We start from the raw sequence: 57671 nt of genomic DNA, 5'->3' as shown, positions 1-57671 counted from the left end.
ATTCAGCTCCACTGCGCGGGCAGCCGCATGGGATCGGTCCTCAAGCTGGAGTTTATTGAGAATACGCTCCACATGAGTCTTGACGGTTCCCGGAGCAATGCCCAGTGTTGTGGCGATGCGTGAGTTGCTCATGCCGCGCGGCAGTAGGCTCATTACCTCTTTCTCCCGGGGTGATAGCAAACCCAGATCATGACTTTGGGCGCGGGCTGACGTTGCGGGTTGGGGTTTTTCGTGGCCAATCCGGCCAGCAAGAAGTGCTGACAGAATCGTCATTAGCTGATGATCACGTTCTCCAGGTGCAGGCTGATCTGCATATCCCGCCATTGCCAAGACTCCCACGACTCGCCCCCGAAGAATGATTGGAATCAGCCATTCGAATCCGGGATCCAGAGAATAGAAAAGCCATGCTTTTTCCGGTGTGTGTCGAACAAAAGGTTTACACGGCCATTTCAGAAACGGGGCCAGAGCCGCTCTGACAGGTTGTCGTGATGCGGTAATGGCGGCGCCGCCAAGTGACTCGAGCGCTCGCAGGCGCCCAGATTGATAGCCTAAAAGCACGGCATGAGGCGCGCCAAAATGGTCGGCAATGGTTGCTAACAGTTTTTGTTGGTCGTCATCCCTCGGCGATTGCATCAGCTGAATACAGCTTTGCAGGCACTGCAGGTGCCGTTCAGAGAGTCCTGCTGCGCGGTAGGCGGCCCGCAGCGCGGTCGCCGTCGAATCGAGTTCAGGCATGGTTCGCAAAATGTGGCTGGAGACTGAACATTATACGCCGCTTCGTGAGCAAGAGCCCATGTTCATGGGTGGGGTTGAGGCCACATAGCTCAGTCGGATCGCCTGACAGCACACGGGCGGCTGGGTAGCTGTGCCGACGTGAAAAGGCTTTTTTTATTATAATAGGTTATTAAAAACATCCGATTTTTCAGCGATCTTGGTTACATCGCTTTGTAGCTTTGTATCCAACAACCGCACGATTCCTGTCCGTTACGTAAAACCCCTTTTTCATTCAAGGCCTTGATGCCTTTCATTACTTATTAGTGTCGAAAAATTGACCATTTTGTAATTAGGAAGATGAGGCCGGTCACGCCGATACTTGCCCACGTTTTATACAATTTCACAAATACGACGAAATAATGGTGGGTATATATCATGAAGCGCGTCAACGAAATGTCAAAGGCATGGATCGCCGCGTTGTTTACCGGAATCATTCTCACAGGCTGTGGGGGTGGTTCTTCAGGTGGGAGCGCCAGTTCTGGTGATTCCGTCAAGACCGAGTCGCCGGCATCTGACGGTACTGTCGTATCTTCGGTTGTGGGTGCACCGGGTGACCGCACCGCGGCGTTGAACTGGAATGCGCCGATGTCACGGGTCAATAACGAATCTTTGAAGATGGGTGAGCTGGCAGGTTATGTCATCAGCTACGGAAAGGACCCTGCCGAGATGACAGAATCGATCCGTATCGATAGCGCCGCCACTATGGAGTACACCGTCAGCAACCTGGACAGCGGTACCTGGTATTTCACCATTCAGGCAGAAGACGTGGATGGTTTGATCAGTGAGCCTGCCGGGATCGTGAGTAAGCAGATCCGGGGCTGATCCCGGATCGTCAGGAGTTCGGTAAGGGGTCGGCTACGGGCAGTTTGAGGGTAAACGCCGAGCCTTCCCCGAGCTCAGAGCTCACGGCAATTTCCCCCCGGTGCTTTTCCACCACAACATTCACAAACGACAGCCCCAGACCGGTGCCGTGGTTGCCTGACAATTCACTGCTTTTCTGCCGCCGGTATCGGTCGAACAGGTGCGGAAGCTCCTCGGGGGCAATGCCACTGCCTTCGTCGCTGACGGTCAGGCAGGCCTGGTGTCCGGCCCGGAACACCTGAATACTTACCGTTGAGCCGCCGGGGCTGTATTGCACCGCATTCGTCAGCAGATTGATCACCGCCCGTTCCAGCAATTCCGCATTGCCTTTCAGCCACAGATCCTCGTTGCCCTGCAGCGCCAGATGGATGCCTTTCTCGGCGGCCTGTTCACTGACGCTGTCTCGGGCATTCTCGACAATGGCGAGGAATTCGCAATCGTAGAACCGTGTTTCTGTCAGTTGCTCGGCCCGCGCGAGTTGCACGAACTCCTCCGCCAGGTGGTAGCTGCGGCGCGCCAGGCGGCCGAGCTGCTCCAGCTGGCCCGGTTCAATGTGACCCGGGTTGCGTTTGAGTTGTTCGATGAGCGCAAGCTGGGACACCAGCGGCGAACGCACGTCGTGGGAGATGAAGTCGATGGCTTCCCGGTGCTGGCGTTGTTGTGCCCGCAACTCGGAGATGTCGGAAATGTTGGCGATAATGCCGCTCTGTTCGCTGTCGGGCAGCGCGAATGGCGCGAAGTGGATCAGGAAGTCCTTGTCGCCGATGTTCAGGTCCACAGTGCGACTCTGGTTCAGAGTCAGTGTCTCGGACACGGTTTCGTGCCAGGGCGGCGTCTCCCTCGGGTCATGGCCTTCCAGCAGGCGCACCAGGGGCAGGCCAGCGAGGCTGGGCATGGGCTCGTGGAACCATTCTTCAATGTGGCCGTTGGCAAAGCGGATCACCCCTAGCTCGTCGGTGACGATAATGCCATCGGGCATGCGCTCGAAGCTGCGGCGAATGAACTGCTGCAGGTTGTTCAGGCGGTCAGTGGCGAGTTTTACCCGCTCAATCCGCGCGGAGATATTCTCGCTGGGCTTCGTCGGCTTCTGTTCCTGCTCCGCAGCGCCCAGAGGCAGCCTGCGCAGGTATCGCTGGATCGCTTCACGGCTCAGGTCGTTGGGCAGTAGCAGGCCCAGGGTGTAGCGCTTCCGGCCTCGCTGCAGTTGGATCCAGCTCTGGTTGTTGGTATGCAGCCACTGGTCCGGCTGCAGGGGCGGGATCTCCTCAGCGTACAGCTGATGGCTGCTGAGGAGATCGTCGTCTTCGGACAGCCACCAGCCCCGGGGCTGCAACAGGGCCTGAAAATGCTCCAGCAATTGTGCCGGGTTGCGCCGGGAGGGCTCGGGCAGTGCCATGTGTGGCCCCCGGGCCAGATCATCCAGCTGCCGGTTGAGAAACCGGTTGGTCATTGCCAGACGCAGGCCACTGGCCACGGGAAATGCGAAGAACGGCATCAGCAGCGCGTTGGCAATGGGCAGCCACAGGCGCGCGCCGAGCAGCAGCAGGCTGTGCACCACCACCAGGGCCACCGTTACCGTGAGACACAGCATCAGCGTGCGCGTCGGGCGCATACGGGGCAGTGCCAGCGCAAGAAAGACGATGGTGAGCACCGCCGTGGCGATCGACAGTGCCCGCGGCAGTGGGGTGATCAACTCGTTGCCGGTGAGCGCCGAAAAGCTGTTGGCGTGGAATTCCACACCGGACATGGGCCGGTTCAGCCCGGAGAAGGGGGTGGGCAGTATGTCACCGAAGCCCGGCGCGGTGGCCCCGATGAATACGGTTTTGCCGCGGAACCGATCCGGCGCGGGCTGCTCGGACAGCACCTCGAAATACGAATAACTGGGCAGGGTGCCGGCTTCGCCGGCCAGAGGCACGGCACGGTAATGTTTGCGGATATTCATGAACGCGGCGGCGCTGCCGCTTTCTCCGCCCACGTAGGCCGTTTCCGGATCGTTGTATGCGGCCATGGCGAGGCTTGGCCAGAGCCTGTCACCGAGGCCGTTCCGCAGATACAGGCCCCGTGCGATGCCGTCTGCGTCCAGCTCGACGTGGGCGTGCCCCATGGCGTAGGCGGCAGACGCCAGAGTGTTTGTCGGTAGCTGTTCGCTGATCAGGTAGTTCCGCGTTGCGGGCGACAGGTACAGGGGCAAGACGACTTTGCCGTGTGACCGCATGGCCGCGGCCAACTCGGCATCGTACGGCGACGGTTCCGGAAACAGGATGTCAAAAACCAGAGTGTCAGCGCCCGCGGCGTGGAGTTTTTCAATTAACCGGGCGTGAATGTCGCGGGGCCATGGCCAACGGCCAAGGCGGTCAAGGCTCAATTCGTCAATTTCGACCAGCACTACGTCTTCAGAGAGGGGCGCCGGGCTGGTGGTGACTTCCGCATCGAACAGCCAGTAATCAAACCGTTGAGGCAGGGCGGTCATCTGCAGTAACAGCAGAATGCCTAGTAGCGGTATGCCCAGGGTCAGGGGAGTCGTTTTTATGGCCAGCCAATCCCGAGTCATGAGCCCTGCTGTCAGATGTTCAGGTGCGATGGATTATTCCAGGTACAGTTCCCTCCCAGGTCCCCAGCGGCTTGCCAGCGGACCATCAGAAAGAGCCTTCAGGCGCACAAAATAACGCCTTCCGGGAATCAGGCGCAAGGCCGCGGTTGTATCCGACAGCGTTGCCTCCTTGATAATGTTGTTGAATCCGGGCTCTTCGGCGAGCTGCAGCCGGTAGTCCGAGGCGGTATCAACGCTTTCCCAGAACACCCGAACCTGGTTGTCCACGTAATTTACACTGATGATACGAACCGGCGGCAGTGTTCCGTTCACGGTGAAGGATTGCGGCTTGCTGGTGGCCACCGAGTTGCCGCCGGCCTCACTGACCACGCGCCAGTAATAAGTGCCGGGTGACAACGCCCGTGACGGCAGAGCTTCGGTATCCGGCGCCCACTCGCTGGTGGCGATCAGCCGGCGGAATGAGTCGTCCTCGGCAATTTCGATCCGGGCCACTTCGTTGCTGCCGGTGAGCTCCCAGCTGAATTCCGGCATGTCATCATCCACGGTCGCCCCGGCCTGTGGGGCCAGCAGTTTGGCAGCCTGTGCCCGCAGATCCACTTCCACCTCCAGGATACTGGGCATGCCGGGCATCCCGCGGTCGTCCAGGGCGGCCAGATGAATCTTGTAAGTGCCGTTATCGAGCAGGTTGAGCTTGTATTGGCTGCCATTAACACGGCGGCTGTCGACCCAACGCCCGGATTCGGCGTCGAATATGTCGAGGCGGTGTGCCGGTGCGGCGCTCGCCTGCCAGCTCAGTTTGGTCGGTAAACGGTTCAGTTGCGGTGCCAGCGGATTCACTGCCGGCGCCGGCGGTAAACGGCGAATGCTCAGGTTGCCGCTGGCGGCGGTTGACACGCTGGCACTGTAACCGGCCGGGATGTTGCGGGTGCGACCTGGAGCGCCAAAGTTGACCTCACCCTCGGTGACCTGAAGGCTGGTGATGCCCGGGCCGGACCGCATGGAGAACGCGGTGCCGCGAACCGCGGCCACGGCGGACGGGGTTTCTATCTCGAAGCGTGAGCCGCCTTCGATCACCGGCTTGACCTGGGTGTGCACTTCGCCATGATCCAGCCGCAGACGGGTATCGACCATGCCGGATTTACCATACTGGGTCAGCCGGTTGAAGATCAGCCGGGAATCGGGGGATATGCGCACCAGGGAGCCGTCTGCCAGTTCCACGGTAGCGGTTCCCGATCCGGACAGAATCTCGTCTCCTACGCGCACAAGGGCGTCATTGCCCAGTGGTTGTTTGCGCCCGTTGTTTCCGGAGATGTGGTGTACCTGGCCAGACACTGCAACGACCCGCGCCGGGTCCGGTTGCCGCTTCAGCCAGGTCAGGGGAATACGCAGTGCGTCGCCTTCGCCAATGGAGGCACTGTTACCGATGCTGTTGTAGCGCAAGACCTGTTCCGGGCGCACATTGCGGTTCAGCAATACGTCGGCGACTTCACTGAAGCTTTCACCCGGGCGCAGTGTGTACAGCCACTCCGGTACTGAACTGCTTTGCTGGGAGGCGTTTTTAGAGGCGGTGGAGCCCCGGGTGACAGACAGTTCCGCATGCACGGGTACGGCAAAGACCAGCGTCAGTAACGCTGGGATCACGGCACGGATGAGCCGGTTGCCGTAGGAACCTGATTTCATGTCAGGCGTGGTCCGCGGTCGCGACCGGATCGGCCGATTCGTTGGCTTTCATGGCTTCGAGACGGTAACCGCGCTGGTAGATAGTCTTGATCCGGAAGCCGTTTTCCGGGTTCAGTCCCAGGCGTCGGCGCAGGCGGCTCATGTGGGTGTCCACGGTGCGGGTGTTGATGTCGCGGGCCAGGCCCCACACGCGCTCCAGCAGCATTTCGCGGGTCAGCAGCCGGCCCTGGTTTTGAAACAGGAACAGGGTCAGGTCGAAATCCTTGTCGGTCAGCGTCAACGCCTGTCCGTGGAGCAGAATACTGCGCTGCTGGGTATTAATCTCGAAAGGCCCGTAGGTGAGCAGCTCTTTTTCGTTGTCCGGGTTGGTGCGGCGGGCCAGCGCGTTGATGCGCGCAACCAGTTCGGCCTCGCGGGCCGGCTTGGCCAGGTAATCATCGGCGCCGGCGTCGAGGGCACGAACGATGTCAGATTCGCTGTCGCGCTGGGTCAGGAACACCACCGGAATCGGCCAGTTGAGCTGAGCCCGCACGTTTTCCAGCACATCGATACCGGTCATGTCCGGTATCTGCCAGTCAAGAATCAGCAGGTCGTAACTTCGGTGCAGCACGGCGCTCAGAAACGACTGCCCCGTGGGGAAGCTGTCACAGTGGTGTCCGCGCTCTGAAAGAATGGACTGAACGTGCTGCGCCTGTTCATGTTCATCTTCAAGCAAAGCTATGCGCATCAAGCATCTCCCGGGGGTGACGTTCCACCGATTAAAGTTTTGGTGACGTTGAGCATTATCACAGATCACGGATTTACCTTCAGTGTCGTTATGTAGAATTGCGTAAACGAACGGCAGGTGTTCCGTCATTGTCATCAACTGTTTGTCGGCAGGTGGGGAAATTACTGCAGCCCCAGAACCAGCCTTTTTTACCCTTGCGCCGCACCAGCGGGGAGAAACAATGGGGGCAGGGCACCGGCTTCTGGCTGGTGCCGTCGGCGGGCGCGCTGTCTTCCAGCGGCCGGGTGCCGTTACAGTCGGGAAAGCGGGTGCAGGCCCAGAAGCGGCCGAATTTACCCTCCCGCTCCCGCATCGCGGTCCGGCATTTGGGGCAGTGGGGCGCCGCCGGTTGATCGGCGCCCGGCGCGCTGCCGATGCCCGGGCGGGTGCGGATGAAACCGCTGATCTGCTGTTTCAGGTCCGCCAGGAACTGCCTGGGGTCCCCCTCGCCACGCTTTATGGTTTCCAGCGTGGCTTCCCAGAGGGCGGTCATGTCGGGTTTGCTGACGGTGTCCGGCAATGCGCCGATCAACGCCTTGCCCTTATCGGTTGCCTTGATATGGCGGCTGTCGCGGTACAGGTAATCGCGCTTGAACAGGGTGTCGATGATCGCCGCGCGGGTGGCTTCGGTACCCAGCCCATCGGTTTCCCGCAACGTTTTGCGCAGTTCCGGATCGCTCACGAAGCGTGCAATGTTGGTCATCGCTGACAACAGGGTGGCGTCAGTGAAGTGCTGCGGCGGCTGGGTCTTGCGCTCGCGGATGGCGGTCTGGTCGCATAGGGCCGGCTCGCCTTTTCCGAGCCGTGGCAGCGGTGCCTTGCGGGCCTCCTGGGCGGCTTCCCGCAGTTTGATTTCAAGGGTTTTCCAGCCCGGAGTCAGTATCGCCGTTTCTGTCGCACGGAAGCGGTGCTCGCCGATGGTGACGGTCAGCCGGCCCTCGCGATGCACGGCATCGGCGCTGAACTGCATCAGGTAGAAACGGGCGATCAGGTTGTAGATCTTCGTTTCCGCTGCGGTCAGTTTGCCGTTGGCTGCTGGCCGGCTGGTGGGGATGATGGCGTGGTGGGCATCCACCTGTTTGTCATTCCACGCCGCAGTGCGTCGGGTCAGATCGGCCTGCTCACAGGCCCGGGTCAATTCGCTATCCACCTGGCCGATGGCCCGAATTACCCCCTGGCGCTGATCGTAGTGGCCCTCCGGCAGGTGGCGGCAGTCGGAGCGGGGATAGGTGATCAGCTGGTGCCGCTCGTAGAGATTCTGCGCGGTATCCAGAACGTCCTTTGCGCCCATGCGGAACAGCCGCCCAGCTTCGATCTGCAACGCCGACAGCGACAGCGGCAGCGGCGGCGACTCGTTGCGGTCGCGGAACCGGGATTCGGTGATGGTGCCTGGCCGGCCTCCCACTGCGCCGGCGATCTGCTCGGCGGAGGCTTTGTCGAGCAGGCGGTCCTCTTCGTCGAGGTGCTCGCGGAAGGTCTCGTCAGGCAGCCAGCGCGCGGTAAACGGTGACGGATCGCTGTCCGGTTCAATGCCGTGGCAGGTGGCTTCGATGCGATAAAACGGTTTGGGCTCGAAGTGTTCAATGGTGTGGTCGCGTTCGACCACCAGGCCCAGCACCGGCGTTTGTACGCGGCCGACCGAGTAAACCCCCTGCTGTCCCTGCTGCTGATAGCTGAGCGTGTAGAAGCGGGTCAGGTTGATGCCATACAGCCAGTCCGCGCGCTGGCGAGCCAGCGCGGAGTGCGACAGCCGCCGGTACTCGCGGTTGTCTTTCGGGCTCTGGATAGCGCGGGCCACGGCCGCCGGGGTCAGGTCGTTGATCAGGATCCGCTGAACCGGACAGGTGGCCCCGAAATAGCGGATCACTTCATCCACCAGCAGCTGGCCTTCGCGGTCCGGATCGCCGGCGTGCACGATGGTATCGGCCTGGCGGATCAGGGACTCCAGCACGTTGAGCTGCTGGCGCACGCTGTCTTTGGGGGCGACTTCCCAACGCTCGGGAAACAGTGGCAGATCTTCCTGGCGCCATTTCTGCCATCGGGGGTCGTAGCTGCCCGGTTCCGCCGGCTCCAGCAGATGCCCGATGCACCAGCTGACGGTGACGGCCTCATTCCCTTGGCCACAGCGAATCCACCCCGGCCCTTTCTGGTGGGGCGCAGGCAGCGCCGCGGCGATGGCGCGGCCCAGGCTAGGCTTTTCGGCAATATACAGTTGCATGGCATCGAGCGTGTTCGGATCGGGAAAGGAAGATGGCCTTTTGGCCTTGTTGTGTCAAGGCTGGCGGGCTCTGTAGTAGACTGGCGTCAGGTACTGATATGAAGTTCGCGCGAGGAAGCGCGAAAAGGAGCAGAATGACCCATGAAAATTCAGAATTCGATCGAGCAGAAACTGTCCTCGGCGTTTGCCGTCGATCATCTGCAGGTGGCCAATGAAAGCCACAAGCACAGCGTGCCGCCCAATTCCGAAACCCACTTCAAGGTGACGCTGGTATCGCCGGATTTCGACGGGCAAATGAAAGTGAAGCGCCATCAGGCCATCTACACCGTGCTGGCGGACGAGCTGGCGGGCGAGGTTCACGCCCTGGCGTTGCATCTCTACTCACCAAAGGAGTGGGTGGCCTCCGGGCAGGCCGCGCCGGAGTCTCCCAACTGTATGGGCGGATCGAAAAAAGATCCGGCGATGGCCTCGGGAGAGCCTCAATGAGCCAGTTTTTCCAGATACACCCGGAAACGCCGCAAAAACGGCTGATCAATCAGGCGGTGGATATCCTTCGCAACGGCGGGGTGATTGTGTATCCGACCGATTCGGCTTACGCCATTGGCTGCCACCTCGGGGACAAGCAGGCGGCGGACCGCATCAAGCGAGTGCGCAAGCTGGATGACAAACACAACTTCACCCTGATGTGCCGTGACCTGTCTGACATCGGGGTTTATGCAAAAGTGGACAACACCCAGTACCGGTTGCTGAAAACGTTCACCCCCGGGCCCTATACCTTCATTCTGGATTCCACCAGCGAGGTGCCACGCCGGTTGCTGCATCCCAAGCGCCGGACCATTGGCTTGCGGGTGCCGGACAACCCCATCGTGCAAGCGTTACTGGGTGAGCTGGGCGAGCCGATCATGAGCAGTACGCTGATTCTGCCCGGTGAGTCCGATCCGATGACAGACCCCTACGAGATCCGCGACACTCTGGAACACGAGCTCGACCTGATCATCGATGGTGGTTTCTGCGGGTTTGAAGCCACTACTGTTGTCAACATGACCGGTGATGTGCCAGAGGTGACGCGGGTCGGCAAGGGCGATCCGGAACCCTTTCAGTAAGTCCGGCGCGACAGATTGTGCCTGACGCGACTGCGGCAACCTAGGCGCGGGTGTTGAAGTTGAATGCGTAATTCTTGCGGACGCCCGCCGCCTCCAGCTGCTCGGAGCTGACGGTCTTGCGCATGGTGTCGTAGCGGTGCACCAGATCCTGCAGGCCATTGAACTGCTGGTTGTCGCTGACCAGAGTGTCCAGTAACGAATTATTGACGCCATAGGCACGGTTCAGCTTCAGTGCGTTGTCCACGAAGTGCAGGGTGGGCTCGTTGACGCTCAGGCGGCTGAACGCATCCTGAAATCCCTTGTTATTATTCAGATCCTGTTCAATCTGGCCGCGCTTGGCTTCCGGCACCTTGCCTTCCACCTGCACATTGCCGTTATCACCTTTGGTGACATTGATCGCCGTGGCCGGGTGCATCCCGTACTCGGCAAGTTTGTGCCGTAGGGTTTCCCTTACGAAGGCAAGATCCTGCCCCACGGTCTGCTTGTAATCGGTGACCGACAGCTGGCGGGATTTCAACGCCGCCAGGTCTGGATTCTGCGGTGCAGTGCGGGTAAAGCGGTCATCGGTGGGTGATGACGGCTGATCCACAGCCACCGCATCGCCGGCCTTGCCGGCTGGCTGGTCGGCAGCGGCTGCAGGGCGTTTCTCCAGTGCACTCTGGAACTGGGTGCTGGCCTTGATCAGTGATGTAAGCAGCGACACGGCTGGTAACCTCCCATTGTCACCTGTAGGTGGCGACAAAAATCGAACGCTTGCAGGGTTATATATCCCGGTGTCTGCATAAACCGGGCCAGACTTTCGTTCGTCGCCGTTTGAACGTAGAGTTAACGGCGGATTTATCCCCCTGATATTGTTCTCCAGAGCCAAAGGAAATCCGATGCCCCGCTTTCTTCACACCGCTGACTGGCAGATAGGCCGTTATTACAGCCGTTTCGACAACGACGATGCGGTTGCGCTCGCGGAAGCCCGATACACCGCTATTGAGCGGCTGGCGCAGCTGGCGGTGGATGAACAGTGCGACGCGGTGGTGGTGGCGGGCGACGTGTTTGACGCCCAGACCGTATCGGACCGCACCATTCGCCGGGTATTCAACGCCCTGGCCGCCTTTGAAGGCCCCTGGGTCATGTTGCCCGGCAACCACGATGCGGCGCTGGCCGAGAGTGTCTGGACCCGCGCCCAGCGCCTCGGTGCCGTGCCGGCAAATGTTCATCTGGCGCTGGCGCCGGGCGTGGTGGAATTGCCGGAGCAGAGCATGGCGGTTCTGGCGGCCCCGCTGACCCAGCGCCATACTCACAGTGATCTCACCGAGGCGTTTGATCAGTGGCAAACGGCGCCAGCCCTGATCCGGGTTGGGCTGGCCCATGGCAGCGTGCAGGGCGTGCTGGCCGAGGGCATCGATTCCGCCAATCCCATCGACCCGGACCGGGTAGAGCGGGCGCGGCTGGATTACCTGGCGCTGGGCGACTGGCACGGTGTCAAACAGATTAATCCCCGCACCTGGTACAGCGGCACGCCGGAACCGGAGCGATTCCGTAACAATGATGCGGGGGTGGCGCTGATTGTCAACATCGGCGCACCGGGCACTGAGCCCAACGTGATGCCCCATCGCATCGGGCAATTCGAGTGGGTGCAATGGCGCGAGCACCTCAATGTGCCGACCGATCTGGACCAAGTGCTGGCCCGGCTCGAGGAATTGGAAGCGCCAGCGGTGGTGGACCTGAGGCTCACCGGCGAGGTGGACCTGGCCGGGGAGCGCCGTCTGCTCCGGGCATTATCAGTGGCGGAAGCAAAACACCGCAGCGTGCAGTGTGACCGCAGCGGGTTGTCGCTGCAGCCCACCGATGACGATATTGCCGAATTGAATGCCGATGGCTATCTGGGCGATGTGATCACTGAGCTGCGGGAGCAACAAGCCAGTGACGACGGAGCCCGCGCACTGCCGGCACGGGACGCCCTGGCGATACTCACCGGCCTGTTGATGGATCGCAGTGGCTCTAACGCCAGTGCGGCGGATGGCCATGGTGCCAGGGTCAGCGGGGAGCAGCCGTCATGAAGATACAGGGTCTTCGCATCGAGCAGCTGCGACAGTTTCGCCAACCGTTCACACTGACCGATCTGAACCCCGGTCTGAATGTGATTCATGGCCCCAACGAGTCCGGCAAGAGCACCCTGGTGCGTGCCATCCGTGCGGCCTTCTTCGAGCGCCACCGCTCCAGCAGCGTGGACGATCTGCGCCCCTGGGGCGATTCCTCGGCGGCGCCTTCGGTGGAGCTGGAGTTTGTTGCTCAGGATCAGCCCTGGCACCTGAAGAAACGCTTCCTCCAGCAGAAACGCTGTGACCTGAGCGTGGGCGGCGAATCCTGGTCCGGTGAGGAAGCCGAGGACAAACTGGCGGATCTGCTGGGTTTCCAGTTCGCTTCCCGAGGCGCCAGCCAGGATAAACACTGGGGCATACCCGGTCTGCTGTGGGTGGAGCAGGGCAGCGGGCAGAATGTTCATGACGCGGTGGCGTATGCCGGCGACCATCTCAAATCCGCACTGAACAGTCTGTTGGGCGAGGTGGCCAGCACCGGCGGTGATGACGTGATCCAGCAGGTGCAGAGCCAGCGCGCGGAACTGCTCACCGGTACCGGAAAACCCCGCGGAGAATACGCCCGGCTGAGGGACGAGCAGCAGAGTCTGGAGACCGAGCTGTCCGCGCTGGATGAGCGCATCAGCCAGTATCAGACCCTGGTGGATCGGCTTGGCGAGTTGCGCCAGCGCCATCAGCAGAATGAACAGGAACGACCCTGGGAGACCGCCCGCAAGAACCTGCAGGAGGCTGAGCAGTGCTTCCGTGAGATTGAACAATGGCAACAGGCGCAGCAGCGTGAGCAGCAGGCGCTGGTGGACTGCCAGCAGAATCTCAGGCTGCTGCGACAGCAACAGCAGCAGGCAGAGGTGGCCAGCCAGAAACTCGAAAGCCGTGCCGGGCACCTGAAAGCCTGCCGCGAGGCGGAAGAGGCCCTGAAGAACCGCGAGGCCCGGGTGACCGAAACCCAGGCCAGGGCGAAACAGGCCTATGAGAGTGCCCGCGGCCAGGTTCGCGCTGCCAAGGAACAGGAGCGCCGGGCCCGCCTGGACACAGAGCTGCGGCAGGTGCGCCAGCAACTGGACGCGCTGGAACAGACCCTGGTCCGGGCCCGTGACTATCTGGCAGAGCTGAAGAACGCCCGCAAGCAACAGCAGGCCAACCTGATTGATGTGGCCGGCCTGGAGAACCTCCGCGGCATTCACCGCCGGCTCGAGGAGGAGCGCATTCGCTCCCGTGCCATTGCCACCCGGCTTCATTACCAGCTTGACCATGGTCGCTCCCTCTCCGTCGACGGCGAAGTCGTGGAAGGTGAGGGCGACCGCTTGTTGCTGGCGGAATCCACCCTGCTGCTACCCGGCCTCGGCCAACTGACCATCACTCCGGGCGGGGATGATCTTTCCAGGGTTCAGCGCCAGCTGGAGCGTTTGCAGGAAGATTACGACGGCCAGCTGAAAGCTCTCAATGTTACCGCGCTTGAGCAGGCCGAGCAGCGTGCCGCCGAGCACTTGCAGTGTCAGCAAACCATTGAACGGCTGGAAGCACTGCTGGGGTCAGTGGCACCGCGCGGCGTGGAAACCCTGGAAGCCCAGCAGCAGGAACTGTCGGGGCGGTTGAGCCAGCTGCAAAACGAACATCAGGTGTTGCCGCCAGCCAATGTGGACACCCCTCCGCTGGCCGGTGCCGAGGCCGCACTGGAAGCGGCCGAGCAACAACTGCGTGAGGCCGACGGGCAACTGCAGGAACACAGCAAACAGCAGTTTGCGTCGGCACAGAACCTGGCGACGGCGCAAGCGGAATGGCAGCAGCTCAAGAATGAGCTGGACGATCCCGAGCGCCAGGCTACGCTCAAGAGCCTGCAGCAGTCTGTGATGGAGACAGGCGAGCGGGAAGCTCGGCTGAAGCAGTCGGTCAGCCAGCGCCAGAGCCAGATTGATGAGGCTCGTCCGGAACTGATCCGGCAGGACATGGAGCGGTTCAGAGCGAGCGCCGAGCAGCTGGAAAAAGGCCACCAGAAAGAGGCCCTGGAATTGACCGGGTTGCAGAGCAAGCTGGAGAGCCAGGGCGCCGAGGGGCTCGAGGAGCAACGTGACGAACTGGCCGCCCGCCTGGAGCATGTGCGCCGACGCTACCAGGAACTGCATCGCCGCGCCGAGGCGCTGGACCTGTTGTTGGGGCTGCTGCAGGACAAGCGCCAGGCGCTGACGCGGCGGCTACAGGCACCGTTGCAGAAGCATTTGAACCACTACCTGGGCGTGCTGTTTCCTAAAGCCAGCCTGGAAGTGGACGACCACCTGGTCCCGGGGCAACTGACCCGCACCGGCCAGCAGGGGCAGGAGCGGGGTGCGCTCCAGGAGCTGAGCTTTGGCGCCCGCGAGCAGATGGGGTTGGTCAGCCGTTTTGCCTACGCCGATCTGTTGCAGGAAGCGGGCCGGCCCACGCTGATCATTCTCGATGACACCCTGGTGCACAGTGACAAACAGCGCCTGGAACAGATGAAACGCATCCTGTTCGACGCCGCCTGCCGCCATCAGATATTGCTGTTTACCTGCCACCCGGAAAACTGGCGAGACCTGGGTGTTGCACCCGTGGATCTGGAAGCACTGAAAACCGGCAACCCGTAACGTGAAATGTTTGCAAAAAACTGCCGGTTTTCCGGTGTATGAACTACTCTTTTTAAGGTGTAAGCCGTGATTAACAGGCGGGTGGCCGCGGCCACTCACCACCTCAGGTGGATTGGGGAAGACGCGAAAGGAAGTCGGGGGACCCGGACAGGTTCAACCGTTCGCGCCGGCCGCTGAAAAGGGAGCGTTCGCTGTGGTCAGAACAACAACATCCAGAATTCTGGTGCTCGGCACCGTGTCGGCTTTGGTTGCGTGTGGTGGTGGGGGCAGTAGCGGTGGAAGCAGCGATGGGGGAGGCGGCGCGCCAACATCACCACCGGAGAGTGTAGAGCTAGAGCTGGATGCCGGCGGGCTCAGCGAACAGAGAGCATTGGTCGAGGGGTTTCAAGATTTTCAGGAGGTTCTTGATGTCTATTCCGGAGCCGAGCAAACCTACCTGTCGATTGACGAGATCCGCGAAGCAGCCCTCGAATTGGACGATGCCGTGGGGCAGTCCGGGAATACCGTGACCGTTCGCTGCGACAACCCCGGGTCGGGCACACTGGCGTTTACCTTGAACCGTGAAACCGAGACCGACTTCACCCTGGAGTTCCGTAACTGCCAACTGGCAACCGCCGAGCTCGGCACAGTGGTGCTCAATGGCACCTATACCTACGTCAATCTGGTCTCCGAGACCGACAGCAGCAGAGAAGTGGACGGTTTCCAGATCGTGGATCTGACCGGCACCATCGTCAGCGGCAGCGAGCCGATCGCCATGCAGGGCTCCGATGCCTGGGAGACATCCACGCCGTTACAGGCAGGCTCCGGCCCGCGTGAGGAGACCTACACCACCGATGCGCTGGAGTTTTTGCGTGGCGGTGACTACAAGGCCATCACCAATGCGGTCACCACCCTGTCGTCTCAAGGCGGCATTACCGAAGTGACCATCAATTCCCGCCTGATTGGTTCCGCAACGGATGGGTACGTCGATATTTCCACAACAACCACCATGAAGCGCCCAACCGGGGGCGGCTGTCCCGATGAGGGAGTTGTTCGGATTATCGGTGAGCCAGAAGCCTCAGGCATTGAGATCGCGTACGGAGTAAGCATACTTCCGCCGCCTGTGATGGGTAGTGGCACGGAGGCACGGGCAACGGTGATTGGTACCAGCGATACCGAGGACTATACGGAGGCTGAGTGCGAGGCGTTGATTTTCTGAGTGGGCTGATCCAGAGAGGGCTGTGGTACCCCAGGCAGGACTCGAACCTGCTACCTTCCCCTTAGGAGGGGGACGCTCTATCCAGATGAGCTACTGGGGCGGATCGTCAGAAGGCCGGTATGATAGCGGGCCCGGTGATGTGTCTCAAGGGCCCGCGGGTTTTTAGCCCCGGTGGTCGGAGACGAACGGGTTGGTGGCCTTTTCGTGGCCGAAGGTGGACATGGGGCCGTGGCCAGGCAGGAAACGGATGTCGTCGCCCAGCGGAAACAGCTTGTCGCGGATGGAACGCACCAGGGTGTTGTAGTCGCCTTTCGGGAAGTCCGTGCGGCCGATGGAGCCCTGGAACAGCACGTCGCCCACCAGGGCCAGTTGCGACGGCCCGTGATAGAACACCACGTGGCCCGGCGTGTGGCCCGGGCAGTGCAGCACGTCCAGGGTCTGGTTGCCGACGGTTACCTGCTCGCCATCCTCCAGCCAGCGGTTCGGGGTGAAAGTCTCCGGAGCCGGAAAGCCGAACATCTGGGCCTGCATCGGCAGGCCCTGAATCCAGAAATTATCCTCCTGTTGCGGCCCCTCGATGGGGATATCCAACGCCCGGGACAACTCGGCCGTACCGCCGGCGTGGTCGATGTGGGCGTGGGTCAGCAGGATTTTTTCGACGGTGACGCCTTCCTCTTCCATTGCCGTGCGTATCTTGTCCAGATCGCCACCGGGATCGACCACCGCCGCGACCCGGGTTTCGTCGCACCAGAGCAGGGAACAGTTCTGTTGAAACGGGGTCACAGGAATGATTCTGTATTTCAGTGGCATAGTGATGCTCGTCCGCGGGTTGGTCTGGTTTAGAATGGCTATGATAAAGGACATCGGGCCGGGGCTCGAATTTTCAAGACAAAGCGCAACCAAAGACAGCAGCGGAGAATGATTTGTTGGCATTGAGTGTGATCATACCGGTGTGGCAGGAGGCGGCCACCATTGTGGCAACCCTGCAAACACTGGCGCCGTTGCGGGCGTCGGGCCACCAGGTGATTGTGGTGGATGGCGGCAGCACCGATGGCACCCCACAGCTGGCGGACGGATTGTGTGATCGGGTGGTGGCGTCAGAGCGCGGGCGGGCGCTGCAGATGAATGCCGGAGCGCGGGTCGCCACCGGAGATATCCTGTTGTTCCTGCACGCCGACACCCGCCTGCCGGCATCGGCGCTGGACGCACTGGCGCGGTTCAGTGATAGCCGCAACGCCTGGGGCCGGTTCGATGTGCGCCTCAGTGGCAGGCGCCCCTTATTCCGGGTGATTGCCTGGTTCATGAATCAACGCTCCCGGTTCAGCGGTATCGCCACGGGTGATCAGGCGCTGTTTGTCCGGCGCCCGGTGTTTGAAGCCCTGCGGGGTTTTGAACCCCTGCCATTGATGGAGGATGTGGAGTTGTCTTCGAGGTTGCGGCGGGTGTCGCGCCCATTCTGCATCCGCGACCCAGTGGTCACTGACAGCCGGCGCTGGGAACAACACGGCGCCTGGCGTACCATCCTGCTCATGTGGCGGTTGCGCTGGCGCTATTGGCGCGGTGAATCGCCGGAATCTCTTGTGACCGTTTACCGATCGGATGTGCGAAATGCCCACAAATCCTGAAGCCTCAGCGCTGGTTATGCAGTTCTCGAAATGGCCAGAGGAAGGCCGGGTCAAAACCCGTCTGATGTCGGAGCTGGGCGCCCGGGGTGCCCTCAACGCGCACATCCGCCTGAGCCTGAAAGTGCTGGATAACCTCATCGCCAGCGGCCTGCCGGTGCAGTTCTGGTGGGATCGCGCGCTGGAACCGGCGCCGGAAGCTGCCAGCCAGGTGCTGGCAGCGCTGGACGCGGCAAGCATCACCATCGGCATTCAGGAGGGTGAGAATCTGGGGCAGCGGATGGAGGCGGCGCTGGGCCTGGCACTGGAAAGCCACTGCAAAGCCGTCGTGGTGGGCAGTGATTGCCCATCAGTGGATCCGGAGTACGTGCGTGAGGCCGTGGCCGCGCTGGACGCCAGCGACGTGGTGCTGGGGCCATCCAATGACGGCGGCTATGTGCTGATCGGGGTGCGCAGGGTTGTGCCCGGCATGCTCGATCACGTGGCCTGGGGAACGGAGAGCGTTCTGGACCAGACCCGTGATCGCCTTGCCGGCTGTGGCTTGTCCGTCAGCCTGCTGGCGCCTCGCTGGGACGTTGACGAGCCTGAGGACTGGCAGCGGTTTCTTCGCCTGGCGAATCCGTAGTCACCCGTAACGCGCGATTCCGCTCCAGTACGGCGCGGCGATAAACCTCCAGCAGTTGCTCCCGGTCCACCGCCTTGACGGCAGCCACCAGCCGATCCCGTGAATCGAAACCGGTGGCACCGCGGTCGATTTCCCGCCAGAACCGCTCGGAGACTTCACTCAGCTGGCGGTCCTGCTCCTCAAGCTTGCTGATGACAGCCTGCTTTTCCCGCTCCAGGTCGCTGTCGCTGAGGCTGCTCAGGCGCTCCTCGAACGCGTCGGAAAACTCACTGACCGCCTGGTCAATGTCATCCGCAGACGCTTCCGGTGATTGCACCACCAGGCCCAGGGCCGGCATCTCCAGCATTTCAAAGGGCGTGGCGTACACGATGTAGCCGAGCTGGCGGTTCGTCCTCAGTTCCTCGTAGAAGGGGCTACTGATCACCTGACCCAGCAGACGGTACCTGGCCCGTTCATCGAACCCGGTGTCAGTGCCTTGCAGGTACAGGGTATAGCCGGTATCCGGGTGGTTCACCGGGATGCTTTCGGTGGTCTCGCCTTGCGGTAGCTCTTTCACCTGGCTGCGAGCCACTTCCGTGATCTCCGCATCCTGCAGCACCATGGCGCGCACCTGCTGCGCCAGGTTCAGCGCTGAGGCCTGGCTCAGATTGCCGTGGGCCAGCATCACCGGGTCGGTCCGGGTGAACAGCTCCTCGGCAAACCGTTCCAGTTCCTCCAGTGTGACTTCCTCGGCAGCCGCCAGACGATCCTCTGTGCTCCAGGCGCCCACGATCAGAAGCGTCTGCATTCTCTCGGAGGTTTGTTGAACCGGGCGTTCCTTGGTCTTGTTCCGAAGGTTGTCGATCGTCCGCTTGCGGGCGATGTCAAAGCGTTGCTGGGTCAGGTGTGGGTCGGCCACTTGCGCGAGGATGCGCGTCAGCAACACATGCAGCTTATCGCTGTACCCGCCCACTCGAAGGGTGATGCCCCGCAAGTGGGAGTACACGCTGTAATCCAGACCGGCCAGCTGGGCCGGGTAGGCCCAGGCATTCAGGTTGGTGTTGACCGAATCCACCAACAGCTCGGTCAGCACCTTGCCCCGGGCAGACGCCTGCGCCAGTGGCGTGCGGATGCTCACGTACACGTTGGCTTTGGGCGTAGCGAACTGGGTATCCCGGGCGTACCAGACAGACAACCCGCCCTGATTGCCCAAAAGCACCGGTTTGGTCATGGTCGGGCCACCGACCATATCCAGGTTTTCCGGAACAAAGGGGTTGGCTTCCGGAAGCGCGAGCTGCCCGGCCAGGCGGCTGGTGTCTGTAGTCTCAAGCGCCGATAGTTTCAACGGCTGCAGTTCCCAGGCGGCCTGATACCACTCGGTCAGGCTCGGTGTTTCGATGTCGGGTTCCGGGTCCACCACGGTGACCAGTACGTTCTCGGGGGTCAGCCGCGCCAGAATATTCCGGTACTGGGCCGGCGCGTAGCGCTCCATCATCCACGGTGCCTGTAGCACATCGGCCGGCTGATAATGGCGCAGCTGGCTGGACAGGCGCATCACCTCATGGATGGGTTGGCTGCGCTCACGGAAGCGGAAATCGATCTGTGCCAGGTTCTTCATCTCGTTGAAGCGATCTTCGGAGATGCCCTGTTCACGGACCTGCCCGATGTAGTCGAACACCAGCGAGAGTATGTCCTGCTGGCGCTCCAGTCCTTCCGGCGTGAGTGACATGGACAGCTCCAGACTGGCTTCCGTACCGGTGTCCATGCCGGTGCCGGCAGACAGGCTTTCTACCAGGCCTTCCCGTTTCAGTACGTCGAACAGACTGCCCGGGCCCTCGTGACCCAGCAGATTGGCGACGTAGCTGCCAGGTTTGGTGCGGTAATTGGCGCGCTGGGACGGGATCGGGAAGGTCAGCGTCAGGCCGCGAATGTCCTTGAGGGCATCCACGGTGACCCGGGCCGGCAGTGTGTCTGGCTGCAGCAGCGGTTCGGAATGCACTTTCGCTTCCAGGTTGCGATTCTCGATGGCGTCGAATCGCCCTCGCACCATGGCCTCCAGTTCGTCCAGAGACTGCGGGCCGTAAACCGCCAGGCTCATCAGATTGGAGGAGTAATGGGTTTTCCAGAATTCGATCAGGTCCGGCCGCAACGGCCGTTGCTCGGTGTTTTCGAGGGTGCTCAGGTTGCCCACGGCGAACTGATTGAAGGCGTGGTCAGGGTTGCTGATAGCTTTTTCCACGGAATAGATGCGCCGGCCATCTTCTTTCTGTTTGGAGGTGAATTCGGAATGCACCGCCTGCCGCTCGCGGTCGACCAGGTCAGGGGTGAGCAGGGGCGCGGAGAATTGCTGGGCGAAACGGTCGAGGGCATCGTCCAGATAGCCGGCGCGGATATCGAAGAAGTAATTGGTGTCCTGGAACGCCGTAAACGCGTTGTGGCTGCCGCCGTGGCTTTTGATGAACTGCTGGTATTCACCTGCCTCCGGATATTTCTCAGTGCCCAGAAACAGCATGTGCTCCAGAAAGTGGGACAGCCCCTCACGATCCCTGGGGTCGTCGCCACTGCCTACGGCAACGTTCATGGACGCGGCTGCCCTGTCCGAGCCGGGGGAGGAGATCAACAGCACCTGCAATTGGTTATCCAGTTCCAGATAGCGATAGCGATTGTTGTCATTGGGGCTTTTTACCGGGTCGGTAGCGGCCAGGGCCAGGCTGCCGAAAATCAGCAGGAAAGCCAGGGCCAATGACTGAACCAGCCAGCGGGGCTGGGCGCTCAAACGGACGGTGCCTGATTGCATGGTGTCGCGTGCTCCGGGTTTCGGTGAATCGCTCAGTGGATCATGGCGTTGCGGGTGCTTTTCGGTTGCTGGTCCAGAGTTTTACGAGCAAGGGAGGCCGCCGTATCAGCATCCAGCTGTCCGCTGGCAATCTTCTCCAGCACGGTGCCCATCACCGCCACTGATTGGCGGTAATCCGCAAACTCAGCCTGGAACGCATCATCAATGGCCTGATAGACCGCCTGAATCTTGTCTTCCCGGGAACCGGAATCCGCCGCGGTATCGTTGATGGCTTTCAGGCAGGCGCGGGCGATGGCGATGTAGCGTTCAGCGTTGGCGTCGTTTTGTTTCATATAAGACTGTCCGGAATGAGAGGGTAGTGATGTGTCAGATGTATGGGCGGATTATGTCATTGCTATGGGGTGGTTTCATTTCTTTCTGGTAATGAAGTGTTTTTCCGGGCAGGTGCTGAACCTTGTGCTAGGCTCAAAATCAGTGTGTCGACAGAGTCGAGGGGTTCGGGCTTTTCAGTGCGTGCTTCCGGGGCAATCCTAGAGTAAAGGCTCTAATTAAAACAAAGGCTTACAGAGTAAAAGCTCTAAAAAAGTTCGATACATGAAGGTTGCAATTAAGTACAATGCCGGCGTTACCGAATGAGTCTACGACTTTAGTCGCAGGGGCTCGGTCGGGCGTTAGGGACAGACAACAATTGAGCAACAAGCAGGGTGGACAATCAATGAATTACTTTCTGACGGGTGGCACCGGATTTATCGGCCGTTTTCTCGTAGAGAAACTTCTGGCGCGTGGCGGTACCGTTCATGTACTGGTTCGTGAACAATCTCTCGGCAAACTGGATGTTCTCCGCGAACGTTGGGGCGCAACCGAGCAGCAGGTCAAGGCGGTTATCGGCGATCTGACCAGCCCCAATCTGGGTATCGACGCCAAGAACCTCGATGCGCTGAAAGGCAACATTGATCATTTCTTCCACCTTGCTGCCGTGTATGACATGGGCGCCGATGAAGCCGCCCAGCAGGCGACCAACATTGAGGGCACGCGCAGTGCGGTCAATGCGGCAAAGGCCATGCAGGCCGGCTGTTTCCATCATGTGTCTTCGATTGCGGCCGCGGGCATGTTCAAGGGCACGTTCCGCGAAGACATGTTCGAGGAAGCGGAAAAGCTGGATCATCCGTACCTGCTGACCAAGCACGAATCCGAAAAGGTGGTGCGTGAGAGCTGCAAGGTACCGTTCCGTATCTACCGCCCCGGCATGGTGATTGGCCACTCTGAAACCGGTGAGATGGACAAGGTTGACGGCCCTTACTACTTCTTCAAGATGATCCAGAAGATCCGCAGCATGCTGCCCCAGTGGGTGCCCACCATCGGTATCGAAGGCGGCCGCCTGAACGTGGTGCCGGTGGATTTCGTGGTGAATGCCATGGATCACATTGCGCACCTCGAAGGCGAGGACGGCAACTGCTTCCATCTGGTGGATTCCGATCCTTACAAAGTGGGTGAGATCCTCAATATTTTCAGCGAAGCCGGCCACGCCCCCAAGATGGGTATGCGCATTGATTCCCGCATGTTCGGGTTTGTGCCACCGTTCATTCGCCAGAGTCTGAAAAACCTGCCACCGGTGAAGCGACTCACCGCTGCGGTACTGGACGATATGGGCATTCCTCCGTCGGTGCTGTCGTTCATCAATTACCCCACACGATTTGATGCCCGGGAAACCGAGCGTGTGCTGAAAGGCACCGGCATCGGCGTGCCTCGCCTGCCGGATTACTCGGCGGTGATCTGGGATTTCTGGGAGCGTAACCTGGATCCCGATCTGTTCAAGGACCGTACCCTTCGCGGTACCGTCGAAGGCAAGGTGTGTGTCGTGACCGGTGCCACCTCGGGTATCGGCCTGGCCACCGCTCACAAGCTGGCCGAGGCCGGTGCCATTCTGGTGATCGGCGCCCGCACCAAGGAAACCCTCGACGAAGTGGCCGCCGATCTGGAGGCGCGTGGTGGCAACATTCACGCCTACCAGTGTGACTTCGCCGATATGGAAGACTGCGACCGCTTCGTGAAAACCGTGCTCGACAACCACGGTCATGTGGATGTGCTGGTGAACAACGCCGGTCGCTCCATCCGCCGTTCGCTGGCGTTGTCGTTTGACCGGTTCCACGATTTCGAGCGCACCATGCAGCTGAACTACTTCGGCTCTGTGCGCCTGATCATGGGCTTTGCTCCGGCCATGCTGGAGCGCCGTCGTGGCCACGTGGTGAACATTTCCTCCATCGGCGTACTGACCAACGCACCGCGCTTCTCGGCGTATGTGGCGTCCAAGTCTGCGCTGGATGCGTTCAGCCGCTGTGCCGCGGCTGAGTGGTCGGATCGCAACGTGACTTTCACCACCATCAATATGCCGTTGGTGAAAACACCGATGATCGCGCCCACCAAGATCTACGATTCAGTACCCACGCTGACGCCGGAGGAAGCGGCAGACATGGTGGCAGACGCCATTGTGTACCGTCCCAAGCGCGTTGCGACGCGGCTGGGTATCTTCGCCCAGGTGCTGCATGCCGTGGCGCCGAAGATGGGTGAGATCGTGATGAACACCGGTTACCGGATGTTCCCGGATTCCCCGTCTGCTGCGGGCAGCAAGTCGGGCGAGAAGCCGAAGGTGTCTTCCGAGCAGGTGGCCTTCGCGGCCATCATGCGGGGCATTTACTGGTAACGGTCTGGCTCACGCCTGTAAAAAACGCCTCCCTCGGGAGGCGTTTTTTTTGGTTCAGGCGTCGTCCGGTTCGCAGATCAGGGGCGGCGGAAACCCTCCGAGCTCTTTCCAGCGGTTCACGATGCCGCAGAACAGGTCGGCGGTTTTTTCGGCGTCGTAGGCAGCGGAATGAGCTTCCTTGTTGCTGAACGGAATGCCGGCCAGTTTGCAGGCCTGTGCCAGTACCGTGTGGCCGTATGCGAGACCGGCCAGAGTGGCGGTGTCGAAGGTCGAGAACGGGTGAAACGGATTGCGTTTGATGTCCGAACGCAGGGCCGCTGCGAACACGAAATTGTGATCGAAGGTGGCATTGTGGCCCACCAGTACCGCTCGTTTGCAGTCGTGGGCTTTGACCGCCTTGCGGATCGGGCTGAAGATCTCGCTCAGGCCTTCCCGCTCGGGCACCGCCTCACGCTCGGCACTCCAGGGGTCGATGCCGGTGAAGTCGAGTGCAGACTGCTCCAGGTTGGCGCCTTCAAAAGGATCGATCTGTTGCAGGTGGGTTTCGCCACGCACCAGCCAGCCGTCGTCGTCCATGGTCAGCAGCACGGCGGCCACTTCCAGCAGGGCATCCGTTTCCGGGTTGAACCCGCCGGTTTCCACATCCACAACCACCGGCAGAAAGCCGCGGAATCGGCGGGCCATGGGATGCAGTTCTCTGTTTTCGTCAGTCACTCAAACTCCTAGGTGTCAGGCCGTGATTCGGATTGTCTGATTCAGGCGGATGCCAGTTTCCAGTTGATGGTTTCGCCCGCGCGCAGCGGGACAATCGAACCGTCGGAAAGCGGCAGTTCCGCCGGCATGGTCCATGGCTCTCTGGTCAGGGTAATGGTGTCAGAGTGGCGGGGCAGGCCGTAAAAGTCCGCGCCGTGGAAACTGGCGAAGGCCTCCAGTTTGTCCAGCACTCCCAGTTCCTCGAAAATGTCGGCGTAATGGCTGATGGCACCGAAGGCCGAGTAGCACCCGGCGCAGCCGCAGGCAGCCTCTTTTTTGTCACGGGCGTGGGGGGCGGAATCGGTACCCAGGAAAAACCGTTTGTCGCCGCTGATCACTGCATCCTGCAGGGCGCGCTGATGAAGGTTGCGCTTCAGGATCGGCAGGCAGTACAGGTGAGGGCGGATGCCGCCTACCAGCATGTGGTTGCGATTATACATCAGGTGCTGGGGTGTCAGGGTCGCGGCCAGGTTGTCGCCGGTGTGGCTGCGCACGAACTCGACGGAATCTGCGGTGGTGATGTGCTCCAGCACGACTTTCAATGCTGGGAAGGCCTCCAGCGTGGGCGCCAGCACCCGCTCAAGAAAGACTCTCTCGCGATCGAAGATATCAATGTGTGCATCGGTCACTTCCCCATGCACCAGCAGCAACAGGCCGCAGTCGGCCATGGCCTCGAGTACCGGGTAAATATTGCGGATGTCGGTCACGCCTGAGGCGGAGTTGGTGGTGGCGCCCGCTGGGTACAGCTTGGCAGCAACAACCCCGGCAGCTTTGGCCTCGCGAATGTCCTCTGCGGTGGTGGACTCGGTCAGGTACAGGGTCATCAGTGGCTCGAACGGCAGGTTGCCGGCGGCCGTCACGATCCGCTGCCGGTAAGCCAGTGCAGCGTCCGCGGTGGTCACCGGCGGCACCAGATTCGGCATGATGATGGCACGGCCAAAACACCGGGCGGTGGCGGGCACCACGTCGTTGAGCACGGCGCCGTCGCGAACGTGCAGGTGCCAGTCGTCAGGGCGGGTGATGGTCAGGGTGTCAGTCATTCGGTGTTTTTCCGCGCAGTCCGGGGCCGGGCATGCGCCGGCCAAAAATTTGGCGGAATTATACCAGATGCGCTGGGTGTTTGTTTCTTCCGAATACCTAAAGAAAGGTTTCCCGCTGCCGTTAAACGGTCAGTGACCCAGATACTGACGGATTGATGTTATGGCCAAACAATCAGCCTTGTTTCCCCGCGCGGCTGCGCTGACCGGCGCACTGATGGCGGGTGCCAGTGGTTTGGCGCAGTCTTCCAGCTTTGGTGCCGGCATCGAAAACAGCCAGTGGTATGTCTCCGAATCGGTCTTCGAATGCGCTCTGGTGCATGAGGTGCCGGGCTACGGTCGCGCCATTTTTCGCCACAAGGCCGGTGAGCAGTTATCGTTCATTCTCGAGTCTGATACCGCATTGATGCGGCCGGGCCGTGGCAGTTTGGCGGTCGAGGCGCCGCCCTGGCGGCCCGGAGCGGCACCGCGCAAGGTGGGCACCATTGATGTGGGTGAGGGCCGCCGCCCGGTGGCGCTGGGCGCCCGACAGGCTATGGTCATCGCTCAGGGGTTGCTGGACGGCATGATGCCCACGGTGACCCGGCAATCCTGGTATGACAGCCGTCCGGTACGGGTCAGGGTGTCGAACATCAATTTTGCCAGCGAGTTCGGCCGTTATCGTCAGTGCACCGCGGGTCTGTTGCCGGTGAATTACGACCAGATCAAGCGTTCCAGGGTTCCGTTCCGGGCAGGCAGCACCAGCCTGTCGGACGGTGACCGGACCCTGCTGGACAACATCGTGACCTACGTGCGGGCGGATTCCACCATTGAGCGTATTTTCGTGGATGGTCATACCGACGGTTCCGGCAGCCGCATTGACAACCGGGCGTTGTCAGAAAAGCGCGCTAACGCGGTGGCGGATTACCTGATTGAGCAGGGGGTGCCGCAGGATCTGATCACGGTTCGGGCCCATGCGGATCAGTACCCGGTGTCTAACCGCGCGGCGGACAACCGACGCACAACCATTCGTCTGCAGCGCGAGGGCGAGCGCCCGGAACTGCAGCAGGCCAACGGTTATGAGTCCGGCTTTGCCGGCTAGTGCACCGCGCTCAGCACTTCCAGATGCGCATTGACACTTTCCGCCAGTGCACGCAAATGGTAACCGCCTTCCAGGGTTGAAATGATGCGGTCATTGGCGTGGTCGCTGGCCACGCTGACAATCATTTCCGTCAGCCAGCGATAGTCGTCCACTTCCAGATTCAGCTCCGCCATCGGGTCCAGCCGGTGGCCGTCAAAGCCGGCCGAGATCAGCACCAGTTGCGGCCGGAAATCCTGCAGTTTTTTCAGCCAGCCCGCTTCCACCGCCTTGCGATAGGCCAGTGCCGAGCAGTCGGATTCAATCGGGATGTTGACGATGTTCTCCGGCTGGCGATGCACATGGGAGTGGGGGTAGAAGGGGTGTTGGAAACTGGAGCACATGAGAATGCGCTCGTCGCCCCCGACAATATCGGCGGTACCGTTACCCTGGTGCACGTCGAAATCGATGATCGCGACCCGCTCCAGATGATGGAAGGTAAGGGCCCGCATCGCCGCCAGGGCAATGTTGTTGTAAAAGCAGAATCCCATGGATTTGCTGCGCTCGGCGTGGTGTCCCGGCGGGCGGGCGCACACAAACGCATTGGTCACCTGGCTGCTCAGTACCATGTCGACCGCCTCAATATTGCCGCCGGCGGCCAGGCGGGCCGCGCGCAGGGTGTCGGGCATCATGGCGGTGTCCGGGTCGGTGAACACGCGGCCGCGGGTCGGTTGAATCAGCTCAAGCTGGTGCAGGTATTTCTCGGGGTGAACGGTCAGCAGCTGATCCCGGGTGATTTCGTCCGGGCGAACCCAATCCAGCACATCCCCAACGCCGGTGTCGGCAAGGTGACTGATGATGGCTGCAATGCGCTCCGGTGACTCGGGGTGTTCCGGACCCATGGTGTGTTTCAGACAGTCATCATGAGAGAAAAAGGCTGTGGTCATACGAATCCTGACAACGTTCGTTTTGCGTGCTTGGGTTCTGCTTGTATTTTCATCAATGTTATCAGGGATAGTACGTTGTTGCCGTGTTTCTTTGGTCTTAGGCCGGTGCTCGGCATTTTACATCAGAGGCCAAGCGCCTAAGATAAGGGTAGCCTCGTCAACGACTGGAATCAGCAAGGAGCGTGCGTTTGAGCACCCGGTATCTGGAAAGTCTTTTCAATCCTTCATCTATCGTGGTGACCGGTGCGTCGGAGCGCGCAGACAACCTCGGCGGCATGGTGCTGCGTAACCTGCTGGGAGGCGGTTATCCGGGCCAGTTGCTGGTGGTGAACCAGAACGATTACGACAACGTGCACGGTGTACCTTGCGTGCGCAAAGTGTCGAAAATGGAGTTCAGCCCGGATCTGGCCATTATTTGTACGCCGCCGGATACGGTGCCAAAGATGGTGCGTCGGCTGGGTGAGGCCGGGGTGCGCACGGCGATTGTGATGACCGGCGGCATGTCCCGGACCCACAGCAAGACTGGCCAGCCGCTGATGTATTCGGTGCGGGACGCGGCCCGGGAAACCGGTATCCGGGTACTCGGGCCCAACACCATCGGCCTGATGGTGCCCGCCCGGAGTCTCAACGCCACCTATGCCCATATGGGGGCGATTCCGGGCAAGGTCGCGTTCGTGGGGCAGTCCGGCACCATTGCCAGCTCGGTGATTGACTGGGCCTTCGCCCGGGGGGTGGGGTTCTCCTACTTCCTGACCCTGGGCGATGGCATGGACATTGATCACGACGATCTGATCGATTACCTGGCCCAGGACAGCCAGACCCGCGCCATTCTGCTGCACATCGAGAACATTCCCAACCCGCGCCGGTTCATGTCGGCCGTTCGGGTTGCCTCCCGCACCAAGCCGGTGATCGCTGTGAAAAGCGGCCGTGTTCCGGAATCGGAATGGTTTCCCCATCAGTTGCCGGCAGGCCTGAAGCGCAGCGATCCCATCTACGATGCGATGCTGCAGCGCGCCGGTGTGTTGCGGGTCGACGGCCTCGGGCAGATGTTCGACGCCCTGGAAACCCTCACTCGCATGCGCCCGCTGCGCCGCGAAACCCTGGCGATCATGGCCAATGGCGTCGGTCCCGGGGTGCTGGCGGTGGATAGGCTGGCAGACTTGGGGGGTGAGCTGGCACCGCTGTCGGACCAGACCATCGAGGCACTGGCGGAACACCTGCCGCCGTACTGGACCCGCAAGAACCCCATCGACCTGAACTACGATGCTTCACCGGCGCTTTACGCGGAGGCGATCAAGGTTCTGGCGCGTGATCCGGAAGTGGCCAACGTGCTGGTGATGTACGCGCCCAGCCTGACCGAAGACAGCCTGCAGATTGCCGATGCGGTGGTACAGGCAGCCAAAGGTACGCGGTTGAATGTGTTCACCTGCTGGCTGGGGCAGAGCACGGTGATGGACGCCCGTGAAGAGTTCTACCGTGCCGGCCTGCCGTCATTCTTCAATCCGGAGAAGGCGGTCATGGCGTTCATGCAGCACGTTCGTCACCAGCGGGTTCAGCGCCTGCTGACTGAGACGCCGGAGTCCTTTACCGATCATTTCGAAGACCGCACACAGACACGCCGGGTGGTAATGGCGGCCATGCGGGCCGGGCGCATGCACCTGTCCAGCCGCGAGGCCAGGGACGTGATCCGTGATTACGGCATCAACACCATCGAGACCATCTATTGCGATGACGTGGAAGAGGTGCTCGAGGCGTTTGCCGTGGAGCGGCGCCCGGTGGACATCACGGTGATTCACCAACAGGCGTGTTACCCGTTCCAGGAGCTGAGCACCGGTCAGCGGCGGTTCAAGGGCACCATGCAGAAGCTCAACAGTGAGGCGGCCATCATCGATTGCTGCCGGGTTCTGATGGAAGAGTATCAATACCATTTCCCGGGCAGCGGGTTCCTGGGGTTCGCCGTTCAGCGAGCTTATCAACATGTCGGGGGTATCGAGTTCAGTGTGGGTATCACCCGTGATCCGGTGTTCGGCCCCCTCGTCGTCTGTGGCGCTGCGGGCGCGCAGATCAATGTGATGACAGACCGGCAGATTGCCCTGCCGCCGCTGAACATGGTGCTGGCGCGGGAGTTGCTGCGCCGGACTTACATGTACAAACTGCTGGAAGAAAACAGCCTGAGGCCCGATGAAGATATTCGCGCCGTCTCGGAAACCCTGGTCACGTTATCCCAGATCGTAATCGACATTCCCGAGATACGCGGGCTGGAAATATCGCCGCTGTTGTTCAACGAGAGTGGCGCTGTGGCGGTCAATGTGGCAATCGATCTTGCGGACAAGCCCGGCCGGCCGATCATACAGCCGTATCCGAAGGAACTGGAAGAGTGGATCGTGCTGCCCAAATCCGGTCGCCGGGTGGTGTTGCGCCCGGTACTGGCCGAAGACGAGCCCGCCCATCGGGCGTTCCACGAACTGCAATCGCCGGAGTCCATCCGCTACCGCTTTTTTCAATACCGCAAACACTTCTCCCGCGAGGACGTGGCGCAGATGGTGCAAATCGATTATGACCGGGAGATGGTGTTCATTGCCAACGCCCCGCGGGAAGACGGCGAGGGCGAGGAAACCCTGGGCACGGTACGGGTCTGGACGGACGCCGATAACCTGCAGTGCGAATTTGCCGTGATGGTGCATGACAAGATGAAAGGTGAGGGCCTGGGAGTGGCGTTGATGCAGAAGATGATTGATTACTGCCGCGCCCGTGGCACCGTGGAAATGGTGGGCAATGTACTACCGGACAACCGGCCCATGCTGCATCTCGCAGATCACCTGGGGTTCGAGGTCCAGTACAACGCGGAAGAGGAAGTGATGGATCTGCGGCTGGTGCTTAACGAGCCTGAAAAAGACTGGCAGCGGGAGCGCCTTCGCCGGCAGTCCCACTGACCAGGGTAACGCGGAGCCGTCACGGCATTGGGCCGTGCTCAGCTCTCTTCGATGATCGCCGAGCGGTCTTCTCCGCCCAGGGCCTCGAGCAGGCCGGGAATCAGACGCGCCAGTTCCAGGGTCATCAGCGCGAACGCAGCATCGAAACGGGCGGCCGCGTCGTCGGCGTCCACGTCGTCCAGCTTTTCCTGCAGGGTATCGCCGAACTTCAGGCGTTTGATGCCCAGTTCCTCATCCAGCACAAAGGACAGGTTGTCTTCCCAAGTGAGGGACAGCTTGGTGACCTGCATCCCGGCGTCCAGATGGTTACGAATCTCGTCGGCTTTCAGGTCCAGCCCTTTGCAGCGCACCACGCCACCGTCCTCTGACGGGTCTTTCAGTTCACACTCGGTGCCCAGCTCGATGGTGCCCGGCAGATCAATGCTTTCATTGAGCCAGCCGGTAAAGGTAAACGCGGGGGCCTGCTCTACCGCAGGGGGGCGAACCGGCAGCGAGCCGAGGCTTTTACGCAGGAACGAGGCCAGATCTTCGGCCTGTTTCGAGGAACCCGCGTCTACCACCAGCAGTCCATCCTGGGGCGCCAGATAAGCAAAGCTGCGACGGTTTTTGGAAAAAGCCTGGGGCAGCATTTCCAGCATGACCTGTTCTTTGATTTCATCCTTCTCTTTGCGCCGTACCTTGCGGCTCTGCTCGATCTCGATGGCTTCGGCGCGCTCTTCCACGATCTCTTTGACCACAGAGCCTGGCAGGATCTTGTCTTCCTTGCGCAGGGCGATCAGGTGGTATCCGTTGGTGCTGTGCACCAGCATGTCGCTGTGTTTGCCAAGCGGCGGTACCCAGCCTTGCCGGGTGGTTTCCTGGGGACCGCAGGGTTTGAATGCGTCGCCTTGCAGTTTTTCTTCCAGGGCTTCAGCGGAAATATCGAAGGGCTTGGTAAAACGGAACACACGGGCATTACGAAACCACATCAGGGTCGGTCCTTGTCAGAGTTTCAGAAATCGGGGAGAGGATGATACGGCCACGGGTCCGTGGCCGTAAAGTGGTGGCGGCAGCGTCACGTCAGATCTGCAGGATCTCCACCATCACAGTTTTGACGATAAATCCAACCACGCCAGCGCCCAGCACGGTGAACAGGGCAAGGGTGCCGAACCGACCGGCCTGGGATTTCTTGGCCAGATCCCAGACGATAATGCCCATCCAGACAATCAGGCCGGTCAGAAGCACCAGCATGGCAATCTGGGAAAATACAGCTTCGTTCATTCAGGACTCCACAACGTGATCGGTGTTACTGCTCGTCCCGCAGGAAGAGCCAGTTGTTCTGGTCGGATTGCTCCGGGCTGAAATAGTAGCCTTCGAGATTGAATCCCTTGAGGTCGTCTGCCTGGGTGATGCCGTTTTCAATGGCGTAACGGCACATCAGGCCTCGGGCTTTTTTGGCGTAGAAACTGATCATCTTGTACTGGCCGTTCTTCCAGTCTTTGAACTGGGGTGTGACCAGGCGGCCATTGAGTTCTTTCTTGCGCACGCTCTTGAAATACTCATTGGACGCCAGATTCACCAGCACACCGTCGTCCGCTTCCAGCAGGCGATTCAGTTCCCGGGTAATGCGATCGCCCCAGAAGGCATACAGGTCTTTGCCGCGGGTGTTCTCGAAGCGGGTGCCCATTTCCAGCCGGTAGGGCTGCATCAGGTCGAGAGGCTTGAGTACTCCGTACAGGCCGGACAGCATGCGCAAGTGCTTCTGGGCAAACTCGAACTCCTTGTCACTGAAACGCTCTGCGTCGAGACCGGTGTACACATCACCCTTGAAGGCCAGAATGGCCTGGCGCGCGTTGTCCGGGGTGAACGGCGTTTTCCACTGCTGGAAACGCTCGGCGTTGAGCTGCCCGAGTTTGTCGCTGATGCTCATCAGATTGCTGACCTGATGGGGCTCGAGGGTCTTGAGCTGATCCACCAGTTCACAGGCGTCGTCCAGAAAATCGGGCTGGCTGTGCTGCTCGGTGGCCAGCGAGCTTTCGTAATCCAGGGTTTTCGCCGGGGATATAACCATCAACATGTCAGGGTGTCCTCATTGCAAGAAGGTGAGTAACTGATCCCGGTCAAACGGCCAGTCCAGCTCGGCTCCGGTATCGTTGCGGCGCAACACCGGGATGCGGGTGCCGTAGCGTTCCACCAGTGCTTCCGATTGGGCAATGTCCACCACATCCACCGGAACGGGCGCGGGCATAGGAGTGTTTACGAGCAGGGCTTCTGCCAGTTCACACAGGTGGCACTGTGAGGTGGTGTAAAACAGCAGTTCCATTATTTCGGCTGGGCGTCCAGTTGTTGGCCGGTCACATCCGCGCTGTCTTTGCCCATCAGGTACAGGTAGCTGGGCATCAGATCTTCCGGTGCCGGGTTCTGTTGAGGGTTCTCGGCCGGGTAGGCATGGGCACGCATATTGGTGCGGGTAGCACCGGGGTTCAGGCTGTTGACCCGAACATTGTGACGCTCGTCGTCCAGCTCTTCGGCCAGCAGCTGGCTGAGGCCTTCCAGCGCGAACTTCGACACCGCGTAGGCGCCCCAGTAGGGCTTGGCTTTGCGGCCCACCCCGGAGGAGGTAAAAATCACCGAGGCGTCAGCGGATTTGCGCAGCAGCGGAATCATCGCCCGGGTCAGCAGGAACGGTGCGGTGGCGTTGACGTGCATTACCTTGTTCCAGGTTTCGGGATCGTACAGCTCGACCGGGCTGCGGCTGCCGAGAATTGCGGCGTTATGCAGCAGGCCATCCAGCTGCCCGAAGTTGTCCTCGATGGTCATGGCGAGCTCTTCGTATTCTTTGACCGCGGCGCCCTCGAGATTCATCGGAACGATGGCGGGCTTGGGGTGGCCGGCTGCCTCAATTTCATCGTACAGGGATTCCAGCTTGGATACGGTCCGGCCCAGCAGGATCACTGTGGCGCCGTGGGCCGCAAAGGACCTGGCTGCTGCGCGCCCGATGCCGCTGCCCGCGCCTGTCACCATAATAATGCGATCTTTCAATAAATCAGCCGGTGCCTGGTAATCTTGCATAACCTGTCTCCTTGTAGGGGAAACCGTTCGGAAAAACCGACGAATCCAACGTTCTGGTAGGACGCTATTGTAACAGCTTTGCCAGGTCGTGGACGGTGTCGGCTATCAGGTCTGCTTGCCACAGATCAACGGTGTGTGGCTCTTCGCTGTAGCCATAGCGCACGGCGATGGTTTTCATGCCGGCGTTCCGGCCCGCTTCAATGTCACGTTCGTGGTCGCCTACGTAGATGCCCGTATCGGGGGCCGCACCGATGCGTTCGCAGGCCAGGTGGAGCGCTTCCGGGTGGGGTTTGCGGTGGGTTACATGGTCTGGGCAGATCACCACGGCGCAGCGCTCGGCAAGACCCAGTGCCGCCACCAGCGGCTCGGCAAAACGCACCGGCTTGTTGGTGACGATGCCCCAGGGAATGCCCCGCGATTCCAGATCACTGAGAATGGCGTCCATACCGTCAAACAGCCGGGTCTCGATGGCAACGCCTTCCTCATAGAGATCGAGAAAGGCCGTGTGCTTGTCCAGGTAGTCCGGGTGCTCCGGCTCCAGACCAAAACCGACCCGGACCATTGCACGTGCGCCATTCGAGACTGAGCGACGAATGGTGGCCGCCGGCAGCGGCGTCAGGCCATGCTGGATGCGCAATTGATTGAGGCAGCGAATGAAATCCGGTGCGGTATCGATCAGCGTGCCGTCCAGATCGAACAGCACGGTGGAGGGCGCGCCCGATGAGGCATGAGCCGGGCCGGTGGGTACGGAGGCGCTCATTCGCCGCCGTTACCTTCGCGGTCGTCCACAGCGTGCATCATGTAATTCACGTCCACGTCCCGGCCGAGACGGTACACCTTGGTCACCGGGTTGTAGGTCATGCCGGTGAGTTCCCGGATATCCAGCCCGGCGTGGCGCAGGTGGTCGGACATTTCCGACGGGCGAATGAATTTCTTCCATTCGTGCGTGCCCTTGGGCAGCAGGCGCAGCACATATTCCGCACCCACGATGGCAAACAGGAAAGATTTCGGGTTGCGGTTGATGGTGGACACAAACAGGTGGCCGCCCGGTTTCAGCATGGAGGCACAGGCCCGAATGACCGAAGCCGGATCCGGCACGTGCTCAAGCATCTCCAGGCAGGTAACCACATCATACTGGCCGGCCTGCTCCGGGTCCTGCGCCAGCTCTTCCACCGTAATCTGGCGGTAGTCCACTTTGACACCACTCTCCAGACCGTGCAGCCGGGCCACGGACAGCGGGGCCTCGCCCATGTCGATGCCGGTAACCTGCGCGCCACGGCGGGCCATGCCCTCGGACAGCAGGCCGCCTCCGCAACCCACGTCCAGCACCCGCTTGCCGGCCAGGGGCGCTCGCTCGTCAATGTAGTTCAGGCGCAACGGGTTGATGTCGTGCAGGGGGCGAAATTCGCTGGTCGGGTCCCACCAGCGGCTGGCCAGCGCTTCAAACTTGGCAATTTCGTTCTGGTCTACGTTGTGGTTACTCATGGTCGTTTCTGCCTGATTCGTAATAAGGTCGTGGACGAATTCCATCCGGGGCGTCCGCCGGGCTCAGTGTTGTCCGATGCGCTCAGACCAGGACTTGACCCTGAGCATGAGATCCGGCACGTCTATCCGCGTCAAACGGCCGTCCTGTACTTGTGGTACGCCATTGATCCAGCTGTGGCTTACCTGGCGGCCGTGATTACTGTATACGAGGTGTGACGCCGGATCGTACACGGGCTGCAGGAAAGGATCGCTGAGGTCCACGGCAATGAGATCCGCCAGTTTGCCGGCGGCCAGGCTGCCGAGCTCATGATCCCGACCCAGCGCCCGGGCGCCGTGCAGCGTCGCCATGGCAATGGCATGGTGAGCGGGCAGGGCGGCGGCGTCGCCGGCGACCACTTTGGCCACCAAGGCGGCGGTGTTCATCTCGCCGAACAGGTCCAGGTTATTGTTGCTGGCGGCGCCGTCAGTGCCGATGGCGACATTGACCCCGGCGTCGGTCAGTTTCTGTACCGGGCACAGGCCACTGGCGAGCTTGAGATTGGATTCCGGGCAGTGAATGACATGGGCGCCGGTCTGCGTGAGCAGCTCAATATCGCTGTCATCAATCTGTGTCATGTGAACGCACTGGGTGAGAGAGTTCAACACGCCCAGTTCCGCCAAGCGCCGGGTTGGGCGCTGACCGCTTTTCTCGACGGCCTCATTCACCTCGAATGCGGTTTCGTGCAGGTGGACCTGCAGGCGCGCGCCGGTTTCAGCAGAAAGCGCTACCGCGCGGCGCAACGGCGCATCGGATACGGTATAGGGCGCGTGGGGGCCGATAGCCGGCATGATGTATTCGTTGCCCTGCCACTGTTCGATAAACGCAGCCCCTTTACTCAGGTATTCGTCCGGGCCGGCGCCCCAGGGCGTGGGGAAGTCCAGCAGGGGAAAGCAGACTTGCGCGCGCATACCCGCATCGTGTGCCAGCTGGGCGGCAACCTCCGGAAAGAAATACATGTCTGAAAAGGTGGTGGTGCCGGTTCGCAGCATCTCCGCCATGGCCAGTTGGGTGCCGTCAGCAATGAACGATTCACTGACATGGGCGCCCTCGGCGGGCCAGATGTGGTCATTCAGCCAGGTCATCAACGGCAGGTCGTCGGCGAGGCCGCGGAACAAGGACATGGCCGCATGGCCGTGCATATTGATCAGCCCCGGCAGCACCACATGGGAGGCCAGATCAATGGTCTCGCGGGCGCGAAACCGGCTGTCGGCCTCGTGCTGGGGCACAATGGCGGCAATGCGATCGCCCTGGATGATGACTGCCTGGTGGTGCAATACGGTGTTTGCGGGTTCCACCGGGATAAGCCAGCGGGCGTTAATGCGAATGTCCGCTGCCGTGATGGTATCTGCCGTCATGTACCCTGCCTTTTGGGTGCTGTTTGTGTGGGCCGCCTGCCTGACAGGCCGTTCCCGAAGAATGTAGCCGGAAAGTATAACGAGCAGGTGCGTTGAGAACTACCCTGCCGGCAGGGCGAGTCAGCCCGTGATTCAAATCCGGCAGGATGGACGGTTATACTGGCGGCCCGGAATTCATCCCATTGAGTCGATTGGAGCCTGTCCATGCCTGAGCCAACCCATTCCTCTGACCAGCGCGCCATCGGCACGGTGGCCATGCGCTGGCATGACAGCAGCCTTGAGTTGCTGGACCAGCGCCTGCTGCCCATGGAGGAACACTGGATTACGCTGGAGGGTGCCTCAGGTGTGGCCCAGTGTATTCGTGACATGGTGGTGCGGGGCGCACCGGCGATTGGCATCAGTGCCGCCTACGGCGTCGCCCTGGCAGCACGCCATGCCGGCGCAGGTGACTGGAAAGCGGAAATCCGCCAAGCCATCAGCGAACTGGCGGCCTCCCGCCCGACGGCGGTCAACCTGTTCTGGGCGCTGCAGATCATGGAAAAGGAATTTCACCGGTGCCGGACCCTCGACGAGGCGATCACATGTCTGGCGGCGAAAGCGGTGCAGATTCACCAGGAGGACCTGTCAGCCAATCTGGCGATGGCGGATCGCGCCCTCGAGTTCATGGCCGCGGATACGCCGTTTTCGGTGCTGACCCACTGCAACACCGGCGCCCTCGCCACCGGTGGCTATGGCACCGCGCTGGGTGTGATTCGCCGCCTTCACGAGAAAAAACTGTTGAAGCAAGTGTACGCCGATGAGACCCGACCCTGGCTGCAGGGTAGCCGGCTGACGGCCTGGGAACTGGCGCGGGATGGTATACCTGTGACGCTCAACGCCGACGGCGCGGCAGCCGCGATCCTGGCTCGCGGTGAAGTGAAATGGATCGTCGTGGGTGCGGACCGCATCACCGCCAATGGCGACGTGGCCAACAAGATTGGCACTTACAGTTTGGCGGTGCTGGCCAGTTATCACCGGGTCGGTTTTATGGTGGTGGCGCCCTCCAGCACCGTCGATATGTCGTTGGCTTCAGGTAGCGATATTCCCATCGAGGAGCGTGAGGGCAGTGAGGTGCGACAGATCAGGGGGGTTCCGATCGCCCCGGAGGGCGTCGATGTGTTCAACCCGGTGTTCGACGTGACGCCGGCGAGCCTGATTGACGCCATCGTGACCGAGAAAGGGGTGGTTCACAATCCGGACATCACCGGCATGCGGGTATTATTCGGCTGAGTCTTCGTATTGGGCTTTCAGCGCTGCCGTCTGCTGTTCCTGCTCTTCGATAAAGTGCAGTGACATCTCGAAGCTCTGGCGGGTGAATTCCAGTACTTTCTGGAAGCCTTCATCCGACAGGTTACGGGCGTCGTCATGGCGGCGGAATATATTGATGAACTCGCGCTCCCGCTCGAACTGCAGTGGCAGCCGGCCCACGCCCCAGTCGTTGAGAATCTGCCAGACTTCCGGGTTGTAGTTGCGTGTGGTGCGCAGGATGAACGGGATGGGATCATTGCGGGCTATCAGTGCCGCCAGGCGCAGAATCAGCTCGAATGAGAGCGTGGCGGTGCCATTCTCTATGGCTTCCAGCACCGATTTGTCACGCAGGTTGAGGGCTTCGCTCATTTCCGACAGCGTGAGTCCCGCCACCTCGCGAATGTCTTTCAGGGACTGGCCGGCGGACAGCATCATTCGCAGCTGGTCCTGGGAGTTGATCAGCGCCCGCCCGACCCGCAGTGAGGTGTCGGTTGAGCGAGCGGCAAATCGCAGTGCCGAGCCGGTCATGCCGGCGAGCCGGTTAACCAGAGATTTCTGGTCGCGACCCTCGTCTCCCTGTTGCTCCAGGCCTTCCACTTCTTCCAGGGATTTCATGGCGTGCATGGCGTCCATAAGCATGCCCTGAAGCATCTGCGCTTTTTTCTGGTCGTCGTCCTTTCTGGCCGTCATGGGCTACCCTGTCGGTCTGGTCTCAGCCTGCTATCAGGCGCTCTCAGCGTGCCTGAGCGGCAAGTTGCTTGGGATTGAGTATGGACGCCATGCGGCGGTCCAGCTCCAGCATATCGGCCATGATGTGGCCACCCTCACGGATGATGAAGTCGAGTTCCTCATCGGTGTTGTCCAGATCCGCGGCCCGAACGTCCTGCCAGTCGTCCAGTTCTTCCAGAGTCTCGAACGGCTCTTCGCCGCGCAGTTCGCGACGGGCGTTGGCAATGGTCAGTCGGGTACGCTCGATCTGGGACTGCTGCGCCTTGCGCTCGTCATGGTTCAGGCTGACTGATTCCGTGGCCCGCTGCTCTTTGAGGAAGTCGATTTCCTGCTGCAGCAGACGGAATTCCGGGCTTTCCTCGAAGCGCTCGTCATGACGCTGGCGCAGCTCATCAATGATTCCGCTGAAGTCGAAGTAGCGCGCATGGGGCACGGCCTCGATCTGGTCCCAGGGCAGGGCGTGATCGAGAGCGTCTTCACCAATGCGGGATTTATCAACTCGGGATGGAATCTCGATATCGGGAATCACCCCCTTGTGCTGGGTGGAGCCCCCGGATACCCGGTAGAACTTGGATTGGGTGATTTTGAGCTGGCCGTGATTGAGCGGGCGCACGGCCTGCACGGTGCCTTTGCCGAAGGTTTGCGACCCGACCACCAGCCCGCGGCCGTAATCCTGTATGGCGCCGGCAAAAATTTCTGACGCCGATGCGCTCATCCGGTTCACCAGCACCACCAGCGGACCATCGTAAGCGACGGCCGGATCTTCGTCGGTCAGCACCTGCACGTCGTTGTTGGAATTGCGGATCTGCACGGTGGGGCCCCGGTCAATGAACAGACCCACCAGATCGTTGGCTTCGTGCAGCGCACCGCCGCCGTTGTTACGGAGGTCCATCACCACACCGTCAACGCCGTCTTCTTTCAGTTCTTCAATGAGATTGCGCACATCCCGGGTGGTGCTCTTGTAATTGGCATCACCGGCCTGCATGGCCTGGAAATCGGCGTAGAAGGTGGGAATGTTGATGACCCCGATGCGATAGCTCTGCCCACCCCGGTCCAGGTCGATCACGTCTTTGCTGGCGCTCTGTTCTTCCAGCTTGACCTTGTCGCGCTTGATTGCAATGGCCTTGGTAACGGTTTCGTCGGTGGCATTGGCGGGGATCACTTCCAGCGTGACCGTGGACTCGCGGGGGCCACGGATCAGATCCACCACTTCATCGAGACGCCAGCCGATGACGTTGACCGGTTTTTCCTCGTCATCCTGAGTCACCGAGACAATGCGGTCCGCTGGCTGCAGTTGCCCTTGCTTGGACGCCGGGCCGCCGGGAACCAGCCGAACCACCTTGGTGTATTCGTTGTCTGCCTGCAGAACGGCACCGATGCCTTCAAGGGACAGGCTCATATTAATGTTGAAGTTTTCCGAGGTGCGTGGCGAAAAGTAAGAGGTGTGGGGGTCCCACATGCCGGCAAAGGCGTTCATGTAGGCCTGGAAGGCATCTTCACTGCGAGCCTGAAAGGCGCGCTTCAGTTGGCCTTCATAACGCTGGCGCAGGCTCTCCTCAATGGCGTCGTCGTCTGTGTTGTTCAGCCGCTGGGCCAGCACTGCATTCTTCACCCTCTTGACCCACAGCGCATCCAGCGCTGCGCGGTCGGGCTCCCAGTCGCCTTCGGAGCGGTCGAGCCGGATGGTGTCGTTGGTGTCGAACTCGAGCTTGTCGATGCCGTTGTCGATGATGTTAAGAGCAAAATTCAGGCGCTCAATAATGCGCTGCTGCACCAGGTTGTAGATGTCAAAACCGGGCTGCAGCTGGCCGGTTTTCAGGGCGGAGCCGAGGCCCAGGCGAATCGCCGAGAATTTCTGCAGGTCTTCCTGGGTCAGGTAGATGCGTTGCCCGTCAAGATAGTCGAGGTAGGCGTCAAACACGTCGCCCGACAGGGAATCGTTAATGCCGAGATCACGGAAATGGGTGAACTGGAGCTGTCGGGCGATAAGAATGTTGGCACGGGCCTGATCGACCGTTGGCGTGACCGCCTTGTACTCGGCGTCCGTGTCGACAGTCGCGACGGACGAGAAGGGCAGTGCCAGCAGCAGGCTGAGGGCAATCCCTTTTCCCAGGGCCCGATGGGGCGTGTGTCTGGTGATCAAACGTTCCGCGATGCTCATAAACAGTCTACCTGACGGTATGTGGCGATAACGATACGCCGGGCGGGATAGCTGTACAGTGTTTACTGCTTCTGACAGATACGCCAGGCCGGAATCGCCGGATTGGATCTTGGATTTATTGTAGGCAAGGGCCCCAGTGGTTGCCATAGGCGGGGCGTATCGGTTCGTGACAATCTGTCCATGAAGTGGTCAGGTTCGTAACCGGCAAACACGAAAAACCCCGCAGGGCGCAGGGCCTTGCGGGGTTCGATACACTCCTGATTCGAAACGTTATTCGAACAGGGTGTTGTTCTCGGCTTTCTCGATCAGCAGGGCGGGCGGGGCAAATCGCTCACCGTAGGTGTCTGCCAGCGCTTTCGCGCGTTCTGCAAACGCACGCACACCGTACTGGTTGATGAACTGGATAGCGCCGCCGGTCCAGGGCGCGTAGCCGATCCCGAAAATGCTGCCGATGTTGGCATCCTCGACGGTTTTCAGCACACCTTCCTCAAGGCAGCGAACGGTTTCGATGGCCTGAATGAACAGAATGCGATCTTTCAGGTCCTGAAGCGCCACGTCGCGGGCCTTGTCGGCGTCCACGAACAGCGTGTCCAGTTCCGGCCACAGCTGCTTCTTGCCGTTGGCCGGGTACTCGTAGAATCCGGCACCTGCGGCTTTGCCTTTGCGGTTGTGCTTGTCGACCATCTGGTCGATGACGGCTTCAGCCGGGTGTGGCTGCCAGGTGCCGCCGGCCGCTTCTGTGTCTTTCTTACTCTGGGCGCGGATGTGCTGCATCAGAGTCAGGCTGACTTCGTCCGAAATGGCCAGCGGGCCAACCGGCATACCCGCCAGTACACCGGCATTTTCGATGCTGGAGGGGTGGATGCCCTCGGCCAGCATGGAGATGCCTTCGTTCACAAACGTACCGAACACCCGCGACGTGAAGAAACCACGGCTGTCATTGACCACAATCGGAATCTTGCCGATCTGCTGGACATAGTCGAACGCGCGCGCCAGCGTATCCTCGGAGGTTTTGGCACCCACAATGATCTCCACCAGCTGCATCTTGTCCACCGGGGAGAAGAAGTGCAGGCCAATGAAGTTGTCCGGCACGGCGGAGGCCTCGGCCAGCTGGGTGATGGGAATGGTGGAGGTGTTAGAGGCAAAGATGCCGTTGCTGACCAGCTTTGGCTCCGCTTCCTGGGTGACTTTGGCCTTGAGGGAGCTGTCCTCGAACACCGCCTCGATCACCATGTCACAGCCTTCCAGATCATCCGCCAAAGCCGTCGCCTTGATGCGACCCAGTACCTCGGCTTTCTGCTCCTCGGTCATGCGGCCACGGCTGACCTTTTTCGCCAGCAGCTTTTCGGAGTAGCTTTTGCCTTTCTCGGCGTTTTCAACGGAGACGTCTTTCAGCACGACGTCAATACCGCGAGTGGCCGTTGAGTAAGCGATGCCGGCGCCCATCATGCCCGCGCCCAGTACTCCGACCTTCTTGAAGGTTTCTTTGGCAACACCATCCGGGCGACTGCCACCGGCATTGATGGCGTTAAGCTGGAACCAGAAAGTGCCGGTCATGTTTTTTGCCACCTGACCAATCACCAGCTCGGCAAAATAGCGGGTTTCAATCAGGCTGCCGTTGTCGAAGTCTACCTGGGCGCCTTCCACGGCGGCCGAGAGAATGCGCTCCGGTGCCGGGTAGCAGCCTTTGGTCTTCTGCTTGAGCATGGCCGGAGCAATGGCCAGTTTCTGCGCCATCGCCGGGTGGTGAGGTGCCCCACCGGGCAGTTTGAAGCCTTTCTGATCCCAGGGCTGCTGGCACTTGGGGTTGGCGTCAATAAAGGCCCGCGCTTTCTGCATCATGTCGTCGGCGGAGGTGGCCAGTTCGCTGACAATACCCGCTTTCAGAGCCGCTTTCGGGTTGACCTTCTTACCTTCCATCAGGAATGGAAATGCCGCTTCCAGTCCGATCATACGTGGCAGGCGCTGGGTACCACCGCCACCGGGCAGCAGCCCGAGGGTAACTTCCGGCAGGCCCAACTGAATGCTGTCGTTATCCAGCACCACCCGATGGTGGCAGGCCAGCGCAATTTCCAGGCCACCGCCCAGCGCGGTGCCGTTAATGGCAGCCACGACCGGCTTGCCGCAGGTCTCCAGGGCGCGCATTTCGGCTTTCAGGCCGTTGACCATGTCTTCAAAAGCCTGGGCGTCGTCACGGGTGACTTTGTGCAGTTCTTTCAGATCGCCGCCGGCAAAGAACGTTTTCTTGGCGGAGGTGATGATAATACCTTTGATGTTGTCGAGATCCTGCTTGACCCTGGCGACGGTGTCGGTCAGGCCTGCACGGAAATCCGCATTCATGGTGTTGGCGGACTGGCCCGGCATATCAATGGTGAGGGTCAGAATCTGGTCTGATCCCAGGTCATAATGGATGGCGCTCATAATTCGGTTCTCCTGTCAGAAAAAGTGTCGGGCTCAGACGCGTTCGATGATGGTGGCAATGCCCATGCCGCCGCCCACGCACAGGGTGGCGAGGCCGAACCGCAGATCACGGCGCTCCAGCTCATCCAGCAGGGTGCCGAGAATCATCGCGCCGGTGGCGCCCAGCGGGTGACCCATGGCAATGGCGCCGCCGTTGACGTTCACTTTTTCATCCGGAACAGACAGTTCTTTCTGGAAGCGCATAACCACCGAGGCAAACGCTTCGTTCACTTCAAACAGATCGATCTGATCAACCGTCATGCCCGCCTTTTCCAGTGCCTTGCGGGTGGCCGGAGCCGGGCCAGTGAGCATGATGGTGGGGTCGGTGCTGGTGACCGCGGTGGCGACAATGCGCGCCCGCGGCTTCAGGCCCAACACTTTACCTTTGGCTTCGCTGCCGATCAGCATGGCGGTAGCGCCATCCACGATGCCGGAAGAGTTGCCGGCGTGATGCACGTGGTTGATCTTCTCCACGTAGTGGTACTTCTCACGCGCGACGCCGTCGAAGCCCATTTCGCCCATCATCTGGAAGGACGGCTTCAGGCTCGCCAGGGAGTCGACCGTGGTGCCGCCACGAATCTGCTCGTCCTGGTCAAGAATCACCACACCGTTCTGGTCGGTCACCGGGATGATGGATTTGGCGAAGTAACCGTTGGCCCAGGCATTGGCCGCCTTTTGCTGAGATTTCACCGCAAAACCGTCTACTTCCTCGCGGCTGAAACCTTCCAGGGTGGCAATCAGGTCAGCGCCGATGCCCTGGGGCATAAAGCCGGTGTGCAGGTTGGTGGCAGGGTCGGTGGCCCAGGCACCGCCATCGGAGCCCATGGGCACTCGTGACATGGCTTCGACGCCACCAGCGACCACCATGTCTTCCCAGCCTGAGCGGACCTTCATGGCGGCCAGGTTGACAGCTTCCAGCCCGGAAGCGCAGAAGCGGTTCAGGGTCACACCAGCGACTTTTTCGTCCCAGTCGGCAGCCAGTGCGGCGGTTTTTGCAATGTCGGCACCCTGATCACCCACCGCCGTCACACAGCCCATGACGATGTCATCGACGTGTGCGGTATCGAGACTGTTTCTCTCCTGCAGTGCGTTGAGAACGGTGGTCAGCAGTGAAATGGGTTTCACGCTGTGAAGTGAGCCGTCTTTTTTGCCGCGACCCCGCGGGGTACGTACTGCATCGAAGATATACGCTTCGGTGGTCATTGCTGTTCCTCTGATGATTATTGTGTCGGGATGCTCTGCCGATGATGCAACCATAGCGGGTTGGGGGTGTTCTGCGTAATGACGCCGGCTGCCAATCGAATTGGCAAAACTGCTCATGCGTGGGCGGGCGGCCATGACAAGGTGGCGCGGGGGATCTATTGTGTAAAAAGACGAACACTGCGGCAGGAGGTTAAAGATGTCCCTCAGAGATGCGATCGATAACTTTTATGAACGATTGGTGGTGGACGCCATCGATGCCACCCGAGAGGAATCTGACAACGCCGACTTCCTGACCGACGTGATATGCGTGGCCCTGAACCACCTGCCAACCCGATACTACCGGCATTCCATCGACATGATGTTCTACCTGGGTGACGACGAACTGAAGGCCATGAAAGAAAACTCCCTGATCGCCGTTAAGGACGCCAGGGAGTTTGTGAAGAGCCATCAGCGAGGTTAGGAGCCATCAGCGGAATTGAGAGCCATCAGCGAAGTTGAGAGCCATCAGCGAAGATGAGGCCGCTCACTCCAGCATCGTCTCCAGTGACCGGTTGAGACGCTCGGCCAGCGAATTATTGACTGCCTCCGCCGGCAGGCGGAGGCACCAGTGGGCAACCAGTGCCTCCAGCTGCCGGCCGGTGTCCGGCGTGTCACCGTTGCTGTTGCCCATGCCGTCCGCCAGGCGCTGTACCTGAATCTGCATTCGGCGCCCCTGATCCGACTCCGGTGATGCGGTCCCGGTGAGGATTTCGGCTCGAATGACCAGTTCATCGGCCGCCATGACATCGCCGTCGCTCGCCAGTTGCGTCCAGGTTTCGGGCAGCGCGCCCTGATCCAATGCTCCAGTCATCCGTGCACTGACCAGGTTCTGCCAGGTCTGCACCCGGCTGCGGATTTTCAGGTTGTCCAACAGCTGGGTCAGCCGGCGTTTCTCCTGATTCAGCCGCTCCCGAACTGCCGGTGACACCGGTTCCGCCGTGATCGCCCGCACCCCGGAGAGGACTTGTTCAACGGCTTGCGGGTCCGTGGCCTGCTGGAGGGCCTCGCATTCGGTCAGTACCGGGGCCGCGCTGGCATCCGCATCCCGGGATGCTTGCTGTTGCTCGGACTTCTGTGCGTCCCGACGTGCGAAAATCTCGTCACAGGCCTGACGCAGAGACTGCCACAGTTTGCGGTCTTCCCGGTGGCGGGTGATGCCGATCTGTTTCCACTCGGTTTGCAGGCCTTTGGCTCGGTCCATGGCCTCGTTCAATGGCTCATGGGTGATCAGAGCGTGGGCGCGGTCAACAATATCCTGCTTGAGCGCTTCGTTTTTCCGGCGCTCCGCTTCCAGAGGTTCCTCGAGCTGTTTCAGCAGTTCGTCAAAGCGCTTCTGGACCGTGCGGTTGTCACGGAACTCGATAGGCCACGCCGCTTTCCATTCCTGACGTGCGGTCTGGTGAATGCGTTCGGCAGACTTCCAGTCGATCCGGGACCAGTCTGCATTATCGACAAAGGTGGCCAACTGGTCGCAGATCGCTTTGCGGGTTTCCAGATTGGCCTGTTTGAGGCCCGACTTGGCCGCAAAATAGGCTTTGCAGGGCTCGTAGGCTGTATCTGAAGCGGCCTTGAAGCGGGTCCACAAGGTTCGGTCCGAGGACCCGCCCAGTTCCCGCCATTCGTTCTGCAGTTCGCGGATGCGCTCGGATTTGGCTTCCGGCTCCATGGGCTGGGTGGCCAGGTATTCCATCTGTTCACACAGGGCAATCTGTTTGGGTTCAGTCGCAAAGCCCTGCCAGTCAGTGAGCTCTTTCAACTGCCCGCCCAGTAGCTGTATGCGCGCCTGAAACGGTTTGCTATGGCGGTGATCCAGCGCTTTCAGCTGCTGCTGTGCCTGCTTGAACAGTTGCTTGGATTCTTTGAGCTGCTTGGCGTCCAGCGCCTCATCCAGCTTGGCCATTGTGCTCTTGAGGGCATCTGCCTGCTGCTTCTGTTCGGCGTCGTCCCGCTTCGGGGGTTTTGCCGCCGGGGTTTCGCCGGCTTTGCGGGTGAGTGCGTCCAGCTGCTCCGGGCGGGCAAAATCCATGGGCCAGTCGATGGCTTTGATCAGCTCCCGTGCCCGGGTCTGCGCATCGCCGCTGTCGTTAGTCGCCTGAGCGGTGTCGAATGCTGCCAGTTGCTCTCGGTACTGCCCGAGTCGGCGCAGCGCCGCGATGAACAGCTTGAGTGGCTGCATCAGGCTCTCGTAGTGCTTTTGCTGCTGCTTGTCGACGGTGGTGTCACGGGTTGCTTCAAGCCACCGGTTTTCCTGGGTTTTCTGCAGGGCATCGAGGGAGGAGATCGCCGGTGCCTGGTCCGGGCTTTGCTGTCGGAGCTCATCCAGCGTGGTCTGAAGTAGCGCGAGGGTTTCAGCCCGCTGTTGTTGCTGTTCTCTTTGTCGCTGTAGGTCTTCCGCTTCTGCTTTCAGAGCGTTTACCCGTTCACGGCACTGATGAATCGCTTCCAGGAAGGCATTGATCTGATCCGCCGTGGCCTGTTTTTCCACCTCGGCCCATTGTTTGAGCAGGGCGTCCAGACGGGCTTCATAGAGCTTCATGTCTTCGCTGCGGGCCTGTTCTGTGGCGCTGGTCACCAGGGCCTGAATGCGGTCACGGATTTTCTGCGCCAGCTCTTCTTCTTCCCGCAGGTGTTGCAAAGCCTGCCGAACAATCTGGTAAACCCCCTTATCACGGCCCTTGGCCTCTTTCTGGATCCGCTGTAAACCGGCCTTATCCGTCAGCCGGCCGGCGGCTTCGGCACGGATATCGGCGGTCAATCCCTCGATGGCGAGTTGTTCGAGCTGGGTGTCGGTGGGGGCATTCGCCAGCTGCTGTTGTTGCGTTGCATGCAGTTCGTCTCGCGGATCCACGGCCGGCGTTTCGACCGGCTTCACCGGAGCCGGTTTGGTGTTGCCGCGGGTCGCGCCGGACTTGCCTGCGGATTTGTTTTTGCCGAACAGTTTCTGGATGAATGCAGCCATGAGGGTATCCTTGAGATTGAAACCAGTTCCCGGTGTGGGCAAAGTGTGCCGCACCGACCATCGGCGTCCCGCGTCACGGGGCCGGAGAAGTCAACGCGCTGCCATCGATAGAGGGGCAGTTGCATTGCGGGGGCTAGTCTAGCGTTTTGTTCGCGTTTGCGGGAAGGGTCAGAATGGCAAAACAGGAAAAACCGGACGATCAGGAATACAAGGCGCGCTCGGTGGCGTTGAGATTGCTGGCGCGGCGTGAGCACAGTCGAGTCGAATTGAGCCTGAAACTGCGCCAACGTCAGATTGAAAGAGCCGTAATTGACCGGGTTCTCGACGAGTATGAAGCGGAGGGGTGGCTCAATGATGATCGCTTCGCCGACGTGTATGCCCGTCAGCGTATGGATCTCGGGTACGGCCCCCTGAGAATTCTGTCCGAACTGCAGCAGCGCGGCGTTCACACAGCGCCCGAGTGCGTGGATCAGATGACGGACGAGGATTGGGCGGAACAGGCGACTCGTTTGCGCTGCAAGCGCTTCGGTGGGTACAGCCTGCGCGATGACTGGAATGAGAAAGCCCGCCAGGCCCGGTTTCTGAGCCGTCGCGGATTTACCGCCGCCCAGGTTGAGCAGGCGCTGGACTACACCGAGGAATCCGGGCTTTGACCGCCGGTGCGATGCATCCGGCTGTGGCGGCTCACAGGGTTGGTGGAATCATGCCCAGCTCGCTTGGCAGCATTGCGCGCATGTCGCCCCCGCCGCCGGACTCGGCTGGGGGCTCGACGATGGGGGCGCCTTCGAGTTCAACGAACCAGGGTTCTTCCGGGGCTTCGCGTTCTTCGGCCGGCTCAAGCATCCAGGCGAGCACGTCATAATAACGGCGGATGTTCTGAACGTAGATCACCGGTTCGTGGCCCCGGGCATAGCCATACCGGGTTTTTGAATACCACTCTTTCTGAGCTAGCAGCGGCAGGAATTCCTTCACGTCCATCCAGCGATCCGGATCCTTGCCTGCGCCCTCGGTCAGCCGGCGTGCGTCCTCAAGGTGGCCGAAGCCGACGTTGTAGGAAGCGAGGGCAAACCAGGTGCGATCAGGTTCCGGAATCCGATCCGGGATCTGGCGGTGCACCAGAGTGAAGTATTTTGCGCCGCCCTGAATGCTCTCTTCGGGGTCCAGCCGGTTACTGACACCAATCTGGCCCGCCGTGTTCTGGGTCAGCATCATCAGCCCGCGAACGCCAGTGGGCGACACGGCGTTGGGCCGCCAATGGGATTCCTGGTAGCCAATAGCGGCCAGCAACCGCCAATCGAGTCCGTACTCTGACGCATAGTTGCGAAACAGCCCTTCGTACTTCGGAAGCCGGTTATTGACGTGATGGACGAAGGTGCGGGCACCGACGTAATTGAGCCGGTCCAGATGCCCGTAGAACCGCTCCGAAAGCTGGGCCAGGGTGCCGTTGGTGTTCAGCTCTTCGAGGAATGCCCGCGCCGCATCCGACAGGGTGGTGTCCTGATCGGCGGGGAACAGCCAAGCCAGTTGTTCGGGTTCACCCAGCGAAAACGCCTCTTTCACCATGGGGAAATAGACGTGGTTGAGGTCGAGCTCATTGGACGAGACAACCGCAATCGGGAATTCACCGGACTCTACGCGCGCCAGCACTCCGGCGGCGTCCAGTGCTGGGTGTACCTGCCACTGGAGGTCAGGATGATCCGCGCGCAGCTGCTTGAGCCGGTGTTCATGGTTGCTGTCTGAAACCAGGTGCAGGGTGGCTCCGGTCAGATCGGCGGTCGTTTGCGGGCGGTCTATCTCTCGATGGTAGATCACCACAGATTCAGCCAGTATCCCGGTCGGGACGGTGTGATAGCGGTCGGTGAGTTCTTCGCGGTTGGTCAGCCCGGCGAGCCCGATGTGGGCAAAGTTGCGGTCCAGAACAGACAGAATATCGGTGTTGTTTTCTTCCACCCTGACCCGAAGCTCTACGCCCAGGTGGTCGGCGAATCGCTTTGCCAGTTCGTAATCATAACCGGTGGTGCCGTCACGGCCTTCAAAATAGATGGAGGGAGCCGTACGGGTAATGATATGGAGAACGCCTTCCGAGCGCACTTCCTGAACGGTGGTTGGCCGAGAGCAACCGCTGGACAGGACAACAAGCGCGATAGGCAACAGCCAGCGCCCGAATTGGCTGGCAGAATACAGTCTTGGCTTTGACAAATCCCTGGTCTCCCTTGGAACTGCTGCAGGACACTGAGTTTACGATGTCATTACGGGGTTCCGATCATTGCCGGATCCGATAACACCCGAGTTCAAACCTGTTAGTGGCGTCCGATGCCACATTTCAATCATCTCCGTTCGAGTTACGCCGGTCAATCAATGTGATTAATTTATATGCAAAAGAATGTCAATTGTACATGGCCGTAATTACGCTCCCGACGCTGTATCCCTGCCACGCTTTCAAGTATCATGGCGGCCTTTCAGATGGCCGGGTACCTGAGGCGAATGTCCACAGGCGCCCTGACTCCCCCGTTTCGCGCGATACAGGTTTCGATCATGCTTGAACTTCGCGGCGCGCCAGCGCTCTCGCCCTTCCGCTCCAGCAAACTGCACAGCCGCCTCCGGGACATCGTGCCCGAAGTGGAGCATGTGTACGCTGAGTTCATGCACTTCACTGATCTGGAATTCGAGCTGTCGGAATCGGAGCAGGTCATTCTTGATCGTCTGCTCACTTACGGCCCCAGCGTGCAGGTTGAAGACCCGGAAGGTGTGCTGTTTCTGGTGGTGCCGCGCCCGGGAACCCTGTCCCCCTGGTCCAGCAAAGCCACCGACATTGCCCGCAACTGTGGCCTGCGTCAGATCCGTCGCATTGAGCGGGGTATCGCCTATTATGTGCGCGCTGATCGCAAACTGAATCTGGAGCAGCGGGAAAAAATTGCGGCACTGCTGCACGATCGCATGACCCAGAAAGTGTTTCACGAGGTGGGCGGCGCGGAACTCCTGTTCAGCCATGACGAGCCCCGTGTCGTTCAACGGGTGCCTGTGCTGGCGGGCGGCCGTGATGCATTGGTGGAAGCCAACCGCAAATTGGGGCTGGCGCTGGCGGATGATGAAATCGACTACCTGGCCAAATCGTTCACCGATCTGGAGCGGGACCCCACCGACGTTGAACTGATGATGTTTGCTCAGGCTAACTCCGAGCACTGTCGCCACAAGATCTTCAATGCCTCCTGGGACATTGACGGTGAGGGCCAGGAAAAGTCCCTGTTTGCGATGATTCGCAACACCTATGAAATGAACAGCGAAGGTGTGCTGTCTGCCTACAAGGACAATGCCTCTGTCATCCGCGGCAGCCGTGGTGGCCGCTTTTATCCGAATCCTGAAACCGGGGTTTATGGTTACAACGAAGAAGACATTCATATCCTGATGAAGGTGGAAACCCACAACCACCCGACCGCGATTGCGCCGGCAGCCGGCGCAGCAACCGGGTCCGGTGGCGAGATCCGTGACGAAGGCGCGACCGGTCGTGGCTCGAAACCGAAGGCGGGCCTTACCGGGTTCACCGTGTCCAACCTGAATCTGCCGGGTGACCCGCAGCCCTGGGAAATTGGCTACGGCAAGCCGGAACGGATTGCCTCCGCACTGGACATCATGATCGAGGGACCGATCGGCGGCGCGGCGTTCAACAACGAATTCGGCCGCCCGAATCTTGCAGGTTATTTCCGTACCTTCGAAGAGAAAGTACCCGGCGCAGCCGGTGAAGAGGTTCGCGGTTATCACAAGCCCATCATGATTGCCGGCGGTCTTGGTAATATTCGCGCCGAGCACGTGGAGAAAGGTCACATCCCGGTGGGTGCCAAGCTGATTGTTCTTGGCGGACCGTCCATGCTGATTGGACTGGGCGGCGGTGCCGCTTCCTCCATGGACTCCGGCACCAGCCACGAGAATCTGGACTTCGCATCCGTTCAGCGTGATAACCCGGAAATGGAGCGCCGTTGCCAGGAGGTGATTGATCGCTGCTGGCAGATGGGCGAGGCCAACCCGATAGCGTTTATCCACGATGTGGGCGCCGGTGGCCTGTCTAACGCCATGCCGGAGCTGGTCAAAGACGGCGGTCGCGGCGGGAAATTCGAGCTGCGGGACATCCCCAGCGATGAGCCGGGCATGTCGCCTCTGGAGATTTGGTGTAACGAATCCCAGGAGCGCTATGTTATGGCGGTGGCCCCGGAAAATCTCGAGCTCTTTGACGCGTTGTGCCGCCGTGAGCGCTGTCCCTACGCGGTCATCGGCGAGGCCACCGAGTCTCACCACCTGGAATTGGGTGATTCCTATTTCGACGACAAGCCGGTCGATCTTCCGATGGACGTACTGTTTGGCAAGCCGCCGCGCATGCATCGCAGTGTGTCCCGGTCGTCGTTTACCAAGCCGATTTTCGATTCCACCAAGGTCGACCTGAATGACGCGATCCGGCGAATTCTGCGACTGCCCTCCGTCGGTTCCAAGAGTTTCCTGATCACCATCGGTGACCGTACCATCACCGGTCTGGTCGCCCGCGACCAGATGGTCGGTCCGTGGCAGGTGCCGGTTGCAGACGTTGCGGTTACCTCCAGTTCCTACGATGTTCGCGCGGGCGAAGCCATGGCCATGGGTGAGCGCACTCCGGTTGCGGTGATCGACGCGCCGGCCTCCGGTCGCATGGCGGTCGGTGAGGTAATTACCAACCTGGCGGCAGCGTCCATTTCGAAGTTGTCGGATATCCGCCTGTCTGCCAACTGGATGGCGGCAGCGGGTCATCCCGGTGAGGACGAGAATCTCTACGAGACCGTGCGTGCGGTGGGCATGGAGCTGTGCCCGGAACTGGGCATCACCATTCCGGTGGGCAAGGATTCCATGTCCATGAAGACCGTCTGGGAAGAGGAGAGTGGCGAGCAGAAAAGCGTGACTTCACCCCTGTCCCTGATCATCAGCGGTTTCGCTCCGGTGACCGATGTGCGCCGTACATTGACGCCCCAGCTGATGACCGACGCCGGCGAAACGGATCTGATTCTGATTGACCTGGCGGCCGGCCAGAACCGTCTCGGTGGCTCTGCCTTGGCGCAGGTCTACCGTCATGTGGGTGCGGTCGCGCCCGACCTGGACGACCCGGAAGACATCAAGGCGTTCTTTGCGGTGATACAGGGCCTGAACGGTGACGGCAAGCTGCTGGCGTATCACGACCGCTCTGACGGCGGGCTTTTCGTGACGCTCGCTGAGATGAGTTTTGCCGGTCACACCGGGATTGACGTCAAACTGGATGGCCTCGCTGAGGACCCCTCACAATTCGCCCGCGAGCTGTTCAACGAAGAGCTTGGTGCGGTGATTCAAGTGCGTCGTGACGATACCGATTTCGTGCTGCAGCAGTTTTCGGCGTCCGGCCTGGGAGACCATACCTCGGTTGTCGGTTCGCTGCGTGATGACGACAGGATTCGTCTGAGTTTTGGCGGCTCCGCTGTGGTGGATGAACCCCGCGCCGAGCTTCAGCGCCTGTGGGCGGAGACCAGCTACCGGATTCAGGGGCTGCGCGATAACGCGGACTGCGCCCAGGAAGAGTTCGATAATCTGCTGGACGTCGCTGACCCGGGCTTGAGCGTGGATCTCAGCTACGACATCAACGAAGACGTGGCAGCTCCGTTTATTAACACCGGGGCCCGTCCGAAAGTAGCGGTGCTGCGTGAGCAGGGCGTGAACGGTCAGGTTGAGATGGCGGCCGCCTTTGATCGGGCCGGCTTCGAATCTGTTGACGTGCACATGAGTGATCTGCTCTCAGGCCGCGCCTCCCTGGAGGGTTTCAGCAGCCTCGTGGCCTGTGGCGGCTTTTCCTATGGTGACGTTCTGGGTGCGGGAGAGGGATGGGCGAAGTCGATCCTGTTCAGCGACCGTGTCCGTGATCAGTTCGCTACTTTCTTTAACCGGCAGGATACCCTCGCGCTAGGCGTCTGCAATGGCTGCCAGATGCTGTCGAATCTCCACGAGCTGATCCCGGGCAGTGAGGGATGGCCGCGTTTTGTGCGTAACCAGTCCGAGCAGTTCGAGGCCCGCCTGGTGATGGCAGAAGTTCTTCCGTCACCTTCGGCCTTTATGGACGGGATGGCCGGCTCGAGGATGCCGATTGCGGTAGCGCATGGCGAGGGTCGTATCGAGTTTGCGGGCAGTAACTCGGCAGCGGCTCTGGAAGAGCATGAGCTGGTGGCGTTGCGCTACGTCGACAATCGAGGCCAGGCAACGGTACGTTACCCCTACAACCCCAATGGATCGGAAAACGGGATTACCGGTGTGACCACACGGGACGGTCGGGTCACGATCATGATGCCGCATCCTGAGCGCGTATTCCGGGCCGTTCAGCATTCCTGGCATCCGTCTGAGTGGCAGGAAGATGGTCCATGGATGAGAATGTTCCGGAGCGCCCGTCGCTGGTTTGGCTGATACGCCGGTCCGGCTGACAGAGCCGGCCAGAGGGATTGCGAATACGCGATGCCCTCTGGCCGGTTTTTTTATGGCTGTGAGCCTCAAAAGTGTGCACATTTCAAGGGAAATATTTCTCTGAAATCGCTTTTCTGCCCTTGACTCGTTACTTTTATGCACACTCTTGGTGCCACGCTGTGCGATCAGTGAACAAAACGCTGATTATTGCTTCAGATTTTGTAGGACAGTTGTAAGGTATTGAAAAATATAGATTTAAATCTGTAGGTGAATTTGTCGCCAATTTAACGAAAGTGCAGTAATAGCAGGGGGTGAGGGCGTGTTCCCAAAAACTTTCCCCAGAGTTATCCACAGAATCTGTGGGTAAGTAGCTAAGCCCTTAATCTGTACAAAAAATGCTCGGTCACGAAGGTGACGGAGTGTTCAATTGGAGCGAGTGTGATGTACAAAATCTGTTATTTTGTCCCCGAGTCTCACCTGGAGGAAACCAAGTCGGCATTGTTCGGGGCAGGGGCCGGTCGCATCGGTGACTACGATTGCTGTGCCTGGCAAAGTTTGGGGCAAGGGCAGTTCCGTCCATTGGCGGGCAGCCAGCCCTTTATCGGCCAGCAAGGTCAGGTCGAGAAGGTGAGCGAGTACAAGGTCGAGCTGGTGTGCGAAGACAGCGTGATCAGGCAGGCGATCGAGGCCTTCAAACAGGCTCATCCCTATGAAGAGCCTGCATATGAAGTCTATCGCCTTGAGGTGCTTTAGGCCGGTCTATTTTCGCGTAGCCATGGAATAGCGAATGTCCGTCACGTGAACCTGAAAGGCCTCGCTTTTCAGGTCCTCGAGGAACAGTTCCAGGGTCTTGCGTACTGTCGGGAAAGACAGTTCTTCCCAGGGGATGTTATCCAGATCGAACAGGCGGGTTTCCAGGGATTCCTCGCCGGCACCGAACTGGCCGTCGATCAGCGTTGCCCGGTAAAACATGTGTACCTGATTGATATGAGGTACGTCGATAATGCTGTAGAGGCCGTCGATGTTGACCTCCGCCAGGGCTTCCTCGCGGGTTTCGCGGGCGGCTGCCTCTATCGTGGTTTCGGCATTCTCCATAAAGCCTGCCGGCAGGGTCCAGTAGCCATACCTCGGCTCGATGGCGCGGCGGCAAAGCAGGATCTGGTTGTTCCAGACGGGAACGGTGCCGGCAACAATGCGGGGGTTCTGGTAATGTATGGTGTCGCAACTGAGGCACACATAACGGTGCCGATTGTCACCCTGCGGGATTCGCTGCTCTACCGGGTGGCCGCATGTGCTGCAGTATTTCATGGCTTTCACCGTATACTTGTAAAATGTGTGGTAGCAAGTTTAACGATCTGCGCTGCCGCTGTCTCATTCAAACGACGGTCGTAGTTGGAGCAGGGCTTTGCACAACCTTTTGAAAGAACGACTCTCGGGTTACGCGCCTCGACAGCTGGCGCTGGATTATCCGGAAGCCGGGATTCTCGTGCCGGTGACGGATAACCACCACAACCCCGAAATGGTGTTTACCCTGAGGTCGTCGAACCTGAATACCCATCGCGGGCAGGTTGCATTCCCGGGTGGCAAGCGGGACCTGACCGATACCTCGCTGGCGGCGACAGCGTTGCGTGAAACTCACGAGGAAATCGGTTTGCCGCCTGAGCAGGTGCAGATCGTTGCGCCCCTGAGTCAGGTCATGTCCCGTTACGGGATACTGGTAACACCTTACGTTGGGGTGATACCCCGCGATCACCCACTGCAGGCGAACCCCCACGAAATCGAAAGTATTTTTAAAGTTCCTCTGGAATTTTTCCTGGAGGACCGCCGTGAGCGCACCGACGCTCTCGACTTCCTGAATCACACGTTTTATGTTCCATGCTACCGCTGGGAGAGGTATCAGATATGGGGGTTGTCGGCAGTGGTTCTGGTTGATTTCCTGAACGCTGTGTACGATGCCGGCATTGACCTTCTGGAGCCTCCAGCCCCCAACACATCCCGAACAGGAGCCTGATATGTATTTCGCGCTTGGCGATCGCAAACCCGAGTTGCAGGGAAATGGCCACTTTGTGGCGCACAACGCCAGTGTGATTGGCAGTGTGCGTTTGCTTGAGAAAGCCAGTATCTGGTTCAACGTGGTGATCCGCGGTGACAACGAATGGATCACCATCGGTCCTGAATCCAACGTTCAGGATGGCTCGGTGCTCCATACCGACCCGGGCATCCCTCTGACTCTGGGGCGGGGTGTCACGGTTGGCCACAAGGCGATGCTCCATGGCTGTCAGATTGGCGACTATTCGCTGGTTGGCATCAATGCGGTCATTCTTAACGGAGCAAAGGTTGGCAAGCATTGCCTGATTGGCGCCAATACCCTGATTCCTGAAGGCATGGAGGTGCCGGATGGGTCGATGGTTGTCGGCTCGCCCGGCAAGATCAAGCGTGAACTGAACGATAACCAGAAAAAGATGCTCGAGCTCAGTGCGGCGCACTATGTCCAGAACGCTGAACGGTATCTTTGCCAACTGACACCCTGCGAGCTTTGAACATGAAGGTAGCTGACAAAGTAAGGTCGCCCTGCGTCAGCGTTTGTGCGTTGGACGCGAACGATGTGTGCATTGGTTGTCACCGCACCGGCGACGAAATCATGCACTGGACCCGAATGACCAACGAGGAACGTCGGGAAGTGTTGAAGAAGGTCGCCAGGCGCGAAGAGAAAGTCGCCCTGTGAAACGTATTGCTACAGGAATCCAAGGTTATGTCTGAAACCGTGCGCATCGGTACGCCGCTCAGAACGGGCGCGTTCAAAGTTCTGTTCTGTGGCTCGGGTGAGTTGGGTAAAGAGGTTGTTATCGAGCTCCAGCGGCTGGGTGTGGAGGTGATCGCTGTTGATCGATACGCCAATGCGCCGGCCATGCAGGTGGCCCATCGCAGTCATGTTGTGGATATGCTTGATGGGCAGGCGCTGCGCGCGGTAATAGAGCAGGAGCGTCCCAATCTCATCGTTCCAGAGATTGAAGCCATCGCTACACCCGAACTGGTCACTCTCGAGCAGGAGGGTTATCGCGTGATCCCAACGGCCCGTGCAGTCAACCTGACCATGAACCGGGAAGGCATTCGTCGGCTGGCGGCAGAGGAACTGGGCCTGCCAACGTCTCCGTACCGTTTCGCGGAAACCCGCGAGGATTATCTGGCGGCTATAAAGGAAGTCGGTATTCCCCTGGTGGTAAAGCCGGTGATGAGCTCATCCGGTAAAGGGCAGAGCACCGTTCAGTCAGAAAGTGACGTAGAGGCTGCCTGGGAGTATGCCCAGACCGGGGGCCGTGCCGGCAAAGGCAGGGTGATCGTTGAGGGGTTTGTGGACTTCGATTATGAAATTACCCTGCTTACCGTCAAGCATCGTGACGGCATCTCATTCTGTGATCCGATCGGGCACCGGCAGGAAGACGGTGACTACCGCGAATCCTGGCAACCTCAGGCCATGAGTGAGCAGGCACTGGCGCGCTCCCGTGAGATTGCCGAAGCAGTGGCCAGCAACCTGGGCGGGTATGGCGTTTACGGTGTGGAGCTTTTCGTCAAAGGCGACGAGGTCTGGTTCTCGGAAGTCTCTCCCCGGCCTCACGATACCGGTCTGGTTACCCTGGTTTCTCAGGACCTGTCGGAGTTTGCCCTGCATGCCCGCGCCTTTCTCGGCTTGCCGGTTCCTGCTATTCGTCAGTTAGGCGCATCCGCCTCTGCGGTCATCCTCCCTGAGGGTGAATCGACGGATGTCTCCTATTATGAGTTGCAAGAGGCCCTGGCGGTACCGGACACGCAATTGAGGTTGTTCGGCAAACCTGAACTGCACGGGCGCCGCCGCATGGGTGTGGCGTTAGCCAAAGGCGAGACCATTGAGCAGGCAAGGGAAGCTGCCAGGCGCTCAGCGGCTGCGGTGAAAGTCGACCTGTAAGGCGGTTTTTGGTGGATCCTGAAAAAGTTTTGATGGAACCGTTGACACCTTCGGGCAGGTCTGTAGAATGCGCATCTCCTTCGAGGGGCAGGCCGATTAGGCGGCTCCGGATTCGAGGGTCAACTGTTTGAAAGTATTGAAGAAAACGAGTTTTGAAATTCTTCAGATAAACGGTTGACAAGGCGGCGGAACGATGTAGAATACGCCACCTTGATTGAGCAAC

47 protein-coding genes and 1 tRNA gene (1 of these 48 running past the window's edge) are annotated in these 57671 nt (G+C 60.2%); 20 read left to right on the top strand and 28 right to left on the bottom strand.

Features of this window, described 5'->3' with window-relative positions:
- Nucleotides 1-735 carry the 5' portion of a helix-turn-helix transcriptional regulator gene (locus MLC70_RS14500; protein ID WP_248184968.1) on the bottom strand. The gene continues 21 nt to the left of window position 1, outside the view, so only the first 735 of its 756 coding nucleotides appear in the window; its start codon is at nucleotides 733-735; its stop codon lies beyond the left edge, outside the window.
- A gap of 414 nt (nucleotides 736-1149) precedes the next feature.
- Here MLC70_RS14500 and MLC70_RS14495 point away from each other — a divergent pair, with 414 nt between their 5' ends.
- A complete protein-coding gene (locus MLC70_RS14495; protein WP_248184966.1) occupies nucleotides 1150-1596 on the top strand; it encodes a fibronectin type III domain-containing protein in 447 nt (148 codons plus the stop codon).
- A 10-nt stretch (nucleotides 1597-1606) separates the two neighbouring features.
- On the opposite strand, the gene MLC70_RS14490 is transcribed toward MLC70_RS14495, so the two are convergent.
- The 4 genes from MLC70_RS14490 to MLC70_RS14475 form a co-directional block, all read right to left on the bottom strand.
- Nucleotides 1607-4186, bottom strand: a complete 2580-nt coding sequence (locus MLC70_RS14490) for a CHASE2 domain-containing protein (RefSeq protein ID WP_248184964.1) — start codon at nucleotides 4184-4186, stop codon at nucleotides 1607-1609.
- 33 nt (nucleotides 4187-4219) lie between these two features.
- Nucleotides 4220-5866, bottom strand: coding sequence for a FecR family protein (locus tag MLC70_RS14485; RefSeq protein ID WP_248184962.1), 1647 nt, complete (start codon nucleotides 5864-5866; stop codon nucleotides 4220-4222).
- 1 nt (nucleotide 5867) lies between these two features.
- Nucleotides 5868-6593 (bottom strand): response regulator transcription factor, encoded by a 726-nt coding sequence (locus MLC70_RS14480; protein WP_248184961.1) that lies wholly within the window; start codon nucleotides 6591-6593, stop codon nucleotides 5868-5870.
- Between the two features lie 88 nt (nucleotides 6594-6681).
- Complete coding sequence (locus MLC70_RS14475) at nucleotides 6682-8850, bottom strand: DNA topoisomerase III (protein WP_248184958.1); 2169 nt, start codon at nucleotides 8848-8850, stop codon at nucleotides 6682-6684.
- A 141-nt stretch (nucleotides 8851-8991) separates the two neighbouring features.
- Here MLC70_RS14475 and MLC70_RS14470 point away from each other — a divergent pair, with 141 nt between their 5' ends.
- Both MLC70_RS14470 and MLC70_RS14465 read left to right on the top strand, forming a co-directional pair.
- Complete coding sequence (locus tag MLC70_RS14470; protein WP_248184957.1) at nucleotides 8992-9336, top strand: BolA family protein; 345 nt, start codon at nucleotides 8992-8994, stop codon at nucleotides 9334-9336.
- Nucleotides 9333-9953, top strand: a complete 621-nt coding sequence (locus MLC70_RS14465; protein ID WP_248184955.1) for an L-threonylcarbamoyladenylate synthase — start codon at nucleotides 9333-9335, stop codon at nucleotides 9951-9953. Before MLC70_RS14470 ends, MLC70_RS14465 begins: the two co-directional genes overlap by 4 nt.
- 40 nt (nucleotides 9954-9993) lie before the next feature.
- Here MLC70_RS14465 and MLC70_RS14460 read toward each other — a convergent pair whose 3' ends face one another.
- Nucleotides 9994-10656 carry a hypothetical protein gene (locus MLC70_RS14460; RefSeq protein ID WP_248184953.1) on the bottom strand — a complete coding sequence of 221 codons (663 nt, stop codon included), beginning with the start codon at nucleotides 10654-10656 and terminating at the stop codon, nucleotides 9994-9996.
- Between the two features lie 175 nt (nucleotides 10657-10831).
- Here MLC70_RS14460 and MLC70_RS14455 point away from each other — a divergent pair, with 175 nt between their 5' ends.
- The 3 genes from MLC70_RS14455 (at nucleotide 10832) to MLC70_RS14445 (ending at nucleotide 15847) form a co-directional block, all read left to right on the top strand.
- Entirely contained in the window at nucleotides 10832-12007 is a 1176-nt protein-coding gene (locus tag MLC70_RS14455; RefSeq protein WP_248184952.1) for a metallophosphoesterase family protein, read from the top strand.
- Entirely contained in the window at nucleotides 12004-14649 is a 2646-nt protein-coding gene (locus MLC70_RS14450) for an AAA family ATPase (RefSeq protein WP_248184951.1), read from the top strand. Before MLC70_RS14455 ends, MLC70_RS14450 begins: the two co-directional genes overlap by 4 nt.
- A gap of 193 nt (nucleotides 14650-14842) precedes the next feature.
- Complete coding sequence (locus MLC70_RS14445) at nucleotides 14843-15847, top strand: hypothetical protein (RefSeq protein ID WP_248184950.1); 1005 nt, start codon at nucleotides 14843-14845, stop codon at nucleotides 15845-15847.
- A gap of 23 nt (nucleotides 15848-15870) precedes the next feature.
- Here MLC70_RS14445 and MLC70_RS14440 read toward each other — a convergent pair.
- Nucleotides 15871-15947, bottom strand: a tRNA-Arg gene (locus MLC70_RS14440).
- A gap of 62 nt (nucleotides 15948-16009) precedes the next feature.
- Nucleotides 16010-16657 (bottom strand): MBL fold metallo-hydrolase, encoded by a 648-nt coding sequence (locus MLC70_RS14435; protein WP_282448476.1) that lies wholly within the window; start codon nucleotides 16655-16657, stop codon nucleotides 16010-16012.
- 113 nt (nucleotides 16658-16770) lie between these two features.
- On the opposite strand from MLC70_RS14435, the gene MLC70_RS14430 reads away from it, so the two are divergent.
- Both MLC70_RS14430 and MLC70_RS14425 read left to right on the top strand, forming a co-directional pair.
- Entirely contained in the window at nucleotides 16771-17472 is a 702-nt protein-coding gene (locus MLC70_RS14430; RefSeq protein ID WP_248184948.1) for a TIGR04283 family arsenosugar biosynthesis glycosyltransferase, read from the top strand.
- Complete coding sequence (locus MLC70_RS14425; protein ID WP_248184946.1) at nucleotides 17456-18094, top strand: TIGR04282 family arsenosugar biosynthesis glycosyltransferase; 639 nt, start codon at nucleotides 17456-17458, stop codon at nucleotides 18092-18094. Before MLC70_RS14430 ends, MLC70_RS14425 begins: the two co-directional genes overlap by 17 nt.
- Here the strand turns inward: MLC70_RS14425 and MLC70_RS14420 are convergent.
- Both MLC70_RS14420 and MLC70_RS14415 read right to left on the bottom strand, forming a co-directional pair.
- Nucleotides 18018-20870, bottom strand: coding sequence for an insulinase family protein (locus MLC70_RS14420; RefSeq protein ID WP_248184943.1), 2853 nt, complete (start codon nucleotides 20868-20870; stop codon nucleotides 18018-18020). The genes MLC70_RS14425 and MLC70_RS14420 overlap by 77 nt on opposite strands.
- A gap of 32 nt (nucleotides 20871-20902) precedes the next feature.
- Complete coding sequence (locus MLC70_RS14415) at nucleotides 20903-21202, bottom strand: hypothetical protein (RefSeq protein WP_248184941.1); 300 nt, start codon at nucleotides 21200-21202, stop codon at nucleotides 20903-20905.
- A gap of 383 nt (nucleotides 21203-21585) precedes the next feature.
- Between MLC70_RS14415 and MLC70_RS14410 the strand changes: the two genes are divergently transcribed.
- Complete coding sequence (locus MLC70_RS14410; RefSeq protein WP_248184939.1) at nucleotides 21586-23571, top strand: SDR family oxidoreductase; 1986 nt, start codon at nucleotides 21586-21588, stop codon at nucleotides 23569-23571.
- A 54-nt stretch (nucleotides 23572-23625) separates the two neighbouring features.
- Here MLC70_RS14410 and rnt read toward each other — a convergent pair whose 3' ends face one another.
- Both rnt and pyrC read right to left on the bottom strand, forming a co-directional pair.
- A complete protein-coding gene (gene rnt / locus MLC70_RS14405) occupies nucleotides 23626-24285 on the bottom strand; it encodes a ribonuclease T (protein ID WP_248184937.1) in 660 nt (219 codons plus the stop codon).
- Nucleotides 24286-24326: 41 nt separating this feature from the next.
- On the bottom strand, nucleotides 24327-25364 hold the full coding sequence (pyrC, locus tag MLC70_RS14400; RefSeq protein WP_248184936.1) for a dihydroorotase: 1038 nt from the start codon (nucleotides 25362-25364) through the stop codon (nucleotides 24327-24329).
- Nucleotides 25365-25578: 214 nt separating this feature from the next.
- On the opposite strand from pyrC, the gene MLC70_RS14395 reads away from it, so the two are divergent.
- Nucleotides 25579-26442, top strand: a complete 864-nt coding sequence (locus tag MLC70_RS14395; protein ID WP_248184989.1) for a flagellar protein MotY — start codon at nucleotides 25579-25581, stop codon at nucleotides 26440-26442.
- Here the strand turns inward: MLC70_RS14395 and MLC70_RS14390 are convergent.
- A complete protein-coding gene (locus MLC70_RS14390) occupies nucleotides 26439-27365 on the bottom strand; it encodes a histone deacetylase family protein (RefSeq protein WP_248184935.1) in 927 nt (308 codons plus the stop codon). The two genes, MLC70_RS14395 and MLC70_RS14390, sit on opposite strands and share 4 nt — an antisense overlap.
- 188 nt (nucleotides 27366-27553) lie before the next feature.
- On the opposite strand from MLC70_RS14390, the gene MLC70_RS14385 reads away from it, so the two are divergent.
- Nucleotides 27554-30298, top strand: a complete 2745-nt coding sequence (locus MLC70_RS14385; protein WP_248184934.1) for a bifunctional acetate--CoA ligase family protein/GNAT family N-acetyltransferase — start codon at nucleotides 27554-27556, stop codon at nucleotides 30296-30298.
- 38 nt (nucleotides 30299-30336) lie between these two features.
- On the opposite strand, the gene rdgC is transcribed toward MLC70_RS14385, so the two are convergent.
- The 8 genes from rdgC to MLC70_RS14345 form a co-directional block, all read right to left on the bottom strand.
- Nucleotides 30337-31266: a recombination-associated protein RdgC gene (rdgC, locus tag MLC70_RS14380; RefSeq protein WP_248184932.1), complete on the bottom strand. Its 930-nt coding sequence runs from the start codon at nucleotides 31264-31266 to the stop codon at nucleotides 30337-30339.
- Between the two features lie 91 nt (nucleotides 31267-31357).
- Entirely contained in the window at nucleotides 31358-31558 is a 201-nt protein-coding gene (locus tag MLC70_RS14375) for a DUF2788 domain-containing protein (RefSeq protein WP_248184930.1), read from the bottom strand.
- Between the two features lie 25 nt (nucleotides 31559-31583).
- The gene (yaaA, locus tag MLC70_RS14370) at nucleotides 31584-32354 is read right to left on the bottom strand and encodes a peroxide stress protein YaaA (RefSeq protein WP_248184929.1); all 771 of its coding nucleotides are present in this window, start codon (nucleotides 32352-32354) and stop codon (nucleotides 31584-31586) included.
- Between the two features lie 12 nt (nucleotides 32355-32366).
- Complete coding sequence (locus tag MLC70_RS14365) at nucleotides 32367-32600, bottom strand: glutaredoxin family protein (protein WP_248184927.1); 234 nt, start codon at nucleotides 32598-32600, stop codon at nucleotides 32367-32369.
- Nucleotides 32600-33349: a YciK family oxidoreductase gene (locus MLC70_RS14360; RefSeq protein ID WP_248184924.1), complete on the bottom strand. Its 750-nt coding sequence runs from the start codon at nucleotides 33347-33349 to the stop codon at nucleotides 32600-32602. Before MLC70_RS14360 ends, MLC70_RS14365 begins: the two co-directional genes overlap by 1 nt.
- Nucleotides 33350-33413: 64 nt before the next feature.
- Nucleotides 33414-34109 carry a phosphoglycolate phosphatase gene (gene gph, locus MLC70_RS14355; RefSeq protein ID WP_248184923.1) on the bottom strand — a complete coding sequence of 232 codons (696 nt, stop codon included), beginning with the start codon at nucleotides 34107-34109 and terminating at the stop codon, nucleotides 33414-33416.
- Nucleotides 34106-34834, bottom strand: a complete 729-nt coding sequence (gene ubiG, locus MLC70_RS14350; protein ID WP_248184921.1) for a bifunctional 2-polyprenyl-6-hydroxyphenol methylase/3-demethylubiquinol 3-O-methyltransferase UbiG — start codon at nucleotides 34832-34834, stop codon at nucleotides 34106-34108. Before ubiG ends, gph begins: the two co-directional genes overlap by 4 nt.
- 63 nt (nucleotides 34835-34897) lie before the next feature.
- Nucleotides 34898-36229, bottom strand: a complete 1332-nt coding sequence (locus MLC70_RS14345) for a TRZ/ATZ family hydrolase (RefSeq protein ID WP_248184919.1) — start codon at nucleotides 36227-36229, stop codon at nucleotides 34898-34900.
- A gap of 204 nt (nucleotides 36230-36433) precedes the next feature.
- Here MLC70_RS14345 and mtnA point away from each other — a divergent pair, with 204 nt between their 5' ends.
- Nucleotides 36434-37498, top strand: a complete 1065-nt coding sequence (gene mtnA / locus MLC70_RS14340) for an S-methyl-5-thioribose-1-phosphate isomerase (RefSeq protein ID WP_248184916.1) — start codon at nucleotides 36434-36436, stop codon at nucleotides 37496-37498.
- On the opposite strand, the gene MLC70_RS14335 is transcribed toward mtnA, so the two are convergent.
- The 4 genes from MLC70_RS14335 to MLC70_RS14320 all read right to left on the bottom strand — a co-directional run bounded on the left by MLC70_RS14335 (nucleotide 37487) and on the right by MLC70_RS14320 (nucleotide 44069).
- Nucleotides 37487-38206, bottom strand: coding sequence for a helix-turn-helix domain-containing protein (locus MLC70_RS14335; RefSeq protein ID WP_248184914.1), 720 nt, complete (start codon nucleotides 38204-38206; stop codon nucleotides 37487-37489). The genes mtnA and MLC70_RS14335 overlap by 12 nt on opposite strands.
- Nucleotides 38207-38249: 43 nt before the next feature.
- Complete coding sequence (locus tag MLC70_RS14330; protein ID WP_248184912.1) at nucleotides 38250-40406, bottom strand: carboxy terminal-processing peptidase; 2157 nt, start codon at nucleotides 40404-40406, stop codon at nucleotides 38250-38252.
- 270 nt (nucleotides 40407-40676) lie between these two features.
- On the bottom strand, nucleotides 40677-42827 hold the full coding sequence (locus MLC70_RS14325) for a 3-hydroxyacyl-CoA dehydrogenase NAD-binding domain-containing protein (RefSeq protein WP_248184910.1): 2151 nt from the start codon (nucleotides 42825-42827) through the stop codon (nucleotides 40677-40679).
- Between the two features lie 33 nt (nucleotides 42828-42860).
- Nucleotides 42861-44069 carry an acetyl-CoA C-acetyltransferase gene (locus MLC70_RS14320; RefSeq protein WP_248184909.1) on the bottom strand — a complete coding sequence of 403 codons (1209 nt, stop codon included), beginning with the start codon at nucleotides 44067-44069 and terminating at the stop codon, nucleotides 42861-42863.
- 196 nt (nucleotides 44070-44265) lie between these two features.
- Here MLC70_RS14320 and MLC70_RS14315 point away from each other — a divergent pair, with 196 nt between their 5' ends.
- Complete coding sequence (locus MLC70_RS14315; protein WP_248184907.1) at nucleotides 44266-44529, top strand: late competence development ComFB family protein; 264 nt, start codon at nucleotides 44266-44268, stop codon at nucleotides 44527-44529.
- A gap of 63 nt (nucleotides 44530-44592) precedes the next feature.
- On the opposite strand, the gene MLC70_RS14310 is transcribed toward MLC70_RS14315, so the two are convergent.
- A complete protein-coding gene (locus MLC70_RS14310; RefSeq protein ID WP_248184905.1) occupies nucleotides 44593-47067 on the bottom strand; it encodes a DUF349 domain-containing protein in 2475 nt (824 codons plus the stop codon).
- 173 nt (nucleotides 47068-47240) lie between these two features.
- Here MLC70_RS14310 and MLC70_RS14305 point away from each other — a divergent pair, with 173 nt between their 5' ends.
- Nucleotides 47241-47720, top strand: a complete 480-nt coding sequence (locus tag MLC70_RS14305; protein WP_248184903.1) for a regulatory protein RecX — start codon at nucleotides 47241-47243, stop codon at nucleotides 47718-47720.
- Nucleotides 47721-47751: 31 nt separating this feature from the next.
- Here the strand turns inward: MLC70_RS14305 and mltF are convergent, their stop codons facing one another.
- The gene (mltF, locus tag MLC70_RS14300; RefSeq protein WP_248184900.1) at nucleotides 47752-49266 is read right to left on the bottom strand and encodes a membrane-bound lytic murein transglycosylase MltF; all 1515 of its coding nucleotides are present in this window, start codon (nucleotides 49264-49266) and stop codon (nucleotides 47752-47754) included.
- A 336-nt stretch (nucleotides 49267-49602) separates the two neighbouring features.
- On the opposite strand from mltF, the gene purL reads away from it, so the two are divergent.
- Entirely contained in the window at nucleotides 49603-53508 is a 3906-nt protein-coding gene (purL, locus tag MLC70_RS14295; RefSeq protein WP_248184898.1) for a phosphoribosylformylglycinamidine synthase, read from the top strand.
- 438 nt (nucleotides 53509-53946) lie between these two features.
- Nucleotides 53947-54258: a YqfO family protein gene (locus MLC70_RS14290; RefSeq protein ID WP_248184895.1), complete on the top strand. Its 312-nt coding sequence runs from the start codon at nucleotides 53947-53949 to the stop codon at nucleotides 54256-54258.
- Between the two features lie 6 nt (nucleotides 54259-54264).
- Here MLC70_RS14290 and MLC70_RS14285 read toward each other — a convergent pair whose 3' ends face one another.
- Entirely contained in the window at nucleotides 54265-54813 is a 549-nt protein-coding gene (locus MLC70_RS14285; protein ID WP_248184892.1) for an NUDIX hydrolase, read from the bottom strand.
- A gap of 97 nt (nucleotides 54814-54910) precedes the next feature.
- Between MLC70_RS14285 and MLC70_RS14280 the strand changes: the two genes are divergently transcribed.
- Genes MLC70_RS14280 through purT form a run of 4 tightly spaced genes read left to right on the top strand, consistent with a single transcriptional unit; the run spans nucleotide 54911 to nucleotide 57448 of the window.
- On the top strand, nucleotides 54911-55516 hold the full coding sequence (locus MLC70_RS14280) for an NUDIX hydrolase (RefSeq protein WP_248184890.1): 606 nt from the start codon (nucleotides 54911-54913) through the stop codon (nucleotides 55514-55516).
- Between the two features lies 1 nt (nucleotide 55517).
- Nucleotides 55518-56045: a gamma carbonic anhydrase family protein gene (locus MLC70_RS14275; RefSeq protein WP_248184887.1), complete on the top strand. Its 528-nt coding sequence runs from the start codon at nucleotides 55518-55520 to the stop codon at nucleotides 56043-56045.
- Nucleotides 56046-56047: 2 nt separating this feature from the next.
- Nucleotides 56048-56230, top strand: a complete 183-nt coding sequence (locus MLC70_RS14270; protein ID WP_248184884.1) for a DUF1289 domain-containing protein — start codon at nucleotides 56048-56050, stop codon at nucleotides 56228-56230.
- Nucleotides 56231-56257: 27 nt separating this feature from the next.
- The gene (gene purT / locus MLC70_RS14265) at nucleotides 56258-57448 is read left to right on the top strand and encodes a formate-dependent phosphoribosylglycinamide formyltransferase (protein ID WP_248184883.1); all 1191 of its coding nucleotides are present in this window, start codon (nucleotides 56258-56260) and stop codon (nucleotides 57446-57448) included.
- The last annotated feature ends 223 nt before the right edge of the window (nucleotides 57449-57671 follow it).

It is taken from the genome of Marinobacter goseongensis, from assembly GCF_023156235.1.
Taxonomy (GTDB): Bacteria; Pseudomonadota; Gammaproteobacteria; order Pseudomonadales; family Oleiphilaceae; genus Marinobacter; species Marinobacter goseongensis.
Note: the sequence above shows the minus strand (reverse complement) of the source record. Positions and strands in the feature narration are given on the sequence as shown.

Bases quoted from the DNA above. Each gene is read 5' to 3' on its own strand.
- MLC70_RS14390 (WP_248184935.1), bottom strand. From the start codon at position 27,365: ATGACCACAGCCTTTTTCTCTCATGATGACTGTCTGAAACACACCATG.
- pyrC (WP_248184936.1), bottom strand. From the start codon at position 25,364: ATGACTGACACCCTGACCATCACCCGCCCTGACGACTGGCACCTGCAC.
- MLC70_RS14315 (WP_248184907.1), top strand. From the start codon at position 44,266: ATGTCCCTCAGAGATGCGATCGATAACTTTTATGAACGATTGGTGGTG.
- MLC70_RS14480 (WP_248184961.1), bottom strand. From the start codon at position 6,593: ATGCGCATAGCTTTGCTTGAAGATGAACATGAACAGGCGCAGCACGTT.
- MLC70_RS14450 (WP_248184951.1), top strand. From the start codon at position 12,004: ATGAAGATACAGGGTCTTCGCATCGAGCAGCTGCGACAGTTTCGCCAA.
- MLC70_RS14335 (WP_248184914.1), bottom strand. From the start codon at position 38,206: ATGACGGCCAGAAAGGACGACGACCAGAAAAAAGCGCAGATGCTTCAG.
- mtnA (WP_248184916.1), top strand. From the start codon at position 36,434: ATGCCTGAGCCAACCCATTCCTCTGACCAGCGCGCCATCGGCACGGTG.
- rdgC (WP_248184932.1), bottom strand. From the start codon at position 31,266: ATGTGGTTTCGTAATGCCCGTGTGTTCCGTTTTACCAAGCCCTTCGAT.
- MLC70_RS14290 (WP_248184895.1), top strand. From the start codon at position 53,947: ATGTACAAAATCTGTTATTTTGTCCCCGAGTCTCACCTGGAGGAAACC.
- MLC70_RS14485 (WP_248184962.1), bottom strand. From the start codon at position 5,866: ATGAAATCAGGTTCCTACGGCAACCGGCTCATCCGTGCCGTGATCCCA.
- MLC70_RS14345 (WP_248184919.1), bottom strand. From the start codon at position 36,229: ATGACGGCAGATACCATCACGGCAGCGGACATTCGCATTAACGCCCGC.
- MLC70_RS14490 (WP_248184964.1), bottom strand. From the start codon at position 4,186: ATGACTCGGGATTGGCTGGCCATAAAAACGACTCCCCTGACCCTGGGC.
- MLC70_RS14395 (WP_248184989.1), top strand. From the start codon at position 25,579: ATGGCGGGTGCCAGTGGTTTGGCGCAGTCTTCCAGCTTTGGTGCCGGC.
- MLC70_RS14365 (WP_248184927.1), bottom strand. From the start codon at position 32,600: ATGGAACTGCTGTTTTACACCACCTCACAGTGCCACCTGTGTGAACTG.
- MLC70_RS14270 (WP_248184884.1), top strand. From the start codon at position 56,048: ATGAAGGTAGCTGACAAAGTAAGGTCGCCCTGCGTCAGCGTTTGTGCG.
- MLC70_RS14275 (WP_248184887.1), top strand. From the start codon at position 55,518: ATGTATTTCGCGCTTGGCGATCGCAAACCCGAGTTGCAGGGAAATGGC.
- MLC70_RS14305 (WP_248184903.1), top strand. From the start codon at position 47,241: ATGGCAAAACAGGAAAAACCGGACGATCAGGAATACAAGGCGCGCTCG.
- MLC70_RS14410 (WP_248184939.1), top strand. From the start codon at position 21,586: ATGAATTACTTTCTGACGGGTGGCACCGGATTTATCGGCCGTTTTCTC.
- MLC70_RS14330 (WP_248184912.1), bottom strand. From the start codon at position 40,406: ATGAGCATCGCGGAACGTTTGATCACCAGACACACGCCCCATCGGGCC.
- MLC70_RS14435 (WP_282448476.1), bottom strand. From the start codon at position 16,657: ATGCCACTGAAATACAGAATCATTCCTGTGACCCCGTTTCAACAGAAC.
- MLC70_RS14360 (WP_248184924.1), bottom strand. From the start codon at position 33,349: ATGCAAGATTACCAGGCACCGGCTGATTTATTGAAAGATCGCATTATT.
- gph (WP_248184923.1), bottom strand. From the start codon at position 34,109: ATGAGCGCCTCCGTACCCACCGGCCCGGCTCATGCCTCATCGGGCGCG.
- MLC70_RS14285 (WP_248184892.1), bottom strand. From the start codon at position 54,813: ATGAAATACTGCAGCACATGCGGCCACCCGGTAGAGCAGCGAATCCCG.
- yaaA (WP_248184929.1), bottom strand. From the start codon at position 32,354: ATGTTGATGGTTATATCCCCGGCGAAAACCCTGGATTACGAAAGCTCG.
- MLC70_RS14325 (WP_248184910.1), bottom strand. From the start codon at position 42,827: ATGAGCGCCATCCATTATGACCTGGGATCAGACCAGATTCTGACCCTC.
- MLC70_RS14310 (WP_248184905.1), bottom strand. From the start codon at position 47,067: ATGGCTGCATTCATCCAGAAACTGTTCGGCAAAAACAAATCCGCAGGC.
- ubiG (WP_248184921.1), bottom strand. From the start codon at position 34,834: ATGAGTAACCACAACGTAGACCAGAACGAAATTGCCAAGTTTGAAGCG.
- purT (WP_248184883.1), top strand. From the start codon at position 56,258: ATGTCTGAAACCGTGCGCATCGGTACGCCGCTCAGAACGGGCGCGTTC.
- MLC70_RS14320 (WP_248184909.1), bottom strand. From the start codon at position 44,069: ATGACCACCGAAGCGTATATCTTCGATGCAGTACGTACCCCGCGGGGT.
- MLC70_RS14425 (WP_248184946.1), top strand. From the start codon at position 17,456: ATGCCCACAAATCCTGAAGCCTCAGCGCTGGTTATGCAGTTCTCGAAA.
- MLC70_RS14375 (WP_248184930.1), bottom strand. From the start codon at position 31,558: ATGAACGAAGCTGTATTTTCCCAGATTGCCATGCTGGTGCTTCTGACC.
- MLC70_RS14465 (WP_248184955.1), top strand. From the start codon at position 9,333: ATGAGCCAGTTTTTCCAGATACACCCGGAAACGCCGCAAAAACGGCTG.
- MLC70_RS14475 (WP_248184958.1), bottom strand. From the start codon at position 8,850: ATGCAACTGTATATTGCCGAAAAGCCTAGCCTGGGCCGCGCCATCGCC.
- MLC70_RS14495 (WP_248184966.1), top strand. From the start codon at position 1,150: ATGAAGCGCGTCAACGAAATGTCAAAGGCATGGATCGCCGCGTTGTTT.
- MLC70_RS14455 (WP_248184952.1), top strand. From the start codon at position 10,832: ATGCCCCGCTTTCTTCACACCGCTGACTGGCAGATAGGCCGTTATTAC.
- MLC70_RS14470 (WP_248184957.1), top strand. From the start codon at position 8,992: ATGAAAATTCAGAATTCGATCGAGCAGAAACTGTCCTCGGCGTTTGCC.
- MLC70_RS14415 (WP_248184941.1), bottom strand. From the start codon at position 21,202: ATGAAACAAAACGACGCCAACGCTGAACGCTACATCGCCATCGCCCGC.
- MLC70_RS14420 (WP_248184943.1), bottom strand. From the start codon at position 20,870: ATGCAATCAGGCACCGTCCGTTTGAGCGCCCAGCCCCGCTGGCTGGTT.
- purL (WP_248184898.1), top strand. From the start codon at position 49,603: ATGCTTGAACTTCGCGGCGCGCCAGCGCTCTCGCCCTTCCGCTCCAGC.